This window comes from Silanimonas sp., from assembly GCF_044377035.1.
Taxonomy (GTDB): domain Bacteria; phylum Pseudomonadota; class Gammaproteobacteria; order Xanthomonadales; family Xanthomonadaceae; genus Silanimonas.
Map to the genome: position 1 here is coordinate 1 of NZ_JBILJW010000019.1, position 57,671 is coordinate 57,671.

General features: G+C 69.4%; 45 protein-coding genes (1 of these 45 running past the window's edge). 16 read left to right on the plus strand and 29 right to left on the minus strand.

Going from position 1 to position 57,671, the window contains the following annotated elements; genetic code table 11:
- The 10 genes from ACIQ6S_RS11020 to ACIQ6S_RS11065 form a co-directional block, all read right to left on the minus strand.
- Positions 1-873 (minus strand): lipopolysaccharide assembly protein LapB (locus ACIQ6S_RS11020; protein WP_397608410.1); only part of this gene is annotated, 873 nt, incomplete at its 3' end.
- On the minus strand, positions 870-1,115 hold the full coding sequence (locus tag ACIQ6S_RS11025; RefSeq protein ID WP_397608411.1) for a lipopolysaccharide assembly protein LapA domain-containing protein: 246 nt from the start codon (positions 1,113-1,115) through the stop codon (positions 870-872). The genes ACIQ6S_RS11025 and ACIQ6S_RS11020, both read right to left, overlap by 4 nt.
- 42 nt (positions 1,116-1,157) lie before the next feature.
- Positions 1,158-1,454 (minus strand): integration host factor subunit beta, encoded by a 297-nt coding sequence (locus ACIQ6S_RS11030; protein ID WP_397573540.1) that lies wholly within the window; start codon positions 1,452-1,454, stop codon positions 1,158-1,160.
- 68 nt (positions 1,455-1,522) lie between these two features.
- Positions 1,523-3,208, minus strand: a complete 1,686-nt coding sequence (rpsA, locus tag ACIQ6S_RS11035; RefSeq protein WP_397608412.1) for a 30S ribosomal protein S1 — start codon at positions 3,206-3,208, stop codon at positions 1,523-1,525.
- Between the two features lie 163 nt (positions 3,209-3,371).
- Positions 3,372-4,100, minus strand: a complete 729-nt coding sequence (gene cmk, locus ACIQ6S_RS11040; RefSeq protein ID WP_397608456.1) for a (d)CMP kinase — start codon at positions 4,098-4,100, stop codon at positions 3,372-3,374.
- Positions 4,101-4,113: 13 nt separating this feature from the next.
- The gene (gene aroA, locus ACIQ6S_RS11045) at positions 4,114-5,472 is read right to left on the minus strand and encodes a 3-phosphoshikimate 1-carboxyvinyltransferase (RefSeq protein WP_397608413.1); all 1,359 of its coding nucleotides are present in this window, start codon (positions 5,470-5,472) and stop codon (positions 4,114-4,116) included.
- Positions 5,469-6,635, minus strand: a complete 1,167-nt coding sequence (gene hisC / locus ACIQ6S_RS11050) for a histidinol-phosphate transaminase (RefSeq protein ID WP_397608414.1) — start codon at positions 6,633-6,635, stop codon at positions 5,469-5,471. Before hisC ends, aroA begins: the two co-directional genes overlap by 4 nt.
- Positions 6,635-7,753, minus strand: coding sequence for a prephenate dehydratase (gene pheA / locus ACIQ6S_RS11055; protein ID WP_397608415.1), 1,119 nt, complete (start codon positions 7,751-7,753; stop codon positions 6,635-6,637). The genes hisC and pheA overlap by 1 nt, the downstream gene beginning before the upstream one ends.
- A gap of 3 nt (positions 7,754-7,756) precedes the next feature.
- Entirely contained in the window at positions 7,757-8,842 is a 1,086-nt protein-coding gene (gene serC / locus ACIQ6S_RS11060; RefSeq protein ID WP_397608416.1) for a 3-phosphoserine/phosphohydroxythreonine transaminase, read from the minus strand.
- A gap of 120 nt (positions 8,843-8,962) precedes the next feature.
- Positions 8,963-9,817, minus strand: coding sequence for an FHA domain-containing protein (locus ACIQ6S_RS11065; RefSeq protein WP_397608417.1), 855 nt, complete (start codon positions 9,815-9,817; stop codon positions 8,963-8,965).
- A 92-nt stretch (positions 9,818-9,909) separates the two neighbouring features.
- On the opposite strand from ACIQ6S_RS11065, the gene ACIQ6S_RS11070 reads away from it, so the two are divergent.
- Positions 9,910-10,185 (plus strand): polyhydroxyalkanoic acid system family protein, encoded by a 276-nt coding sequence (locus ACIQ6S_RS11070; RefSeq protein WP_297866290.1) that lies wholly within the window; start codon positions 9,910-9,912, stop codon positions 10,183-10,185.
- A 22-nt stretch (positions 10,186-10,207) separates the two neighbouring features.
- Here ACIQ6S_RS11070 and ACIQ6S_RS11075 read toward each other — a convergent pair whose 3' ends face one another.
- Positions 10,208-10,927, minus strand: coding sequence for an FFLEELY motif protein (locus tag ACIQ6S_RS11075; RefSeq protein ID WP_397608418.1), 720 nt, complete (start codon positions 10,925-10,927; stop codon positions 10,208-10,210).
- A 113-nt stretch (positions 10,928-11,040) separates the two neighbouring features.
- Here ACIQ6S_RS11075 and ACIQ6S_RS11080 point away from each other — a divergent pair, with 113 nt between their 5' ends.
- The 3 genes from ACIQ6S_RS11080 to ACIQ6S_RS11090 all read left to right on the plus strand — a co-directional run bounded on the left by ACIQ6S_RS11080 (position 11,041) and on the right by ACIQ6S_RS11090 (position 14,183).
- A complete protein-coding gene (locus ACIQ6S_RS11080) occupies positions 11,041-12,318 on the plus strand; it encodes a patatin-like phospholipase family protein (protein ID WP_397608419.1) in 1,278 nt (425 codons plus the stop codon).
- Between the two features lie 81 nt (positions 12,319-12,399).
- A complete protein-coding gene (locus ACIQ6S_RS11085) occupies positions 12,400-13,035 on the plus strand; it encodes a phasin family protein (protein WP_397608420.1) in 636 nt (211 codons plus the stop codon).
- Positions 13,036-13,190: 155 nt separating this feature from the next.
- A complete protein-coding gene (locus ACIQ6S_RS11090; protein ID WP_397608421.1) occupies positions 13,191-14,183 on the plus strand; it encodes a hypothetical protein in 993 nt (330 codons plus the stop codon).
- A 78-nt stretch (positions 14,184-14,261) separates the two neighbouring features.
- Here the strand turns inward: ACIQ6S_RS11090 and ACIQ6S_RS11095 are convergent, their stop codons facing one another.
- A complete protein-coding gene (locus ACIQ6S_RS11095; RefSeq protein WP_397608422.1) occupies positions 14,262-16,250 on the minus strand; it encodes an SDR family oxidoreductase in 1,989 nt (662 codons plus the stop codon).
- A gap of 162 nt (positions 16,251-16,412) precedes the next feature.
- On the opposite strand from ACIQ6S_RS11095, the gene ACIQ6S_RS11100 reads away from it, so the two are divergent.
- Positions 16,413-16,670 (plus strand): acyl-CoA-binding protein, encoded by a 258-nt coding sequence (locus ACIQ6S_RS11100; protein ID WP_298339449.1) that lies wholly within the window; start codon positions 16,413-16,415, stop codon positions 16,668-16,670.
- A gap of 22 nt (positions 16,671-16,692) precedes the next feature.
- A complete protein-coding gene (locus ACIQ6S_RS11105) occupies positions 16,693-17,319 on the plus strand; it encodes a TetR/AcrR family transcriptional regulator (protein WP_298339446.1) in 627 nt (208 codons plus the stop codon).
- Between the two features lie 4 nt (positions 17,320-17,323).
- Here ACIQ6S_RS11105 and ACIQ6S_RS11110 read toward each other — a convergent pair whose 3' ends face one another.
- Complete coding sequence (locus ACIQ6S_RS11110) at positions 17,324-17,788, minus strand: hypothetical protein (RefSeq protein ID WP_397608423.1); 465 nt, start codon at positions 17,786-17,788, stop codon at positions 17,324-17,326.
- 127 nt (positions 17,789-17,915) lie between these two features.
- Between ACIQ6S_RS11110 and ACIQ6S_RS11115 the strand changes: the two genes are divergently transcribed.
- Positions 17,916-18,776 carry a hypothetical protein gene (locus ACIQ6S_RS11115; RefSeq protein ID WP_397608424.1) on the plus strand — a complete coding sequence of 287 codons (861 nt, stop codon included), beginning with the start codon at positions 17,916-17,918 and terminating at the stop codon, positions 18,774-18,776.
- Between the two features lie 3 nt (positions 18,777-18,779).
- On the opposite strand, the gene ACIQ6S_RS11120 is transcribed toward ACIQ6S_RS11115, so the two are convergent.
- Genes ACIQ6S_RS11120 through ACIQ6S_RS11185 form a run of 14 tightly spaced genes read right to left on the minus strand, consistent with a single transcriptional unit; the run spans position 18,780 to position 36,330 of the window.
- Positions 18,780-20,096, minus strand: a complete 1,317-nt coding sequence (locus tag ACIQ6S_RS11120) for a hypothetical protein (RefSeq protein ID WP_397608425.1) — start codon at positions 20,094-20,096, stop codon at positions 18,780-18,782.
- Between the two features lie 31 nt (positions 20,097-20,127).
- Positions 20,128-21,687: a lipid II flippase MurJ gene (locus ACIQ6S_RS11125; protein ID WP_397572418.1), complete on the minus strand. Its 1,560-nt coding sequence runs from the start codon at positions 21,685-21,687 to the stop codon at positions 20,128-20,130.
- The gene (locus tag ACIQ6S_RS11130) at positions 21,684-22,949 is read right to left on the minus strand and encodes an O-antigen ligase family protein (RefSeq protein ID WP_397608426.1); all 1,266 of its coding nucleotides are present in this window, start codon (positions 22,947-22,949) and stop codon (positions 21,684-21,686) included. Before ACIQ6S_RS11130 ends, ACIQ6S_RS11125 begins: the two co-directional genes overlap by 4 nt.
- 1 nt (position 22,950) lies before the next feature.
- Positions 22,951-24,804: an asparagine synthase (glutamine-hydrolyzing) gene (asnB, locus tag ACIQ6S_RS11135; protein ID WP_397608427.1), complete on the minus strand. Its 1,854-nt coding sequence runs from the start codon at positions 24,802-24,804 to the stop codon at positions 22,951-22,953.
- Complete coding sequence (locus tag ACIQ6S_RS11140) at positions 24,804-25,928, minus strand: glycosyltransferase family 4 protein (RefSeq protein ID WP_397608428.1); 1,125 nt, start codon at positions 25,926-25,928, stop codon at positions 24,804-24,806. Before ACIQ6S_RS11140 ends, asnB begins: the two co-directional genes overlap by 1 nt.
- The gene (locus tag ACIQ6S_RS11145; protein ID WP_397608429.1) at positions 25,925-27,775 is read right to left on the minus strand and encodes an asparagine synthetase B family protein; all 1,851 of its coding nucleotides are present in this window, start codon (positions 27,773-27,775) and stop codon (positions 25,925-25,927) included. Before ACIQ6S_RS11145 ends, ACIQ6S_RS11140 begins: the two co-directional genes overlap by 4 nt.
- The gene (locus ACIQ6S_RS11150) at positions 27,772-28,896 is read right to left on the minus strand and encodes a glycosyltransferase (protein WP_397608430.1); all 1,125 of its coding nucleotides are present in this window, start codon (positions 28,894-28,896) and stop codon (positions 27,772-27,774) included. The genes ACIQ6S_RS11145 and ACIQ6S_RS11150 overlap by 4 nt, the downstream gene beginning before the upstream one ends.
- The gene (locus ACIQ6S_RS11155; RefSeq protein ID WP_397608431.1) at positions 28,886-30,148 is read right to left on the minus strand and encodes a glycosyltransferase; all 1,263 of its coding nucleotides are present in this window, start codon (positions 30,146-30,148) and stop codon (positions 28,886-28,888) included. Before ACIQ6S_RS11155 ends, ACIQ6S_RS11150 begins: the two co-directional genes overlap by 11 nt.
- Positions 30,145-31,308 carry a glycosyltransferase family 2 protein gene (locus tag ACIQ6S_RS11160; RefSeq protein WP_397608432.1) on the minus strand — a complete coding sequence of 388 codons (1,164 nt, stop codon included), beginning with the start codon at positions 31,306-31,308 and terminating at the stop codon, positions 30,145-30,147. Before ACIQ6S_RS11160 ends, ACIQ6S_RS11155 begins: the two co-directional genes overlap by 4 nt.
- Complete coding sequence (locus ACIQ6S_RS11165) at positions 31,305-32,087, minus strand: polysaccharide deacetylase family protein (RefSeq protein ID WP_397608433.1); 783 nt, start codon at positions 32,085-32,087, stop codon at positions 31,305-31,307. The genes ACIQ6S_RS11160 and ACIQ6S_RS11165 overlap by 4 nt, the downstream gene beginning before the upstream one ends.
- Positions 32,087-33,409 carry a hypothetical protein gene (locus ACIQ6S_RS11170; protein ID WP_397608434.1) on the minus strand — a complete coding sequence of 441 codons (1,323 nt, stop codon included), beginning with the start codon at positions 33,407-33,409 and terminating at the stop codon, positions 32,087-32,089. Before ACIQ6S_RS11170 ends, ACIQ6S_RS11165 begins: the two co-directional genes overlap by 1 nt.
- A gap of 1 nt (position 33,410) precedes the next feature.
- Positions 33,411-34,130, minus strand: coding sequence for a CpsD/CapB family tyrosine-protein kinase (locus ACIQ6S_RS11175; protein ID WP_397608435.1), 720 nt, complete (start codon positions 34,128-34,130; stop codon positions 33,411-33,413).
- A complete protein-coding gene (locus tag ACIQ6S_RS11180; protein WP_397608436.1) occupies positions 34,127-35,671 on the minus strand; it encodes an XrtA system polysaccharide chain length determinant in 1,545 nt (514 codons plus the stop codon). Before ACIQ6S_RS11180 ends, ACIQ6S_RS11175 begins: the two co-directional genes overlap by 4 nt.
- An 8-nt stretch (positions 35,672-35,679) precedes the next feature.
- Entirely contained in the window at positions 35,680-36,330 is a 651-nt protein-coding gene (locus ACIQ6S_RS11185) for an XrtA/PEP-CTERM system exopolysaccharide export protein (protein ID WP_397608437.1), read from the minus strand.
- A gap of 138 nt (positions 36,331-36,468) precedes the next feature.
- On the opposite strand from ACIQ6S_RS11185, the gene ACIQ6S_RS11190 reads away from it, so the two are divergent.
- Positions 36,469-37,098 (plus strand): DnaJ family molecular chaperone, encoded by a 630-nt coding sequence (locus ACIQ6S_RS11190; protein ID WP_397608438.1) that lies wholly within the window; start codon positions 36,469-36,471, stop codon positions 37,096-37,098.
- Between the two features lie 12 nt (positions 37,099-37,110).
- Here the strand turns inward: ACIQ6S_RS11190 and ACIQ6S_RS11195 are convergent, their stop codons facing one another.
- Entirely contained in the window at positions 37,111-38,520 is a 1,410-nt protein-coding gene (locus ACIQ6S_RS11195) for a TIGR03013 family XrtA/PEP-CTERM system glycosyltransferase (protein ID WP_397608439.1), read from the minus strand.
- A gap of 198 nt (positions 38,521-38,718) precedes the next feature.
- Between ACIQ6S_RS11195 and ACIQ6S_RS11200 the strand changes: the two genes are divergently transcribed.
- From ACIQ6S_RS11200 to ACIQ6S_RS11235, 8 genes are all read left to right on the plus strand, one after another.
- Entirely contained in the window at positions 38,719-39,999 is a 1,281-nt protein-coding gene (locus ACIQ6S_RS11200; protein WP_397608440.1) for a nucleotide sugar dehydrogenase, read from the plus strand.
- 140 nt (positions 40,000-40,139) lie between these two features.
- On the plus strand, positions 40,140-41,147 hold the full coding sequence (locus tag ACIQ6S_RS11205; RefSeq protein ID WP_397608441.1) for an NAD-dependent epimerase: 1,008 nt from the start codon (positions 40,140-40,142) through the stop codon (positions 41,145-41,147).
- A 4-nt stretch (positions 41,148-41,151) separates the two neighbouring features.
- On the plus strand, positions 41,152-50,796 hold the full coding sequence (locus ACIQ6S_RS11210; RefSeq protein WP_397608442.1) for an amino acid adenylation domain-containing protein: 9,645 nt from the start codon (positions 41,152-41,154) through the stop codon (positions 50,794-50,796).
- An 11-nt stretch (positions 50,797-50,807) separates the two neighbouring features.
- Positions 50,808-51,551, plus strand: coding sequence for a serine aminopeptidase domain-containing protein (locus tag ACIQ6S_RS11215; protein ID WP_397608443.1), 744 nt, complete (start codon positions 50,808-50,810; stop codon positions 51,549-51,551).
- The gene (locus tag ACIQ6S_RS11220; RefSeq protein WP_397608444.1) at positions 51,548-52,351 is read left to right on the plus strand and encodes a hypothetical protein; all 804 of its coding nucleotides are present in this window, start codon (positions 51,548-51,550) and stop codon (positions 52,349-52,351) included. Before ACIQ6S_RS11215 ends, ACIQ6S_RS11220 begins: the two co-directional genes overlap by 4 nt.
- Positions 52,348-53,220 carry a cupin-like domain-containing protein gene (locus ACIQ6S_RS11225; protein WP_397608445.1) on the plus strand — a complete coding sequence of 291 codons (873 nt, stop codon included), beginning with the start codon at positions 52,348-52,350 and terminating at the stop codon, positions 53,218-53,220. The genes ACIQ6S_RS11220 and ACIQ6S_RS11225 overlap by 4 nt, the downstream gene beginning before the upstream one ends.
- 60 nt (positions 53,221-53,280) lie before the next feature.
- Positions 53,281-54,885 carry a hypothetical protein gene (locus ACIQ6S_RS11230; protein ID WP_397608446.1) on the plus strand — a complete coding sequence of 535 codons (1,605 nt, stop codon included), beginning with the start codon at positions 53,281-53,283 and terminating at the stop codon, positions 54,883-54,885.
- Positions 54,882-55,268 carry a VanZ family protein gene (locus ACIQ6S_RS11235; protein ID WP_397608447.1) on the plus strand — a complete coding sequence of 129 codons (387 nt, stop codon included), beginning with the start codon at positions 54,882-54,884 and terminating at the stop codon, positions 55,266-55,268. Before ACIQ6S_RS11230 ends, ACIQ6S_RS11235 begins: the two co-directional genes overlap by 4 nt.
- A gap of 73 nt (positions 55,269-55,341) precedes the next feature.
- On the opposite strand, the gene ACIQ6S_RS11240 is transcribed toward ACIQ6S_RS11235, so the two are convergent.
- On the minus strand, positions 55,342-57,671 hold the 3' portion of the coding sequence (locus tag ACIQ6S_RS11240; RefSeq protein ID WP_397608448.1) for a choice-of-anchor X domain-containing protein. The gene runs 22 nt beyond the window's last position; 2,330 of the gene's 2,352 nt are visible here — the last part of the coding sequence; its start codon lies off the right edge, out of view; it ends in the stop codon at positions 55,342-55,344.

Genomic DNA, 57,671 nt, shown 5'->3' on the forward strand with positions numbered 1-57,671 from the left:
CGCCAGGGCCAGCGCAGGCGAGACGCCGCGGTAGCGCTCGACCATCTCGAGCAGGAAGCTCCGGGCGCGCGCAGGGTCGTCGCCGCGGTCGTAGGCCGCCAGCAGCGGCGGCAGCACTTCGGGAAGGAACTCGATGTCCTGGCGCGCGGCGCGCTCGTAGGCGCGGATCGCGGCGGCATCGTTGCCTTCGGCCAGTTCGATCTGTCCCTCCAACAGGGCGGCGCGCACGCTGTTGGCATCGGCAGCATGGGCGCGCTCGAGGTGCTGGCGGGCCAGCGCGCCGTCGCCCTTCAACCGCGCCTTCTCGGCGAGCTCGCATTCGAACTGGGCGATCAGCTTGCCCATCGGCTCGTGAGTGGCCTGCTCGTAGCGGCGCGCGTGGTCGATGGCCTGCTGCCAGTCCCGCTCGGCCTGGTAGATCGACATCAGGTGGCGTAGGGCCTGCGGCGCCGCCGAGCCCAGCTTCACCAGGTCGGCGAACAGGGTTTCCGCACGGTCCAGCAAGCCGGCGCGCATGTAGTCCTCGCCCAGCGCGAGGATGGCGCGCGTCTTCTGCTCGTCCGACAGGCCCGGCCGCGAGATCACGCTCTGGTGCAGGCGGATGGCGCGATCCACCTCGCCGCGACGGCGGAACAGCGTGCCGAGCGTGAACTGGGTTTCCAGCGTCTCCTTGTCGCGCTCGGCGATCTGCAGGAAGACCTCGATGGCCTTGTCCTGCTGTTCGTTCAGCAGGTAGTTCAGGCCGCGGAAATACGTGGCCGAGAGCTTCGAGATGCGGGCGCCACCGCGGCGCTCGCTGCCACGCTGCCCGAGGTACCAACCGGCCATGCCGATCACTGGCACCAGCAGCAGGATCCACCAAATGCTGATCATCCGGCCGACGCCTCGTCGTCTTCGGCCGCAGCGACCGGGGTGGACACCGTGCCACGGGACAGCAGGGCGGCGAGGCCACCCAGCAAGGCGCCGAGCAGCAGAACGGAAAGCAGTAGCAGGCCCAATGGCAGGGAGAACTCGATCCACAGCAGATCGAGATTCACGGCGTCCGCGTTCAAGGCGACGACACCGATGCCGAACGCGATGCAGAGGAAGGCCAGCAGGATGCGGATCAGACGCATGCGACCACGCCGTTGCGGAGGGATCGCAGGATTATCGACGGATCAGGGCGCTTCGGGAACCACGGGGTTCACGCGCTCGCGAAGTTCCTTGCCCGGCTTGAAGTGCGGGACGTACTTGCCCGGCAGCTCGACGCTCTCGCCGGTCTTCGGGTTGCGGCCCAGCCGCGGCGGACGGAAATGCAGGGAGAAGCTGCCGAACCCGCGCACTTCGATGCGCTGCCCGGTCGTGAGCGAGTCGCTCATCATCTCGAGCAGGGACTTGACCGCCAGCTCGACGTCTTCGGGCTTGAGATGGGGCTGGCGGAGCGCCAACGCCTCGATCAGTTCGGACTTGGTCATCGATCCCTTCGACGGCCGCATTCAGGGGCAGCGGCCCGGGCGAACCCGGGCCGCCGTTGTCGCTTCGATTACTCGCGGTTGCCCAGCTGCTCGCGCAGCAGCGCGCCCAGCTTGGTGGTGCCGCTGGAGGCTTCCGCCGCCGACTTGTTGTACTCGGCGAGGGTCTCCTGCACTTCGGCCTCGTCCTTGGCGCGGATCGAGAGCTGCAGCACGCGGCTCTTGCGGTCCGTACCAACGATCTTGGCTTCGATGGTGTCGCCGACCTTCAGGTGCTGGCTGGCGTCTTCCACGCGCTCCTTGGCGATGTCCGAGGCGCGGATGTAGCCCTCGACGCCATCACCCAGGTCGACCGTGGCGCCACGGGCATCCACTTCCTTGACGGTGCCGTTCACGATCGCACCCTTCTGGCGCTGGGCCACGAAGGAACCGAACGGGTCCTGCTCCATCTGCTTGATGCCCAGCGAGATGCGCTCGCGCTCCGGGTCCACGGCGAGGACGACGGCCTCGACGGTGTCGCCCTTCTTGAAGTTGCGGACGATGTCTTCGCCGGTGGTGTTCCAGCTGATGTCCGACAGGTGGACGAGGCCGTCGATGCCGCCTTCCAGGCCGATGAAGATGCCGAAGTCGGTGATCGACTTGACCTGGCCCGAGACCTTGTCGTTCTTCTTGTTCATCGCCGCGAACGCTTCCCACGGGTTCGGCGTGCACTGCTTCATGCCGAGCGAGATGCGGCGACGCTCCGCGTCGACGTCCAGGATCATGACCTGGGTCTCGTCGCCCAGCTGGACGACCTTCGACGGGTTGACGTTCTTGTTGGTCCAGTCCATCTCCGACACGTGGACGAGGCCTTCGACGCCCGGCTCGATCTCGACGAACGCGCCGTAATCAGTGACGTTCGAGACCTTGCCGAACACGCGGGCGCCGTTCGGGTAGCGGCGGGCGATGTTGTCCCACGGATCTTCGCCGAGCTGCTTCAGGCCGAGCGAAACGCGGTTGCGCTCGCGGTCGAACTTCAGCACGCGGACCTGCAGCTCGTCGCCGACGTTGACGACTTCCGACGGGTGGCGGACGCGCTTCCACGCCATGTCCGTGATGTGCAGCAGGCCGTCGATGCCGCCGAGGTCCACGAACGCGCCGTAGTCGGTGAGGTTCTTGACGACGCCGGTGACGATCGCGCCTTCCTGCAGGCGCTCGAGCAGCTGCTCGCGCTCTTCCGAGTGCTCCGACTCGACGACGGCGCGGCGCGACACGACCACGTTGTTGCGCTTGCGGTCGAGCTTGATGATCTTGAACTCGAGTTCCTTGCCCTCGAGGTAGACCGGGTCACGGACCGGACGGACGTCGACCAGCGAGCCCGGCAGGAACGCGCGGACGTCGCGGATGTCGACGGTGAAGCCGCCCTTGACCTTGCCGCTGATGCGGCCGGTGACGGTCTCGGCCTTTTCCATCGCCTCTTCGAGCTCGTCCCACACCATGGCGCGCTTGGCTTTCTCGCGCGACAGCACGGTTTCGCCGAAGCCGTTCTCGAGCGAGTCCAGCGCCACCTTGACGGTGTCGCCGACGCTGACTTCGAGCTCGCCGGCTTCGTTACGGAACTGTTCGATCGGGACGATGCCCTCGGACTTCAGGCCGGCGTTCACGACGACGACGTCGTTGCGGATCTCGACGACGACGCCCGAAACGATGGCGCCCGGCTTCAGCTTGTTGAGCGCGGTCTGGCTCTGTTCGAACAGTTCGGCAAATGATTCGGTCATTGGAGTTTCTCTGGTTGGACATCAGGCTTTCGTCCGCATTCCTGCGCGACGCGCCCACCTGCAGTGCATCTTTCGATGCGTGGGAAAACCGGCGCGCGGAATGCGTGCCGGAGCGGTTCTTCGGTACGTGGTCCCGGCGGACGATGCGCGCCGTCGTGGGCCCTCAGGGCCGTCGCATCGATTCGGGAACGAGCGCCAGGACGTGCTGGACCACCTCGCCGATCGACCGACCGGTGGAATCCAGGAAAAGCGCATCGGGTGCGGGTTTCAGGGGCGCCACCGCACGGCTGGCATCGCGTTCGTCGCGAGCCGAGATTTCGTGCAGAAGACTGTCGAAATTAACAGAAACTCCCTTTTCCTTCAACTGCTTATGGCGCCGATGGGCGCGCTCTTCGGCGCTGGCGGTCAGGAAGACCTTGAAGGGAGCATCGGGGAAGATGACCGTACCCATGTCGCGGCCGTCGGCCACCAAGCCGGGATCAGCGCGGAAACTGCGCTGAAGGTCGGTCAACGCGCTGCGAACAGGCGGGTGAGCAGCAATCGCCGAAGCCGCGGCACCGGCGGTTTCCATGCGCAGCTGGTGGGTCGCGTCCTTGCCGTTGACCCAGACCTTCGGCTCGCCCTCACCGTCGCCGTCGAAGCGGATGACGGTCCGCGATGCGCAAGCGGCCACGGCTTCGGCGTCCGAGAGGTCGATCTGCTCCCAAGCGGCGGCCAGGCCGACCGCGCGATACAGGGCGCCGGAATCGAGGTAATGCCAGCCCAAGGCGTGGGCAACCATCCGGCTGACGGTGCCCTTGCCCGAACCCGATGGCCCGTCGATGGTGAGGACGGGCGCGGGCGCGCCGGCGGCGGTGGCCGGATCGCGGCCGCGGGAGGTCGAAGGACTCATGCGGGGCGGCAGTCTACGCGAGTCGCAGCCCGAACCCGACCCCACGCGCCAGCGCATCGAAGCCCGGGAAGGAGGTTGCGACGTTGGCGATGTCGTCGATCCGGACCTCGCCCTCAGCGCACTGCGCGGCAATGGCCAGGCTCATCGCGATGCGGTGGTCGCCGCGGCTGTCGGCCTGTCCGCCCCGGAGCCGCCCGGCTCGAGCCTCGCTGGGCGTGGCGGTGGCATTGGCGGTGAAGCCGCTGCCGGTAATCACGGCACCGTCGGGCGTTTCGTCGATGACCGCCCCGAGGGCACGAAGGCCTGCGGCCATCACTGCGATGCGGTCGGACTCCTTCACCCGAAGCTCGGCCGCGCCGCTGACGACGGTCGTGCCTTCGGCGAGCGCAGCGGCCGTGAACAGGGCCGGGAACTCGTCGATCATGTCGGGAACCAGCGCTTCCGGGATCGCCGCGCCACGCAGGCGGGCGGCCCGGACCTCGATGTCGGCGACCGGCTCGCCCCCCTGCTCGCCCGCTGCACGAACCACCAGATCGGCCCCCATCAGGCGCAGCGCCTCGAGGAGCCCCGTGCGTCGCGGGTTCACGCCCACCCGTTCGAGCACAAGGTGCGAACCGGGGATGACGCTGGCGGCAACGAGGAAGAAGGCAGCCGAACTGAAGTCGGCCGGGACGTCGACCGAGGCGGCCATGAGCGGTCGACCAGGGCGCAACGTGGCGATCCCCGGCGCGAAGTCGATGTCCGCACCGAAGGCCGAGAGCATCCGCTCGGTGTAGTCGCGGGTCGGGTGCGGCTCGCGGACGGTCGTCGGACCGCTCGCGTACAGGCCGGCCAGGAGGATCGCCGACTTCACCTGCGCGCTGGCCACAGGGCATTCATAATCAATGCCTTGCAAAACATTGTTCGCGTGGATTCGAAGCGGAGGCAGGCCGCCTTCGCTGTCGATCCGCGCCCCCATTCGCGCCAGCGGGTCGATGACCCGGCGCATCGGGCGCTTGCTCAGGGACGCATCACCCACCAGCACGCTGTCGAAGGCCTGGCCCGCCAGCAGGCCGGCCAACAGGCGCATGCCCGTGCCGGCGTTGCCGCAGTCCAGGGGCCCCTCCGCGGCTCGGAGGCCGTGCAGCCCGACGCCATGGACGATGCGCACCCCCTCGCCGGATGCCTCGATGCGGACGCCGAGGCGTTGCAGGATGGCCGCCGTGGCGATGGTGTCCTCGCCTTCGAGGAAGCCCGTGATGCGGGTGGTGCCTTCCGCCAGCGCGCCGAGCATGACCGAGCGGTGGGAGACGGATTTGTCACCGGGGACGCGGAGCCGCCCGGTCAGCGGACGGCCCGCGGCAGCGATCCAGGACACGCTGCCGCCGCTCATGCGGAAGCTCCCGCGCCGGGTGCCGTCAGGCCGGCCTCGGCAACGACGGTATCCAGGGCCATCAGCAGCCGCGCGTTCTGCTCAACCTTCCCCACGGTGATGCGCAGGCACTGCGGCAGTCCGTAGCCGCGCATCGGCCTCACGACGATGTCGCGGGCCAGCAGGCCGCGATCGACCGCGGCGGCGGTCTCCGGCGTGCCGAAATCGACCAGCAGGAAGTTGGTCTGCGAGGGGTGCACGAACCAGCCTCGGTCCCTCAGTTCGATGGCCAGCGCCTCGCGGTTGCCGGCCGTCTCGTGCAGCACCGTGGCGATGTGCGCCTCGTCCTTCAACGCCGCAGCGGCGGCCACGAGACCGGGGCTGTTGACGTTGAAGCTCTCCCGCACGCGCTCCATGACCGCCACGATCCCCGGGTCGGTCACCAGCGCGCCAACGCGCAGCGCCGCCAGGCCGTGCAGCTTCGAAAAGGTGCGCGTCACCAATAGATTCTGATACTTACGAAGCAGACTTAAAGCGGATTCGCAGCCGGGCTGGGCGAGGAACTCGCCGTAGGCCTCGTCCAAGACCACCAGCGTGTCCGGCCCCGCCGCCTGCAGCAGGCGTTCGATCTGGGCCGTGGTCAGCCAGGTGCCGGTCGGGTTGTTCGGGTTGGCCAGCATCACGAGGCCGTGGGCCGGCGTCAGGGCGGCGATCATCGCCTCGATGTCGTGGCCGCGCGGCTGGGTCGGGTGGTCCTTCGGCAGGGCCTCGACCACATCCAGGCGGGCATTCGCCGCCTGCGCGGCCAGCGGGTAGACGGCGAAGCAGTAGCGCGACACCAGCACCGGGCGCTCGGGCCCGGCGAAAACCTGGGCGACCTGCATCAGCAGCTCGTGGGTGCCGTTGCCGAGCAGCAACTGCTCGCGCGCCACTCCGAAGGCCTCCGCCAGAGCGTGCTTGAGCACCCCCCCGCGCGGGTCCGGATAGAGCTCGAGCGTATCGAGCTCCGAGCGCAGGGCGGCCATGGCCAGCAGGCTGGGGCCCCAGGCACTCTCGTTGCCGCCGAGCTCGAGGAGCCCCTGATCACCCGCGTTGTTCCGCAGGGCGACGATGTCGTGGCCGGGGTCGTAGCTGGCGAGACCTCGGATGCCCGGGCTAGCCAGGGCGCCGAAATCGCGCCCCATCAGAGCACCGCCACCGGGTACGAGCCGAGGATCTTCACCGTGGAAGCGAACGCGCCCAGCTGCTGGAGGGCGGCCTGCATCTCCGGCTGGTCCACGTGGCCGGAAACGTCGATGAAGAAGGCGTACTCCCAGCGACGCGTGTGCGCCGGGCGCGATTCGATGCGGTTCAGCGACAGGCCGACGTCGGCGAAGGGCTTGAGGATGCCGAACAGCGCGCCCGGCTGGTCGTTGACGAAGACCAGCAAGGAGGTGCGGTCGTGGCCACAGGTCGGCAGAAGCTCGCGGCCCAGGACCAGGAAGCGCGTGGTGTTGTCGGCGCGGTCGTTGGCCGGGCCAGCGATCGTCTTCAAGCCGTAGACGTGGCCGGCCGATTCGCCCGCCAGAGCGGCGGCATCGTCGGCATTGCGGGCGCGGCGGGCCGCGTCGGCATTGCTCGGCGTCGGGACGAGTTCGGCCTTAGGGAGGTTCGCGCGCAGCCAGGCCTTGCACTGGGCCAGCGATTGCGGGTGCGCGTAAACGCGCTCGATGTCCTCGATGCGGCCGGTGCGCCCCAGCAGGTACTGGTGGATGCCCAGCTCGACTTCGCCGCAGATCTTCAGCGACGAGGTCAGGAACATGTCCAGCGTCGACTGGATGGTGCCCTGGCCGGAGTTCTCGACCGGCACCACGCCGAAATCGGCATTGCCGGCGTCGACCTCCTGGAACACCTCCTCGATGCTGGCCAGCGGCAGGCCCTTGGCCGAATGGCCGAAGTGCTTGTGCACCGCCTGCTGCGAGAAGGTGCCTTCCGGCCCCAGGTACCCCACCTTCAGCGGCTCCTGCTGGGCGAGGCAGGCCGACATGATCTCGCGGAACAGGCGCACCAGCACCTCATCCGCGAGCGGCCCTTCGTTGCGGTCGACGACGCGGCGCAGCACCTGCGCCTCGCGCTCCGGGCGGTAGTAGTCGACGGCGGCCTTGAGCGGGCCCTTGGCCCGGCCGACCTGCTGCGCCCAACGGGCGCGCTCGGCGATGAGCTGCTGGATCGTCTCGTCGATCCCGTCGATGCGGGCGCGGACCTGGCCGAGGTCGAGCGGCGTGCCGCCCTCCCCGGCCGATGCTTGCGATTCGTCAGCCATGGCTCACCCGTGCCGCTTGGCGAAGTCGCCCATGAAGTCGACGAGGGCAGCCACGGCCTCGTGCGGCAGCGCGTTGTAGATCGAGGCGCGCATGCCACCGAGGTCGCGATGGCCCTTCAGCGCCAGCAGGCCGGCAGCCTCCGATTCCTTCAGGAAGGCGGCGTCGAGCGCGGCGTCCTTCAGCATGAAGGGCACGTTCATCAGCGAACGGGCGTCCAGCGCCACCGGGTTGCGGTAGAAGCCGCCACTGCCGTCGATGGCGGAGTACAGGGCCTCGGCCTTGCGGCGGTTGTTGGCTTCGAAAGCGGCCAGGCCGCCCTGCTCCAGCATCCACTCGAACACGAGGCCGGCCAAGTACCAGCTGAAGGTCGGCGGGGTGTTGAGCATCGAGCCCTGCGCCGCGTGCTCCTTGTAGCTGAGGATCTTGGCGCGCGACTGGCCGGCGCGCTCCAGCAGGTCCTTGCGGATCACCATCACGACCAGACCCGAGGGCCCGATGTTCTTCTGCGCGCCAGCGTAGATGACGCCGTACTTCGAAACGTCGATCGGACGCGACAGGATCGACGAGCTGAAATCGGCCACCAGCGGCACGCCGCCGGTGTCGATGGCATCGGGAAACTCGACGCCGTGGATCGTCTCGTTGGCCACGAGATGCACGTAGGCCGCCGAAGGATCGATGGCGTAGCTGCCCGCTGCCGGCAGGGTCGTGTAGTTCGAGCCCGCCGTGTCGGCGATGACTTGGACCGCGGCATGCGGCTTGGCCTCGCTGGCAGCCTTCTTGCTCCATGCGCCGGTGACGAGGTAATCGGCGCGCTGGCCGGCGGCGGCCAGGTTCATCGGCAGAAGGGCGAAGTGCGTGGTGGCGCCGCCCTGCAGGAACAGCACGGCGTAGTCGTCAGTGATGCCCATCAGCTTGCGGAGATCGGCCTCGGCCTTCTCGGCCACCGCGATGAACGCCTTGCCGCGGTGCGACACTTCCATCACCGAGGCGCGCTCACCGCCCCACTCGAGCAGTTCGGCCTGCGCCCGGCGCAGCACCGGCTCCGGAAGGACGGCCGGACCGGCACTGAAATTGAATCCCCGCGACATCACCACACCTCCCATGGACGAAAGAACGACGCTAGCACGCGTCGACATTCCGTCGACAGTAGGCAAGGGAATTAGAGTCGAATCTCGAAATGCCCGTTTGGGCATCAACGCGCCGCGGGATCAGCCCTTCGGCGCGTAGACGAAGAAGGCCGTCAGTGCAGCGGCCAGTGCGGCCGCGGCGGCGACCAAGAGGTACAGGCCGCTGAGGTCGCGCTTCGTCGCTGGCGTCGCCGGGGCCGCATGCGGCACGTTGATCGATGGCATGGAGGTCGGCGTCGAGGTGTCGCGGCGCGCCGGCACCGGTGTATCGCCCGCCTCGCCGCCCTTGCCGAGGCCGGGGGCCTCGAGGACGAATCGCTGGTCGCCGAGTTCCAACTGGTCGCCCTGCGCCAGCACGGCAGCCCGGACCGCATGCCCGTTGACCCGCACCAGCGCGGTCGGAGACAGCGTGCGTAGCACCGCCACGCCATCCTCGATGTCGATTTGCGCGTGGCGGTCCTGCAGGCCGGCGCCGTCGAGGCGGACGTCACTTCCGGCACCTCGCCCCAGCACGCGCGGTGACGCCAGCGGCAGCGAACGGCCGAACCACGCACCGCTGAGGCCACGCAATGACGCCTTCGGGACACCGGACGCGAGGCCATCGTCGGGTGCCCGGCGGCGGCTCGGCATCTCGGGGCTTGCGGGTGCCGGCGGCGGCTGGTCCGATTCCACACGCACCTGCACGCCAGCAAGGCACACGAGGTCACCGGCGCGAAGGAAGGCGATGCGCTTCACGGGCCGGGCGTTGACGATCACCGTGGCGTCCTGCGGCACGGTCAGCCAGCTGCCGCGTCGGCCGGTCGCGAAGACGGCATGCAAGGGCGAAAGACCCGCGATGGCGACGGTCGTCCCGCCGCCGGCGGCGCTTCCCACGCCGACCTGTCCGTGTTCGAGATTGACCGCGGCATGCTCGCCGTTCGGAAACGTCAGTCGCATTGGGCCTCCTGCGCGGCGAAAAGGTAACACAGGCTTCACGGGCTGGCCGGCGCGCCACGGCATGGCACAGAATCGCGGGCCAGGAGGGTCCCATGACCGACATCGACATCCGCCGCAGCCATGCGGTTCCGTTGAAGGAAGCGAAGGCCAAGGTGGAGCGCATCGCCGAACGCATCGCCGAGCGCTTCGACGTGGACTACGGCTGGAAAGGCAACACGCTGCTGTTCACCCGCAGCGGCGTGGAGGGGCAGATCGCGGTAAGCGCGAAAGAGGTGCACGTGATGGTGCGGCTCGGCTTCCTGCTGTTCGCACTGAAGGGGTCCATCGAGCGCGAGATCGACCGCGTGATCGAAGAGCAGTTCCGCTGAAGCCTGACTGCTCTGCCGCCGCCTAGGGGCGGAAAGGGTCGGGGTCACCGGCGAACAGGCGGCGGCTGACCTCCCCCTCGCCACGCGCCACGCGATCGAGGAAGCGGTCGGCGCCGTCGAGTTTCGCGAAGGCATCGAAGCCCCGCTCGAGGAAGCCCTGCAGCTCCGAAAGCCCGGCGGCGCGCGCCGGCAGCCGCGAAGCGCGAAGCAGGCGGTGGACGCCGTGGCGCTGCACGGCCGCGTCGAGACTCCGCCCCACCGACACCACCAGCGCGATCTGCCGACGGCGGAGCCGCGGCTGGCCGGCCTCGCGGTAGACCTCGGCGTAACGCGCCGCATCCAGCTTCGACAAACGTCGTCGGTCCATGGCCCGCACCATGCGCAGGTCGAGCGCGTGGCTCAGCACATGCAGCTCGATGGCGTCGCGAGCGGCGCGCAGCATGGTTTCCGGCAGCAGGTGGACCATGATCGGCATGATCCGATCGACGTCGCGGTCGCGGCCACTGAAGTCGCGGTCGGCGTAGAGGTCGCTCAGGAAGAACCGCCCCGCCGCGTGCATCTGCGGGTCCGCCAGCACGTCCGCGAAGCTGCGCTCCAGCCGCTGCGTCTGCCAGGCGCGCAGCACCGCGAGCCGCGGCGAGGCGTTCTCCTTTCGCACGGCCTGGAACGCTTCCGCACGCCAGTGCAGGCGGCGCGCGATGGCGGATTTCAGTCGGGCGCGATGGTGGGCGTCGTCGGTCATGGTGGCGGGCAGCCGTCGGGACACCGATCATGCGGCGGCCGTGACGCAGGCGCCAGAACGGCAGCCCGGGTTCGTGGGTAGAATCGGGAAGTTTCTTCACCGTCTGCGAATCGATGCTCGTCGTCCAGCCTGCCCAACCCCGAACGCCCAGCCAGGGCCGCATCGGCCTCGCCATCGCCGGCGGTGGCCCGACCGGGGGGATGTACGAGCTCGGCGCCCTGCGCGCGCTCGACCGCGCCATCGAGGGCCTCGACCTCACGCGGCTCGACTGCTACGTCGGCGTGAGCTCCGGCGCCTTCATCGCCGCCGGCCTCGTGAACCGCCTGAGCACCGAGGAGATGTGCCGGATCTTCCTCACCGGCGACGCCGACGTGCATTTCCGGCCGGAGATGTTCCTGAAGCCGGCCATCGGCGAGTACCTGCGCCGGGCGGCCAGCGCACCGAGCCTGCTGTTGAACTGGGCCCGTGAGTCGCTGGCCGACCCCGCCAACGCCTCGCTGGGCGAACTTCTCACGCGAATGGGCGGCGTGATCCCGAACGGCCTGTTCGACAACACCGATGTCGAGACCTTCCTGCGCCGCCTGTTCACGACCCAAGGGCGCAGCAACGATTTCCGCGAACTCGACCGCCCGCTCTACGTGGTCGCCGTCGACCTCGACAGCGGCAAGGCGGTGCGCTTCGGGTCTCGCGACTGGGACGACGTTCCGATCTCGCGCGCCGTGCAGGCCAGCGCCGCCCTGCCCGGCCTGTACCCGCCGGTGTGCATCCGCGACCACCACTTCGTGGACGGTGCCCTGCGTCGGACGATGCACGCCTCGGTGGCGCTCGACAAAGGCATCGACCTGTTGCTGGGCGTGAACCCCTTCGTTCCGTTCAACGCCAGCCGCGGGGGCAAGCGTCCCGCCGGCCTCGACCGACTCGCCGAGGGCGGCCTCCCGGTCGTGCTGTCGCAGACCTTCCGGACGCTGCTGCAGTCGCGCGTGCAGGTCGGGCTCGAGAAGTACGCCCGCCAGTACCCGGATACCGACCAGATCGTCATGGAGCCGGACGAGGACGATGGCGAGATGTTCTTCACCAGCGTCTTCAGCTACGACAACCGCGTGAAGGTCTGCGAGTACGCCTTCCGCGCCACGCTGAAGGACCTGCGCGAGCGCCGCGAGCAGTTGGGGCCGATGTTCGCCCGCCACGGCCTGCGGTTGCGCGACGAGATCCTCGATGCGCGCCACCTGTCGATTCTGGATGGCGTCGGGCGCCGTCGCCCGCAAACCGAAACCACGGCCCGGCTGCGTCGCTCGCTCGACGACGTCGAGGCCATGCTGCAGCGCGAGGCGCCCGCGGCGAAGCGGGCTGCCACGCGGCGTCGCGGCAGCGCGCGCAAAGCGCGGCCCTGAGCGCGGCTCTGGTGTGAATGCTCTAGGCACGCTCCCGAGACTGCGCGCACATCACGCTCACCCAAGGTGCAGGAAAGGCTCATGGCCAAGCTGAAAAAGACGACCCGCAAGTCCCCCTCGGCCGCGGCGTCCAACGCCGACCTCCAGGCCAAGGCCGAGCAGCTCTCCCGCGGCCTTGCCGATTCGGCGCAGCAGATCTGGCTGGCCGGCGTCGGTGCGTTCCAGCGCGCCCAGCACGAAGGCTCGAAGCTGTTCGACGCCCTGGTGAAGGAAGGCTCGACGATCGAAACCGCCACCCGCAAGCTGGCCACCGGCCGCGTCGATGCGGTTCGTGACGCCGTCGAGGAGCGCGTGGGCACCGTCCGCGAACGCGCCGTCGACACCTGGGACCGCCTCGAGAAGGTGTTCGAAGAGCGCGTTCAGCGCGCCCTGACCCGCCTCGGCGTGCCGAGCCGCGAGGACCTCGTCGAGCTCACCGAGCGCGTCGACCAGCTCACCCGCGCCTTGAAGCAGCGTGGTGCGGCCCCGGTCGCCAAGCCGGCTGCCAAGGCCCCGGCCAAGGCTGCGAAGAAGGCCGCCGCGAAGCCCGCCAAGAAGGCTGCCAAGAAGGCCGCCAAGCCGGTGAAGAAGGCGACGACGAAGGCCGCCGCCAAGCCGGCCAAGGCCCGAAAGGCCGCGCTCGCGCCGATCGCTGCCCCCGACGCGCCGCAGGGCTGAGCCCGGTTTCGCCCGCCGTCCTGGGGACGTAGGCTCCCTCCCCGCACACGGCCCCCGGATCGCGGGCACCCCAACGACACGACGCCTACGGGCGTCGTGTTTTTTTGTGCCCATCGACGGGCTACCCTCTGCGACCGCTCCAACCGCTGGCACCTATGTCCATCGTTGTTTCGATCCTCATCGCCGTCGCCGTCGCCGTGGCCCTCGTGCTCGGCAGCCGGCTGTGGTTCGACCGCGTGCAAAAGCGGGCCCATGCGCAACGCATCGGCATCGAGGCCCTCGACGTCCGCCGCTGGCGGGAAGCCCTCGACCTGCTCGTCCAGGCCCTCGCCAAGGACGGGTACACGCAGGCCGCAGAGGTCACCGGCCCAAGCGGGATGCCGCTCGCCGAGCGCCATCTTTCCCGCGGCAACAGCCGCGTATTGCTGATCTACAAGCACGGCACCAGCTACCTCATCGGCCCAGCCGCCTTGCTGGACGCCGAACGCCGCCGCCAGGAGGCGGAGATGGACGAGGTCATCGTGGCCACGCTTGGCAGCCTCGATGGCGACGCGCTCGCGCAGGCGGCCCGGATGAAGGTGGCTTGCCTCGACGGTCCGACCGTGTGGTCGAAGGTGCGGGACATCCTCGACAGCGGGACGCAGGAGGCGGTGGCCGCGGAGGCCGAAGCCCTGGTCGAACGTCCGCGGCGCCTGGCCACCATCGCCGCCTCCGTGCTCGGTCTCGGCATCGTGGTGTGGGGCGGCAACCTCGACCCGTCGTCGATCGCCTCGTTCGCGGCACCGGAGCCATCGCCGCCGATGGCGGCACCAGCACCGGCACCGGCACCCGCCGCTTCCGCAGGGGCGACGAGCGCCACGCCCACGCCGGCCAACCCCGCCTCCGCTGCCCCGCAAGCCATGGCCGCCAGCAGCGACGAGGAACGGCGTGGCGCACTGGCCAAGGCCATCACCGCGCTGCCGGAGGTCCAGCGGGCCAGTTGGTCCAGCGGCAGCACCATGATCGTCGCCTTGCGGCCCCGCATCAGCATCGACCGCGGCATGGAAGCGACCTGTGCGCTCACCGCCGATTATCCGTTCCTGCGGGACGTCCGCCTGCAGATGGAGGCCAGTGGCGGGACCGAGGTGCGCTGGCGCCGCTGCAACTGAGGCCCCCACCCCAGCGCTGCCCGTAAAGCAGAAGGCCCGCTTGCGCGGGCCTTCGCCGTTTTCCACCTTTCGGAGCGTTTACCAGTGCACGCCGCGCATCAGCGCCGCGAAGGCGATCTGCTCGTTCGAGGGCTTCTCGCCCTCGCGCATGCCCTTGATGCCCTTGGCCGCCGCCGAGTCGGGGAACAGCTCGTAGGCGGTGTTCATGACGATCTCGTAGGCCTTCGGCGCCACCGAGTTCAGCACCGAGGCGAAAATGCCAAGGCGTGTCGCGACGCGGCTGGAGCGGGTGATCACCGCATCGACGATGAGGTCGGCGGCCTCTTCTGGGGTCAAGGTCGGCACCGAGTCGTACATCTTGGTCGGCGCGATCATCGGCGTCTTCACCAGCGGCATGTTGATGGTGGTGAACGCGATGTTCTTGCCCGACAGCTCGCCCTGGGCGCAGCGGCTGAACGCGTCCAACGCCGCCTTCGAAGCCACGTAGGCCGAGAAGCGCGGCGAATTGGCGAGCACGCCGATCGACGAGATGTTGATGATGTGGCCGCCGCGGCGCTCGATCATCGCCGGCAGCACGCCCATGATCAGGCGCAGGCTGCCGAAGTAGTTCAGCTGCATCGTCCGCTCGAAGTCATGGAAGCGGTCGAAGCTGAGTTCGATCGAACGACGGATGGAGCGGCCGGCGTTGTTGATCAGGATGTCGACCGGGCCGATCTCCGCTTGCACCTTCTGGATCAGCTCGTCGCAGCTGGCGAGGTCGGTGAGGTCGGCGGTGTAGGCGAAGCACTTCCCGCCCTTGGCCTTGATCTCGTCGCGGGCCTTGAACAGTTCCTCCTCGCCGCGAGCCACGATGACGACCTTGCCGCCGGCATCGGCGATCTTGTGGGCGGCGGCGAGACCGATACCCGACGAACCGCCGGTGATGAGCACCACTTTGTTCTCGACCTTGCCGCGCAGCGAGCGATCGATGAACAGGTCCGGATCGAGGTGGCGCTCCCAGTAGTCCCACAGGCGCCAGGCGTAGGTGTCGAGCTTCGGCACCGTGATGCCGCTGCCCTTCAGCGCACGCTCCACTTCACGGGTGTCGAAGCGCGTCGGGTAGGTGATGTAGCCCAGCGCCTCGCGCGGGATCTTCAGGTCCTTCAGCACGGCCTTGGAGAAGCGCTGCACTGGCGGCAGGTTCTTGATGGCGCTGCGGATGTAGCCCGGCACCACGGCGAACATGCGCGCATCGATGCGCATGCTCATCTCCGGCGCGTGGGCCGCGCGGGCGAAGGTGTTCATCACCTCGCCGATGCGCTCCGGGTCCGGATCCACCAGGTGGAAGCACTTGCCGTCGAGGCCGCGCTTGTGGGCGATGTGGTCCATCGCGTCCACCACGAAATCGACCGGAACGAGGTTGATCTTGCCGCCCTCGATGCCGAGCGTCGGCATCCACTGCGGCAGGGTCTGCCGCATCTTCTTGATCAGCGAGAACAGGTAGTACGGGCCGTCGATCTTGTCGATCTCGCCGGTCTTGCTGTGGCCGATGACGACGCCGGGGCGGTAGATGCGGTACGGCACCGGGCAGGACGTGCGCACCAGGCCTTCGGAATCGTGCTTGGTGCGGAAGTACGGGTCGTTCAGGCCTTCGGCCTCGTCGAACATGTCCTCACGGAACACGCCGGGGTAGAGACCGGCCGCTGCGATCGAGCTGGTGTGGTGGAAGCACACGGCCTTGACCACGCCAGCGAACTCCATCGCGTGCTTGGTGCCTTCCACGTTCGCAATTCGCTGCGACTCGGCGTCGGCCGTGAGGTCGTAGATCGCCGCCAGATGGAAGACATGCTTCACCTTGCCGGTGAGCGACCTCAGCTGCGTGGCCGTGAGGCCGAGCTTCGCCTTGGCGAGATCACCGACAACCGGGAGCACCCGCTTGCGGTCCCAACCCATCTTCGCGGCGGTCTCTTCGAACTTCTTCTGCGAGCCCTTGCGGACGAGGACGTGGATCTGCCCCTTGCGCGCCAGCAGCTTACTGACCAGGAACCGACCGATGAAGCCGGTGCCGCCGGTCACGAAATACGTCATGTCACCCTCTCCCCGGAACGACCATGGACCAAGTCCCGCAGGCGTGCGGGATGCCCGGTTACGTTGCCAGAGGCGCACGCAAACGACAAACGGCGCGGGTGCGTTGACCGGCCCGGGGGGGCGTGCTATCTCAGCGTTCGCTGTCAGCCCCGGATCGCCGCAATGCCCGACCTCAAGACCCAGTTCGAACAGGCCAAGGACGCCGTGATGGCCCTGGCCGAGCGTCCCGACAACGACACGCTGCTGCGACTTTATGCGCTCTACAAGCAGGGCTCGGAGGGCGACGTCAACGGCGCGCGGCCCGGCTTCTTCGATTTCGTCGGCAACGCCAAGTACGAGGCCTGGGAGAAGCTCAAGGGCACCAAGCCGGACGAGGCGATGAAGAAGTACGTCGATCTCGTGAAGAAGCTGACGGCCTGACGGCCGGCCTGCGACCACCCCGATGGCTCCCCAGACCCGGCAACGGATCCTCGACTGCGCCTTGGCGATGTTCAACGCCCAGGGCGAGCCGAACGTGACCACGAACCATATCGCCGACGAGCTGGAGATCAGCCCGGGCAACCTCTACTACCACTTCCGCAACAAGGACGACATCATCGAGCAGCTCTTCGGGCGCTTCGAGGAGCGCATCGGTGAGGCGATGACGGTGCCGGAGGGCCGGCTGCCGGGGCTCGAGGACATCTGGTTGCAGATGCACCTCGTCTTCGAGTGCATCTGGGACAACCGCTTCCTGTACCGCGACCTGGTCGACATCCTGAGCCGCAACCGTCGGCTGCGGATGCGTTTCGCGCGCATCCTGAAGCGCGCGACGGACAACGCCAGCTCGGTGATCCGCGGCCTCTCGCAGGCCGGGGTCCTTCGCGCGTCGGCGGCGGAGATGGACGCACTGGCGACCAACATCCTGCTGGTCGCCACCTTCTGGCTGAACTACGGCGCTGCGCGCGGCGACCAGGACGAGGCGAAATCCATCCGCCAGGGCATCGTGCAGATGATGATGCTGATCTCGCCCTTCCTGCGCGATGCCGAGCGTGTCCACCTGAACACGCTCAGCCAGGCTTACCAGGACTGACGCCTCAGGCCCGGCGACGGGCCTTCACCGCCTTCTTCGCCACCGGACGCTTCACGGCGGCCTTGGCAGCGCGCTTGGCCGGGGCCTTGGCGACGATCTTCGGCAGGCCGACGCGGGTCAGCAGCGGGTTCAGGCGCTTGGCGGCTTCGGCCACGCCCTGGACGCGGGCCGCGCCGATCTGGGCGCCCAGCTTGTCGGCCTCGCGCTTCAGCGGGGCGATGCGCGAACGCGCGGACTTGGCGAGCTTCTTCACTTCGCTGCGGGCGGTGTCGACCGCGGCATCGGCGCCGGCGCGAAGGCGCTGCGGCACTTCCGCGGCGTCGGCCGCGAGGCGCTCGGCCTGGCGGCCGGCCAGCACGGCGGCGCCGAGGCTGGCGAGGAAGACCGTACGCGGGTTGACCGGCGCGGCGGCGGCGGCGCGCGGGCGCGCGGTGCTGCGGGTGCGGGTGCGGGAGGACGAACGTGCCATGGGACCACCGTTGGATTCGCGCCGGAATGGCGTCGGCGCGAGTCTTGGTTCGCGGCGCAGAGCTTTCACACTAGACGCGAGCGAAATATCGCCGCAGTCTGCGCGCTGGATCGAGGAGACCCGAACGATGGCGACGAAGAAGAAGTCCGGATGGGCCACCCTGCCCGCCAAGGCCCCTAAATTCGACTTCTCGGGCGATGCGCTCAAGAAGGCTTGGAAAGACCTGCATGCCGGCGACGCCGAGCCCTATCCGGACGCGAAGCGCGCCGCGGCACTGCTGAAGGCAGCGGGCAAGGCAGCGCCGAAAGGCCTCGACGCCGAGGGCATCGCCAACCAGATGCAGGACGGCTGGCGGGCGTTCCATGAAGGCCGTTTCGAAGCCGCCCACGAGGCCGGCCGCGCGCTTGGCGTGTTGGGCGCCTCGCTGGCGACGAAGGCGATGGGCATCCACGCCGCCTACCTCGTCGATGATGACGCCGAACGCCTGCAGCGCTTCGAGTTCGTCACCGCCATCGCCGAGCAGGCCGTCGATGCCCTGCCCGCGGAGTCCAACAGCCACTACCGCCGTGCATTCGGCTTGGGCCGCTACAGCCAGGGCATCAGCATCGTGAAGGCACTGAAGCAGGGGCTGGCCGGCAAGGTGCGCGAAAGCCTCGACAAGACCCTGGCCATCGAACCTGACCACGCCGAGGCGCGCTTGGCCCTCGCCGTGTACCACGCCGAGATCGTGTCGAAGGTGGGCGGGCTGATCGGCGGCATGACCTATGGCGCGAAGGCGTCGGAAGCCGAAAAACACCTCGCTGCCGCGCTCAAGCTGATGCCGAAGTCGCCGGTGGCGCACCTTGAGCAAGGCAATGTCGCCCTGCTGCTGAATGGTGCCAAGGGCGAGGATGCCGCCGCCGCCGCGTACGAGAAGGCTGCGGGACTGAAGCCGCGCGACGCGATGGAGTGGCTCGACGCGCGGCACGCGGCGAGCCAGATCGAGTAAGCCTCAGGGCGCGGGGCAGCTCAGCGTCTTCGCACGCTGGAACAGGTCCGGCGGCAGCTGGACCATATAGGCGTCAACGTCCTGGTCGCTGGTGCTGCCCCAGTTCGAAGTGAACAGGACGCGGGTGAAATCACGGTTGACGCTCGCGTGCGGCTCCGTCCAGTAGCCGTTGGCGCGGCTCTGGTGGTGCGCGAGTTGGATGATGGTCGGGCTGGCTCTGAGCTCAACGGCCATGATGCGTTCGTGCAGCCAACGCTCGGGACCGCTGTAGGCGTAAGTCGACAACAGCATCCAGCCCGGCACATTGAAGTTCTTCGCCGACACGTGATACGCCGTGCCACTGCCGTCGAGGTAGGTCCGGAACAGCGCCGTGCGCACGCCCGTATCGAGGTTGACCATGACGAGGTCGCCGGCATTGCTCTGGTAGTCGACGAAAACGAAGATGTCCTCGCCGGTCGGGCTCAACCCGAGGTCGGAATGCTCAGACGTTGCGTGCAACTGCCGTGAGCTGGTGAAGGTCCGATTCCAAGCCACCGTACCGCCCATGCCATTGAGACTGCTCACGACGCAGTGCCGGCCGCTGGCGGACATACTGATGTGGTCAGGGCGCGCCGTCATCGCACGCGTGCCGACGACCGTTTGCGTCTGCAGGTCGTAGGTGAACACGCCGAGGATGCCGAAATTCGCGTTCTCCGCATGGAAGCACCAGTAGCGAGCGTCCGCAGAGGGGCTACCTTCCGATCTCGTCCAGACGCGCGCCACACCGGCCCAAGGCAGCTTGCCGGTGAAATCGGCCGCCAGCGTCGTGACATTGGTATTGACGTCCAGCACCGACATCCGCATGCCGCCATTGGTCGGCAGGTAGTAGAGCCTGTTGGGGTCGGTGGGATGCCATTGCGGCTCAGCGTCGCCGGCCGGCCCACTCAACGCGCGGATGTGGGCCAGCGTGTTCGCGTCGTAGAGGTGCCACGAGCCGTTGAAGGCGTAGACGATGAAGCGCGAGTTGTCGGCATTGAAGGCCTGCCGGCGCGAATAGTCGTTGCGGGCGAAACCGGACGGCGGCTCCGCGGCATGGTCGGTCGCACGTACCACGCAGGTGCCGAAGAAAGGATCACGCTGCGCGACGCCCTTGGTCGGTCGCGGACTGGCCTTGAACGGCGCCATGACTTCGCCGACGACGGGCGAGTAGTTCGCGGTGTAGAAGTTCAGGCACGGACCGGTCGTCGGCCCCGGCGCTGACTGCGCGCCCGCCGCGAATGCGCCGAGCAGCGCGATGGCGGCGAGAAAGGGCCGAAAGAACGCTCGGGCGGAATCGGACATCAGCATCGTGCTCCGTTACGGGGGGATGGGCTCATGGTGCAGTGCCGCGACGCAGTTTGCCCCAGATGCCATTCGCCAGCCATCGCAGGTCGGGCTGGCGCAACCTCCACGCACAGGCGAGACCAGCGACACCGGCGACGAAGGCGATGGCCATCGCTTCTAGGGCATGGAAAAGGCGCGTCTCGGGAAGCGTCGGCCACACCAGCGGCAGGAGCAGGAGACCCACGGCTGCCATCGCCGCGGCCACCGCAGCCAGCTTCCCGAGCTCCGGCCACAGCCCTTTGGGCCAGCGCCAGCGCAGCACCCAGAGCGCCGCGAGAAGCGAGAGCAACGCGGACTGCAGCATGGACAACGAGGCCGCCCACGCGACGCCCACGGCGCCGGCGCTGTCTCCCCAGAGATGGCACAGCCCGAGGTGCGTGGCGACGCCGAGCAGGCCGATGCCGACCTGCAGCCACGGGCGCACGGCGGCGTGCAGCACGCGGTAGTTGAAGAACGCGGCGGAGCGGAAAATCAGGCCGAGCGCCAGCACCTCGGTGATGTCGGCTGTGAACTCGGTCTGCGCCGGGGTAAACGCGCCGCGCTCGAGCAGCAAGGCCACGAGCGGCTCGGAGAACAGCATCAGCAGGACGGCCGCCGGCAGGGTGAGGAACAGCAGGAAGCGCAAACCATCGGCGAAGGCCTGGGCGGCCTCGTCGACTTCGCCACGGGCGAAATGGCGACCGAAGGTCGGATAGAAGGTGGTGATGACGGCCTGCGCGAACACCTCGACCGGCAGGAACGCGAACATCGCTGCGTAGGCCATCGCCGAGATCGCGCCCTCCTCCCCGTGGGACAGGAAGTACTGGTTGATCAATCCCGTGAATACGGAGCCCACCGATCCGACGAACAGCGGCAGCAGGTGGGCCGCCGGTGCGCGGAAATCCGGATGCCGGAGATCGAGCTTGGGGCGGATGCTGCGGCGGAGATCATCACGGTTGCCCCAGAGGAGCACGCCGGCCTGAAGGACGAATCCGGCGAGCACGCCCATGGTGAGGGCCATCACCCCGAGATGGGTCGCGAGGAGCAGGGCCGAAGCGATGATCGTCACATTGGTCAGCACGCCCTCGAGTGCGGGCAGGACGAAACGCTCGCGGGCGTTGCTCAATGCCGAAAGCACGGACGACAGCGTCAGCAGCGGCACGCAGGGCAACAGCAGACGGCTGAGCGACACCGCCTCGCCGCGGGCCTCCGCCGGGAGTCCCGGCGCCAACGCACTTACCAGCGCCTCGGCGAAGACGAACATCGTCGCCGAGGCGATGATGCTGATGCCGACCACGACGGTGAAGAAGGTGTTCGCCCCAGCCCAGGCCTCCGGGCCCTCGCGACCCTCCAGGTTCGCCATGAAGCGCGGCACGAAGGCCACCGTCACCACGGTCGTGAGCAGCGACGGCAGCAGCAAAGGCAGCGAATACGCCACCCAGAAGGCATCGAGCGATGCGCTGGCGCCGAACAGCGCGGCGACCATCATCGTCTTGCCGATCGCCAGCAACTTGCTGGCGCCATTCAATGCCGATAGACCCAGCGCCTTGTGGTGGCCGGAGCGACTCACGCGCGCACCATGGGGGGAGCGCGACGCGGCGGGGGGGCGGTCTGCACGGGGGCGCTTGCGGCACGCAACTGCGACTGCCGCTCCACCAGTGCGGCCAACGCCCAGAAGATGCCCATGACCGTGCCCTCGCTGAAGGGGCTGCCGTAGATGTTGCCGAGCGCCATCGCCAGAACGGCGATACGGAATCCGTGCGCGAGGGTCAGCGCCTCGTGGTCGCGCGCCTCACGCACCAGCCGGCAGCCGAGCCGCCAAAGCGCGAACACAAGCAGGAGCAAGGCGAGCAAACCCTGCAGACCCGCCTCCGCCAACGTCAGCACGTAGTAGTTGTGTGCGTCCTTGCCGGGGTAGTTCGAATAGTCGCCGATCAATCCCTTGAACCGGTTCGCGCCAACGCCGATCGGACTCTCCGACCACATGACGACCGCGCCGCCCCAGATATCCCAGCGGCTGGCCGTGCTGTCATCGACGTCCTCCTGGCCGAACTCGTCGACCTGCTGCGTTTCCTGCACGCGTTCGAACGCACCGGAGGGCAGCATGGGCAAGGCGATGGCGAAGACGATGGCGCAGAAGGCCGCGACGAGGACGCTGCGGCGGACCGCCATCAGCGCCAGGGCGAGCAGCGCGATGAAGTAGCTCTGCCGCGAGTAGGTGAACAGGATGGCCGCGGCCAGCACCAGCAGGCCGCCCAGCGCGACCATGCGCCAGAACGGCTGGCCCTTCAGGAAGAACACCGGCGCCGCGAACAGCGGGATGAACATGGCATAGAACACGCCCGCCCGGTTCGCCGAGCGGTAGTCCGGGCCGAACGGCCCGGCGGCACGCTGGGTTTCCGCATAGCCGCCGATGCCGTAGTCGAGCCCTTCGCGCACGGCCTCGAGCCCGGCCACGGCCGCGATGATGAACACCAGCAGGATCAGCCGGCGCGCGGTCTGCAGGTCGCGCACCGCGTAGTAGAAGAGGAAGTAGTACAGCGGATAGAACAGCAGCGTCTTCAGGTAGGTGAGGTCCTCCATCGGCGACTGCGGGCGGGCGACCATGGCCACGAGGGTGGCGATGGCGGCCGCCGCGAAATAGATCCGCAGCGGGCCTCCGAGGGAGGGCTTCGCCAGCGGGGTTCCCCGGCCTTGGAGCACTAGGGCGGCCAGCGCGGCACCGAACACCAGGTTGATGACGTTGACGCCCGGGATGCCGAGGTCGATGTCGAAGTGGAACTGGTTGACCGTGTAGACCAGCAGGACGGCCAGCATCAGGCGCAGGATCATGTCAGTCGGAATCCACGAACCGCCGCGCCCAAAGCTCCAGCACCAGCACCTGCCACAGCGGCTCGGCGTGGTCGGCGCGGCCCGCGCGATGCTCGGCGAGCAGGCCATCGACGACGGCGGGCTGCACCCAACCGCGCTCGCGGAACGCGCGGCTGGCGAACACATCGCCCGCCATCGCGCCGAGCCGGGTGCGGAACCATTCCGGTAGGGGAATCGCGAAGCCCTGCTTCGGCTTGTCCAGCACGTCGGACGGCAGCCAGCGCCGCGCGACTTCGCGCAACACGTGCTTGCCTCGGCCACCGCGCACGCGCAGGTGGGCCGGAAGCCGCACCGCGAACTCGACGACCCGATGGTCGAGGAGCGGCGCCCGGCCCTCGATCGAGGCCGCCATCGTCATGCGATCGAGCTTCACGAGGATGTCGTCCAGCAGGTAGCTGCGGATGTCGGCGTCGACGATGCGGTCGATCATCGGCCGGGTGTCGCCAGCCGGGAACAGCGGATGCAGCGAGGCGTAGCCCTCCGCACCGGCGGGGCCCAGCAGCGCCAGCATCTGGTCCGGCCGCGAGAGCGCCACGCCGCTCAGGTAACTGTCGGGGAAGCGCTCGCCGAGGCGCTGACCGACCCGACGCAGGCGCTGGCCGAACAGGCCGGGCACCACGGCGCCGGCAGCGCGGAGCCCGAGCGCCGCGGCACCGCGCAGCGGACCGAGGCGTTCAAGAGCGAGGAACTTCAGGTAGCGCTCGTAGCCGGCGAAGGCTTCGTCGCCGCCGTCGCCCGAGAGCACCATCTTCACGTGCGGGCGCGCGAGTTCGGAGACGAGGAAGGTCGGCAGCGCCGAGGAATCCGCGAACGGCTCGTCGAGGTGCCAGACCAGCGTCTCGATCAGCTCGGTGGCTTCGGGTTCAACCACCAGTTCATGGTGATCGGTGCCGAGGAGGTCGGCCACGCGCTTCGCACCACTCAACTCGCTGTAGCGGGCTTCCTTGAAGCCGATCGAGAAGGTCTTGACCGGCTGCGTCATCCGCTGCGCCATCAAGGCGACGACGACGCTCGAATCCAATCCGCCACTGAGGAAGGCGCCGAACGGCACGTCGGCGACAAGTCGATCGTCGACCGCTGCCTGCAAGCGCTCGTGCAACTGCTCCACGGCCTCGGCTTCGCTGCCATTGAAGGTCGGCGAAAAATCGAGGGCCCAGTAGCGTTCCTCGCGCAGGCGGCCATCGCGCCAGACGGCGTAGTGGCCAGCGGGCAGTTTGCGGACATCGCGGAAGATGGAGTGCGGGCTCGGCACATAGCCGAAGGCGAAATAGCCCGGCAGCACGCCGGCATCCACCTCGCGGCGGAAGCCCGGAAGTGCCAGCAGCGACTTCAGTTCGCTGGCGAAGCCGATACCGTCGGGGCCATCCCACAGGAACAGCGGCTTCTTGCCCAGCCGGTCGCGGGCTAGCAACAGCTGGCTGCGGGCGCGGTCCCACAGCGCGAAGGCGAACATGCCCTCCAAACGCGCGACGGCGGCTTCGCCCCAGGCCTCGTAGGCGACGAGGATGACTTCCGAATCCGAATCGGTGCGGAACCGGTGGCCCAGCGCCTGCAGTTCGGCGCGCAAGCGGCGGAAGTTGTAGATCTCGCCGTTGAACACAAGCACGCGCTGGCCGTCGGCGCTGGTCATCGGCTGGTGGCCGCCACCGAGATCGATGATGGCGAGGCGACGCATGCCGAGCAGCACGGCGTCCTCGCGATGCACGCCGCCGTCGTCCGGTCCGCGATGCACGATCGCGGCGTTCATGGCTTCACCGATGCGCGCATCGGGTGCTGTGCGCCCCGGTGCCGCGGCGAATCCGACAATGCCGCACATCAGGCCGTCTCCCCGGTGTAGAGGGGCATCAGTTGGGCGATGACGGCCGGCACGGAGGCCTTGGCGAGTACATCCGCCCGCGCGGCGGCGCCCATGGAACGGCGCGCCTCGGGCGTGAGGTCCATCGCTTCGCCAAGCGCAGCGGCCAGTCCGTCCACGTCGTCGACGTCACACAGCCAGCCGTTGCGCTGCGGGATTACAAGATCCTCGCTGCCGCTGATGCGGGTGGCGATCACCGGCAGGCCGGCGGCCATGTACTCGAGCAGGGTGTTCGAGAGGCCCTCGAAACGCGAGGGCAGGATGCCGACGTCGGCGCTCGCGAGTTCGCGCTCCACCGCGTCGCTCGGTCCGGGGAGATCGACGCTGTCGACCACGCCGAGCGAGCTGGCCAGCGCACGCAGCGCGCCATCCTCCCCACCGCCGCCCACCAGTCGCAAGCGCCATCCGGCGCGGCGCGCCTGGGCCCAGGCGCGGAGGAGGCTGTCGAGGCCCTTCTCGGGCACCAGTCGGCCGACGAACACGATGGTCGGCGGGGTGTTGCCCGCATCGGGCCGGGTGATGCCTTCGAAGCGCGCGGTCTTGACGCCGTTGGGCAGCCAATGGATGCGCGCCGGATCGAAGCCCACCGCCTGCAGGTCGCGAGAGATGCGCGTGCTGATGGCCTGCACGGCCGTGGCCTGCCGCAGCATCCGCCGCGCCAAGGACGCGCCGGGGCCGCCATGCGGGCGGAGGCAGCCTTTCTCCTGTTCCCACCAGCCGGAGAACTTCACCACCACCGGCTTGCCAAGCAGGCGCCCCATCACGCTGGCCACGGCGCCCATGTTGTGGGCGATGTGTACGTGGATGGCGTCGTAGCGGTGGCGCCACGCGAAGAGCAGCCACGCCAAGCGGACCATCAACAGCAGGGAACCGATCCAGCGGAGGGGCGGATAGCCTACGCGCCAGACGTCGAGACCACCGTGGCGCGAGGCGCCGGACTTTTGCGAACCGTCGACGCGGGGGACGACGATCGTGACGGAATGGCCGAGGGCGACGAGCGCCTGCGACAGCGTTTCCACCTGGCGCTCGGCACCGCCCATGGCCGGGAACTGCCCTTCCAGCAGCATCAGGATCGACAGGCTCACGGCCGGTCGCCTTCGAGGTTATTGCGCACCCACAGCTCCAGCACGGCGAGGGACCACAGGTGGGCGGAGTAGTCCCAGCCTCCGGCCTGATGGCGGTTGAACAGGTCGGCGACGTATGCCGGCTCGAACCAGCCGCGCTGGCGGGTACGCTCGGAAAGCAGCAGGTCGCGGAGCCATTCGCGGAATTGCGGACGATCGCGCATCCACACGCTGATGGGCAACCCAAAGCCCTGTTTCGGCTTCTTGAGGATGGCATCGGGGAGGATGCCCACCGTGGCCTGCTTGAACAGACGGCGCTTCTCGGTGCCGCTGACCTTCCAGTGCGCCTTGAGCCGGCCGGTGTAGGCCACGAGATCGGCATCGAGGTAGGGGAAGCGCACGGTGACGCCGGCGTGCCGGGCCGCGCCGTCCACCTTGACGAGGTCGTTCTGCGCGATCGCCAGCTCGAGGTCGAGAGCCATCAAGCGATGCAGTTCGCTGCGGGCGTCGCAGCCCGCGTACATCCCGCGCAGCAGCTGCAGCGAAAGATCGGCCGTCACCGAAGAGCGGAAGGACGCCGTCAGCAGTTCGTCGAAGCACTCCGAAGCGAACGCGTCGTCCGTGTAGAACCGGTCCGGGTTTGGCAAGCTGCTGCGACGGGCGAAGTTGTCGATGCGGTTGAGGAAGCGGTTCGACCCGCCTCCGACGGTGCGCCCGATCACGCGGCCCAGCGCCTTCACCGCGCCCGGCAGCTCGAACCAGCGCTGCATGATCATGTCCTTCGCGTAACGCTCGTTGCCGCCGAAGATCTCGTCGCCGCCGTCGCCGGCCACGAGGATCGATCGCCCGTCTGCCGCTGCCATCGCTGCGCAGGCCAGCGTCGGAACCGCCGACGCGTTGCCGAAGGGCTGGTCGAACAACTCCGGAAGGTGCGGCAGGACCGCCAGCGTCTCGGCTTCGTCGATGCTGCCGAAATGCCCTTGCGCCCCACAGGCCGAGGCGGCGATGCGGGCGAACTCCAGTTCGTCGAAACCAGCCTCGGCGAAACCGATGGAGAAGCTGTGCACGGCCTCGCCGGGGACCTGCCGCGCGAGCACCGTGGTGATGCTCGAGCTGTCGGTGCCGCCGCTGAGGAAGGTGCCCCAGCGCGTTCCCGTGGCGGGCCGGCAACGCTGCACGGCCGCGACCAGCCGCTCGCGCAGGCCGGCGGCGAGCGTCGTCGCGTCACCGTCGAGATCCTCGGCATACGTCGGACGCCACCAGCGCTCCACGCGCCCCTGCCCTGCCCGCCAGCGCAGCAAACTGGCCGGCGGAAGCCGCTGCACGTCGGCGACGATGGTGAGCGGCGCCGGGATGCAGGCGAAATTGAGGAAATGGAACACCGCCGCCGGGTCGGCGCGGCGCGCCACCCACGGCGCGCGCAACAGCGGCTTCAGGTGCGAGGCCAGCAGCAGCTGGTCGCCCTTCGCCGTGTGGAACAGCGGCACGGTGCCGAAGTGATCGACCACGGCGCACCACTCACCGGACGCACGATCGTGGCGGACGAAGGCGAAGCGCCCGCGCCAGTCCATCCACGGCCGGAGATCAACGCCCTGCAGGGCGTCGTCGGCCCGGCCAACCAGCAAGTCGAAGACACCGACGACCGTGATGTCCCCGTCCTGCAATACCCGCACGCGGCCTTCGCCAAAACCGTGGACGGCCCCGGCGCCTTCGAGCGAAGCCATGCCGCAAGCCACGGCCTCCACGCCGGCGCCCTGCCCCACCAGCCAACGGGCGACCGTCGGACCCGGCGCGACGCGAACGTCGAGAACGCCGTTCAGCGCCTGGGTCGGCGCATCGGCCGTCGCCGCCAGCGACGACGCGCTCATGCCGCCACCTTCCCGCCGACGATGCAACGGTCGTAGATGCTCGCGGTGTGCTCCACCATGGCGCCCAAGGTGAAACGTGCCTCCGCCTGAGCGCGCGCCGCGGCGGCGAGGCGCCGCCGCTCCTCGGCGTCGCCCGCCAACGCCGCGATCGTCGCCGCGAGCGCCGCGACGTCATCGCTTGGCAGCAGCCTTCCCGTGACGCGATCGTCGATCAGTTCCGGGCTACCGCCCACGGCGGTGGCGATCACCGGCAGGCCACTGGCCATGGCTTCGAGCAGCACGTTGGAAAGGCCCTCTTCGCGGGACGGCAGCACCAGCAGGTCGGCGGCGTGCATCAGGCGACGGATGTCGCTACGTTCGCCGAGCAGGCGCACGACCTCGCCGAGCCCGTGCCGCGCGATCTCCGCCTCGACGCGGCCGCGCTCCGGGCCCTCGCCCGCCAGCCACACCCGAGGGCGTCGCGACGGTGCCATCCGGGCGACGGCGTCGATCAGCAGCGGAAGGTTTTTCTCCGGCACCAGACGACCGACGAAGAGCAGCAGCGTGTCGTCATGGGGCAGGCCGAGGTCGCGCCTGGCCGTGGCGCGGTCCGTCGCGTCGGGCAGCGGCGGGAGGTCGAGACCATTCGGAACGATGTCGATGCCCTGCAGGGGCACCGCGCAGCGGCGGGCCACCAACTCGGCGCCCGCCCGCGTGTTGGAGATCACCGCCGACGAGCCTTGCACGATCCAGCGCTTGGCGCGCCAGTGCCAGTCCGGGCCCGTCAGGCCAAGGCCGCGCACCGAACTGACGAGCCGCAGGCCCGGCACGAAGGGCAGCACCAGGCGCACCCAGAGCTCCGCCGTGATCGAGAACGCATGCACGACATCGAAGCGACCCGCGCGAAGGAAGCGCTGCAGGCGCAGGACGAAGGCCGGATCGATGGCGCCGCGCTTGTCGATGCGATGCACCGGCACGCCATCGCTCTCGAGGGCGTCGACGAGGTGGGAGCGCTCGCGGAAATACAGCAGCTCGGCATGGCGGCCACGGGCGTGCAAACCGCGCAGCAGGTGCACGATCTGACGCTGGCTACCGCCCACTTCCATTTCGTCGGTGACGACCAGCACCCGCTCAGCGCGCATGGACGAGCCCCTCCGGGGCGACGCAGCGGACGCCGATCTGCGCCAACAGCCGGTCGGCTTCGTGGCGGGCGTCGAACTCGGCGGCAACGAGCGCACGCGCGGCAAGGCCGAGGCGATGGCGCAGCGCCTCGTCACCGAGCAGGCGCTGCAGGGCGTCCGCCAGCGCGCGGGCGTCCCCCGGAGGCACGACGAGGCCGTTGCGCTCGTGGTGCACCAGCTCCGGGATGCCCGAGACTTGGGTGCTCACGACCGCCCCGGCGGTCGCCATGGCTTCCATCAGCGCCACCGGGATGCCGTCCTGGTTGCCTTCCGGCGTGGTGACGCTCGGCATCACAAACACGGTGGCGTCGTTGAGCGCCGCGCGCACGGCCTCCTGCGGCTTGGCGCCGACGAGCGCCACGCGGTCGGCGACGTCTTCTGCGGCGATCTGCGCCTCCAGCTCGCGACGCTGCGGGCCTTCGCCGATGACAGTGCAGCGGAAACGGACGCCGCGGCGCTTCAGCAGCCCCAGCGCCGGGATCAGCGTGTCGAAGCCCTTGATCGGGTCCAGCCGGCCGACCGTGACGAGATGGTCGTCGGCGCGGGCGTCGAGGTTCTCCGGGAGTTCGGCGAAATCGACACCGCAATGCACGACCTGTAGGCGCTCGCCGAGCTGTTCGGCGCCCCAGCGGGCAAGGAAGCGCACGTTGTAGCGGGAAATCGTCACGGCCAACGCGGCATCGGCAAGCTTCGGTGCGACCAGCTGGTCCTCGACGAAGATGTCGTGCGCGTGCGCAGTGAAGGAGAACGGCACGCCGGTCAGCTTCGAGAGGGCCCACGCCACGGTCGACGGGTACGTGGCCCAGTGCGCATGCAGCCACTGCGGGTCGAACCGGCGGATGGCCGGCAGCGCCGCGAGGCCACGCCAAACCGCGATGGCGCTCTTGCCGAGGGCGGCGGGCTGTTTCCACAGGCCCAGCAGCAATTGCGCGGCCACCACGAGCACGCCGATCGGGTGGCGAAGCACCTCGAGTAAAACGGTCGGCAGCTCGGCCAGCGGGTGGCGCGGGCCGATGACCCGGTCCATCAGGGCTCCGGCGCGCTTCTGCACCAGAGTCTCCGACGGTGGCTTCAGGGACAGGATGCGGACGTCGACGCCGCGCTCCACGAAGCGCTCGATCTCGCGGACGATGAAGGTCTCGGACCAGCAGGGAAACAGCGACACGAGATAGAGGACGCGGTCGGGCGTCGGCGTGGAGCGACTCACGGTCATGGGGGGCTCGGGGGGATGACGGACGGCGCCGCGGCCCAGAGATGGGCGTCGCGGCTGCGAAGAAAATCGATGAAGCCCAGCACGGCGTAGGCGTTCATTTCGAGGAAGGCGGAGGCGAGCTTCACCGGAAGAAGCGCCCGCAACGCCGGCCACCGGAAACCAGCCAGAGCGAGGGCGTAAGCGGCGCACTGCGCGGCGAACAGCGCCATCGCCAGGGTGCCCTGCCCCAGCAGCGCCGCGTTCGCGACGAAGGCACCGAGCAGGAACAGCGGAGCGACAAGGCGCAGCAGCTTGTGGTGGATGAAGCGCCACGCCAGCGGATGCCGGCCCGGGATCGTGATGGCGGGCCAACGCGCCAGAAGTTGCCAGTTGCCGGAAAGCGTACGGCGCTTGCGCCCGGATTCAACCGCGGCACTGGCGGAGGCCCGATCGAAGGCGACGGCCGTGGGCTCGAGGCCGATCCGCCCACCGTTTGCGGCGATGCGCATCGGCACCCAGACATCGTCGAGCACCAATCCCGGCGGCGGCACCGGCATATCCTGCCGGCGAACGGCATACAGCGCACCGCTCACGCCGACCACCGAGCCGGTGGCGGCTTCGGCTCGGCGGATCGCGGTTTCGTACTTCCAATAGGCATCGACCGCCTGCGCATAGCCGCCGGCATCCTCGAGACGGAGCTGCCCGCTGACCGCAGCGAGTTCGCCACTGGCCAAGGCATCGCAGAGCGCCTGCACGCTGCCCGGCGCCAACCGCTGGCGCACGTCGGTGAACAGCAGGACGTCGCCGCGGGCGCGGGCGATCGCATCGGCGAGGCAGGCGGTCTTGCCGCGACGCACCGCGGCATCGATGGCCACCAAGCGATCACCGGCCCGCTCGCGCAGGCGGGCACCGGTGCCATCGGTGGAGCCATCGGACACCACGACGAGGTCCAGCCGATCTGCCGGATAGTCATGGGCCAGCAGGCCGTCGATCTTGGCGTCGACGTGGGCCACGCCGTTATGCACGGCCATGCAGACGGTGACGTGCGGTTGCCATGAGCGCGGGGTCACCGGCCGCGGCCGCAGGCGTGCAAGAGCCAGCAACCAGGCCGGGTAGCCGACATAGGTCCAGCCCAGCACCGCGAGGCAGAGCCCCAGCGTCGTCCAAGCGGCGAGAATCACGCCGTCGCTCCCAGCGCCCGGCCGCGCCAACGCTCGTAACGCTCGTCGCCCAGCACCGCTTTCGCGGTGGCGAGAACCCGATGCCGCATCCGCAGACGACGCAACGCGGCCGGGCCACCCGTGGCCCAGGCCGAGACGGTGTCCACCGCATGCCCCGCGGTCACGGCAACGCGCGGCAGCGGGCGGGAGAGATCGCGCTCGGCGACCAGTCCCGGCGTCGAATCCAGCACCGCGCGGTACCCGAGGGAACGCGCCAGCGGCACCAGGCCCCGCGGCACGCGCCCGCCGGGCGGAGCCAGCAAGGTCACGGGTTGGCCGAGGCCCTGCTCGAGCTGATCCTTGGAGACGCGCAGCTCCTCGCGCAGCGCCGCCACGTCGAGGTGCGTGAAGTAGGCGTGCGTGTGTCCGTGCGACTGCAGGCTCATGCCGGCGGCCGCCATCTGACGCAGTTCGGCCCACCCCATGAATCCCGGTCGCCCGACCCTCGCCGGCGTGATGAAGAAATCGGCCTTCAGGCCGCGCTCGGCCAGCAGCGGCAGGGCCTCGAGCGCATTGCTGGCGTCGCCGTCGTCGAAGGTCAGCCAGACTGGTCGCGGCGAGGTGGTGTCATCGAGCAGGTCGCGCGCCGCTCCCAGCGTGCAGCCTGCGGCACGCAGGGCATCCAGCATCGCGGCGAAGCGCGCGGCATCGACCGTGTAATGCGCGTCCGCCGCATAGCCGACGGCCCGCGAATGCGGGCCATCGACACCATGGAACATCAGGGCGAGCGCCGGAGGCATCAACGCACCAGGTTGAAGGTGACCAGCGCGCGGTTGTCGTCGAACACCTGCTGCGCCTCGGTACTGCTGCGTTCGCCATGGCTCAGCTCGAAGCTCAGCCCGGTGCGGCGGGAGGTCCGCCAGTTCGCGACGAGGGCGATGCGCGAATCGCGGTCGCGGCGCTCGATCGCGCCGAAGCGCCGCCATTCCACGCCGGCTTGTGCGCCGAGCGAGAATGTCGCCCGCACCTGGCGGTTGGCCGAGACCACGAAGCCACGAATAGTCTGGTCGAGACCCGTGGCGCGCAGGTACTCCTGGCGACGCCAGCGGCCATCGATTCGGAAATAGGTGGCCTCCGAGCGGTGCGACAGGCCGAGGCGGCCGCCGGTCTGTTCGAACAGGTCCGACGAGAGCGTGGTGTCGCGGATGGCCGTCCGGCCGATCGGCAGCGCGTAGTCGTCCGCGCGGGGCGCGCCATCGAGCAGGTCCTCGACGCTGTCGCCGAATCCGCGCTGCAGGTCGATTTCAAGCCGCGTGATATCGGTCAGCGCATGGGCGACGCGTAGGCGGGCCATCGGCAGCGATTCTTCTCGGGAGAACCCGGCAAACGTGTCGTCGAAACGGACCTGGCTGTAGCCGATGTCGGCATTCCAATCGCCACGGGCACCCAGGCGCGAATAGCGCAGGAAGGCGTTGTCACGACGGTAGTCCGGCGCGGCGCCCGCGCGGTCGAACTCGGCATCGATGCTCTCGAACTCCGCGGACAGCGCCGACACCGGACTGCGCTGGTAGAGCAGCCGCGCGGCGGCGGCGGCACGCTGGCCGTCGAACTCCGGGGTGCGCTCCGCGCCGGTGTCCATGAAGCGCAGTTCGCCGAGAAGCCGCACGTTTGTCGAGGGCCGCAAGGCCAGCGTTGGGCCCGTCACCAGCACCTGGGTGCGCTGGCGGTTGTCCGGGGCATCGACGCCAAAGGGGTTCACCGGCTGGTCGGTGACCACCGCCTGAAGCGCCCACGAAAGCCGCTCCGGCGCCAGCACCCAGCGGCCGTCCAAGCCAATCTGCTGGAGGAACTCGTCGTCGAAACGTTCCTGCTGGTAACGGCGGTAGGTCGCGCTGCCTGCGGCTTCGAACTCGCCGCGCGCCCCCTGCATCAAGTAGGCGAAAGCCAGCGTCGGTGCAATCGCGGTGTCCGACACGGCGACCGGACGCCGGGCCATGTTGTCGCTGTGCTCGACACTGAGACCGAGGCGCCAGTTGAGCCCGTCCGGAGCCGCCTGAGCTTGGGCACCCGCCGCGGCGACGAGACCCACCACGCCCAGCGTGTTGCGAAGGAGCGCGCTCATGTCAGGGCACCTTGTTGAAGACGACGCCGGCGAGGCGGCTGGGATCGAAGACGGCGCTGGCATCGCTAACGGCAGACGCGGTGTCGCGGCCGTAACCGGCGACCAGCACGGCAAGATCGGCGAAATCGGAGGCGATTCGCGCGTCGGGCGCGCTGCTGACGGCCGCGGCGTCGAGCACCACGGTCACGCGCTCGCCCGAGCCGCGCAGGTCGTCGATCGCCTGGCGCATCCGCGCCGAGGCCAGCAATTCGCCCGAGGCTTCGCGACGATCGCCGGCCGGCACCAGCAGCAAGCGCGGCAGGGCCGTCGGGTAGACCACATCGCGCAGGTCCTCCACGCGCCCTTCCAGCAGGTCGACGAGACCGCCACGTTCGGGCACGACGCCGAGCCGCTCGTGGAGGACCGGCGCACGCAGGTTGCCGTCGATCAGGATCGCGACGCGGCTTTCGTCGAGGGCGATGGCCGCCGCGAGGTTGGTGGCGACGAAGCTGCCGCCACTGCCGCGCCGGACCGGGGCCACGAGGATCACAAGGCCGTCGGCCCGGGAGCGCGAGAGCAGCTGGGTGCGCAGGTCACGGAAGGCATCGGCGTGCCGCGGATCGCCCATGTCATGGCCGACCAGCCGACGCGCCTGGCGCTGCGCGAGGTTGAACGGGGCCGGCACGGCCTTGTCGGCCATCAGCGCCGGCAGCGTGCCACGTTCGGTAGTGAGCGCGTTCACAGGGCGAAGCTCCCTTTCTGGATGGCCACCGCGAGGTAGATGGCGAGGCAGACGACCACCGCGCCACCGCCCATCGCCCAGCGCAGGGTTTCGCGGCGGCGATCGGCCACCGTGCGGAATTCGGGAATGCTCACCAGCACCGGCAGCGGCTGCTGGTTGGCGAGCGCGGCGGCGCTGCGTGGACGCGGGTCGTAGAACAGGTACAGGCCCAGCAGGCCCAGAGGCGCCAGCACGCCCAGCAGGAGGCCGGCCAGTGCGAAATGCATGAGGCGGAGGCCGCTCGGCTGCAGCGGCAACGCCGCCGGCTCCTGCACGCGGAACGTGAGGCCACGCTTCTCGGCATCGAGGTTCATCGAAACGCGGGCGTTCTCGCGCCGGCGAAGCAGGTCCTGGTAGATGTCGCGATTGACCTCGTAATCGCGGGTCAGTTCGGCGAGATCGGCTTCGGAATCCGCCACCCGACGCCCGCGCTCCAGCTCCTGCCTCAACAGGGCCTCGTTCTCGGTGATGCGCGCGGCGAGGCCCGCCGCATCGCTGCGCGCGCGGGCGAGGTCTGAGCGAAGCTCCTGGTACAGCGGGTTGCGCATGGCCGCGGCCTCGTCGCGCTCGCCATTGCGCTCGCTGGCGCGGGCCTCGACGATCGCGTCCTGCAGGTCGTCGATCTGGTGGCGGAGACGGACCACATCGGGGTACTCGTCGGTGTATTCGAGGCGAAGGCGGTCGAGCTGCCCCTGCAATTCGGCGAGACGGATCTGCATCTCGCCGGAGCGGGTGCGGGCGCCGCTCACTTCCGCTTCGCCGCTGAGCTGGCCCTGCACCGAGGCTTCACGCATGCGCAGCTCGGACAGGGCCGTGCGCGCCTGCTCGATGCTGGTACGCAGCCCGGCGATGCGCGTGCGCACATCCGTGTCGCTGCCCGGGCCGGCATCCTGGTTGCCGGCGCGGAACTCCTTCAGCCGGTCTTCGGCATCGGTGAGCTTCGCGTGGTACTCGCGGACCTGGGAGTCGATGAACTCGTAGGCTTCGCGGCTTTCGCGCTCCTTCGCGGCCAGGCTCTCCTCCATGAAGAGTTCGGCGAAGCGCTGCGCGACCTTGAAGGCGCGCTCGGGCTCCTTGTCGGTGTAGCTGATCTCGATCAGGTTCGCTCCGGGGCTGGACACCCGCGTGCGCTGCTTGATCTGCTCGGCCGCCCGCTCCCGGGCGATCGGGTCCTCGAGCTCCTCGGTCCAGCCGCCAGCGGCGAGGATCTCGCCCATCACCTTGCGGCTGAAGATCACCTCGCGAGCGATCCGGGCACGGTCGGCCACGCCCGTGGGCACCGCGCGGCCCTCCATGAGGGGCGTGATGATGTTGGCCTCGCCGGCCAGGATCGTCGTACCGGAGACGTACTTCTTCGGCACCAGCAGCCCCACCATCAGGGCGAGCAACGCCACGGTAGCGAAGCCGAGGCTCAGGCCGAACACGCGGCGGCGCAGCTCCGCCAGCAGCACCGGCAGGAGCTGCAGCCATTCCGGCTGACGGGTGGGTCCTTCCAGGAGCATCGGTTGGTTCACAGCGCGCGCTCCGGCACGGTGATGACGTCGCCAGGGCGGACGTCGAGGTTGGATTCCAGCTTGCCGCCGTCGAGGATGTCGCCAAGGCGGATCTCACGCGTTTCCACGGCACCTTCGGCGTCGCGACGGTGCAGGCGCGAGCGGTTGGCGGCCGCGAAGTCGGTGACTCCGCCAGCCTGCAGCACCGCATCGAGCACGGTCATGCCCTGCCGATAGGGCACCGACACCGGCTGGCGGACCGCACCGGTCACGCGGACGCGCGAAATGAACTCATGGCTGCGGAGGTCGACGAGGATCACTGCGACCTTGGGATCGCGCACGTAGGTGGCCAGTTGCTTCTCGATGTCCGCGGCCACTTCCTGCGGAGCCCGTCCACCGGCCATCACGTCGCCGACCAAGGGGACGGAGATCCGTCCATCGGGGCGCACCGGCACGGTCACGCTCAGCTCGGGGTTGCGCCACACCGAGACCTGCAGGCGGTCATCGACACCGATCCGATACAGCTCGGAAAACTCGCCGGAGGCGACTTCGGCCGGCGGAGGTGGCGAGGCCGCGGCGGCGTCCTGGTCTTCGGTCTGCGCCCATGCCATCGACGCCATCAGTAGGACGGCGAGCGCGAATAGGGTTCTGGCGGCTTGGATCAACATGGGATGCCCTGCTCCTTGGGCGTCCGGGGGGGCAACAGGACTGCTTCCGGGCGCACTGTCGTGTGTGGGGGTGGAGTGATGATACGCTGCTTCTGGATGATTCTGAGAATCAGGTCACACTTTTTAACCTGACGCGCCGTGTCCGATCCCTTCAGTCCGCTCGATGACCTGACCCGCCTGGGTCTGCCTCCCGGCGCCCCGCTTGACGCCCTCAAGCCGGCTTGGCGCCGGGCGGTGTCGGCCCTTCACCCGGACCGCAACGGCCCCGAGGCGGACCGGGAGCTGGCCGAGGTGAACGCGGCCTTCCAGCGCCTCCAGGCCTTCGAGCGGCGATACGGCCGCCTGCCCGGGCACCGAGATGCCCCACTGCGCCCCAACCCATCCCCACGGCGCGGCTCGCCGCGCTGGATGGTCGGCAGCCTGGCGATCGCCGCCGCCGCCCTCATCCTCTGGCCGCAGGCCCAGCCCGTCGACGACCCGACCCGTCTCGGCGACGAGGGCGCCATGGACGCCTGGGTGCCGCCCCCCGCCGTCGCTTCGTCCCCCGCCGGCATCGGCCTCCCGACGGATCGCCTGCGGGTCGGCCTCGATCCGGAGGCCGTGGAGCGCCTCGCCGGCCCACCCCTGTTCCGCTCCGCCGAACGCTGGGAATACGGCCCGTCCGAGGTCCGCTTCACCGACGGAAAAGTGTCCGGCTGGTACAGCTCGGCGCTCCGTCCGCTGCCGGTCGGAGACACCCCGAGCTTCCCGGCACACGACCACCACTGAGCGGCTTCGCGCTCAGCGCGCCCCCTTGCCGAACAGAACGACCTCGACCGTCTGCAGCAGCACCAGCAGATCGAACATCAGGCTCTGGTTCTTGACGTAGTACAGGTCGTACTTGAGCTTCTCCTCGGCGTCCTTGACCGAAGCCCCGTAGGCGTAGCGCAGCTGCGCCCACCCCGTGATGCCGGGCTTCACCGCGTGGCGCAGGCCGTAGTAGGGAATCTCGCGCTCGAGCTGCTCGACGAAGGTCGGGCGCTCCGGGCGCGGCCCGACGAAACTCATCTCGCCGCGGAGCACGTTCAGGACCTGCGGCAATTCGTCGATGCGCAGCTTGCGGATGACCCGGCCGACGCGCGTCACGCGGTCGTCGTTCGAGGTCGCCCAACGGGCCACGCCGTCGCGCTCGGCATCGGTGCGCATGCTGCGGAACTTGATGACGCGGAAGGTCTCGCCGCCCTCGCCAACCCGCTCCTGCAGGTAGAAGATCGGGCCGCTCAAGCCGCTCTCGAGCTTGATCAGCACGGCGGTCAGCAGCATCAGCGGCATCGCGAGGAGCAGCAGCAGCGACGAGGAGGCGATGTCGAACACGCGCTTGCTGGCGGAACGCACGACGCTGCGGTCGAAGCCGGAATCGAACACGATCCAGGACGGGCTCAGCGCGTTGATGTGGGCCCGGCCGGTCTGGTTCTCGAGGAAGGTGTGCAGGTCGTTGACGTGGACGCCGCGCAGGCGGCAGGCCATCAGCTCGTCCAGCGGCAGGCTACCGCGGCGGCAGTCCGGGGCCACCACGATCTCGTCGACGCCCAGCAGGTCGACCATGGCAGGCAGCCCCTCGCTGGGGCTCAGACGCAACTCCGCCGGCACCCGCTCGGCATCGCCCTGCACCGCGACGTAGCCCACGATGCCGAACGTCCGGCGATCGCTGTCGCGCCGCAGGCGGGAGTGGATCAGGTCCGCCTTTTCGCCCACGCCGAGGACCAGCACCTGGCGGCGGAGGAGCTCACCCTGCCCCACGCGCAGGGCGAAGGCCCGCGCCACCATCACGCCAGCGAAACCGAACCCGAGGGCCAACACCATGACACCGCGCCCGATATCGTCGACCGGCGTGAGGTACTGCAGCGCCATCAGGGTCAGGCCGCCGGCGAAGAAGGCCACCAGCGCGCGGACGACGTGGCCGCTCCATCCGTCGCGGCTGTGGGTGGCGTACAGGCCCATCGAGGTCATCGCCAGCATGAGCACGCCGGCGAACACGAGGCCACGCAGCACCATGCTGCCGCCAAAGGCCTGGTCGATCAGGTTGAAGTCGCCGAAGAAGCGGACCAGGACGGCCGCCTCGAAGGCCAGGAAGAGGGCGACGAACTCGGCGGAGGCGAGGAAAAGAATCCAGCGGCGAGCGGGATGAAGGGCGTCCGAGATGGAGCGCATGTGAATTCCTGCAAATGCATTGGGGGGCTTCCGGAACCGCCGGGGGCCGTCAAAAGCCCGCCGCTGCTGGCGGCGTGCCCTTCGCGGGGTCCGGAATCGTCGCTTTGGGATCACGAAGGCGTGTAGCCAAGGTGAAGCCCATGACGGGTACTATGAGAACCCGGTCACATTGCAGACACAAGTCCATTCCCCCCAGCTATGACAAACCCTGACAGTCTTCACATTGGAATCATCGGCTTGGGCTACGTCGGCCTGCCGCTCGCGGTGGAATTCGGCAAGCAGTTGCCCACCACCGGTTTCGACATCAACGACGCGCGCGTCGCCGAACTCAAGGGCGGCCATGACCACACCCTCGAAGTGGACGCCGATGAGCTCGCTTCGGCGAAGTTCCTGAAGTATTCGACGGCGTTGGCGGATCTTGAGTCCGTCAACGTCTACATCGTCACCGTGCCCACGCCGATCGACCAGGCCCGCCGGCCGGATTTCGGCCCCCTGCTCTCGGCCAGTCGCACGGTGGGCAAGACCCTGCGCAAGGGCGACATCGTGGTGTTCGAATCGACCGTGTATCCGGGCGCGACCGAGGAGGTCTGCGTGCCGGTGATCGAGCGCGAATCGGGCCTGACGTACAACGTCGACTTCTTCTGCGGCTACAGCCCGGAGCGCATCAACCCGGGCGACAAGCAGCACCGCCTGCCGGACATCGTGAAGGTGACCTCGGGCTCCACCCCGGAGATCGCCGACCGGGTCGACGCCCTCTACCGCCGCGTCATCCGCGCCGGCACCCACAAGGCCTCGAGCATCCGGGTGGCCGAAGCCGCGAAGGTGATCGAGAACACCCAGCGCGACCTCAACATCGCGCTGATGAACGAGCTGGCGAAGATCTTCTCGCGCCTGGGTATCGACACCTTGGAGGTGCTCGAAGCCGCCGGGACGAAGTGGAACTTCCTCCCCTTCCGCCCCGGCCTCGTGGGCGGCCACTGCATCGGCGTGGACCCGTACTACCTCACCCACAAGGCGCAGGAGATCGGCTACCACCCGGAGGTGATCCTTGCCGGCCGCCGCACCAACGACGGCATGGGCCCGCACGTGGCCCATCGCGTGGTGAAACTGATGAGCCAGAAGGGCCTGCACGTGGTCGGCGCCAAGGTGCTGGTGCTCGGCCTGACGTTCAAGGAGAACTGCCCGGACCTGCGCAACACGCGGGTCACCGACGTGATCGCTGAACTGGCCGGCTTCAACATGGCCGTCGACGTCTACGACCCCTGGGTGAGCGTGGACGAGGCCAAGCACGAGTACGACTTGGACCTGCTCCGTGAAGCGCCGAAGGCGGGTGACTACGACGCCGTCGTACTGGCCGTCTCGCACCGGCAGTTCCAGGCCATGGGCCCGGCGGCGATCCGCGGCCTGTGCAAGCCCGACGGCGTGTTGTTCGACGTGAAGAGCGCCCTGCCCTACGGCACGGCGGACGGCCGGCTCTGAGGCAGCCCGGGCGCTCCTCGGCGCAGTGCTTGTCAAAAAGTGTGATGGAGTAGTCAAAAATCCAGCCGGGCGCGGTATCGTGTCAAGACTGGATGAATCCCCCCTTCCGGGCCGCAAGACGCGGCCTCTTGGAGTTCCCGATGCGTGTCCTCATCACCGGCGCTGCCGGCTTCATCGGCTCGACGCTGGCCCATCGCCTGCTGGACCGCGGCGACGAGGTCCTCGGCTACGACAACCTCAACGACTACTACGACGTCCGCCTGAAGCAGGCCCGGCTCGACCGGCTGACGCCGCGTGCCGGCTTCTCGTTCGTGAAGGCCTCGCTGGAGGACCGCGAGGCGCTCGACGCCGCGTTCGACGCGTTCAAGCCGCAGCGGGTCGTCAACCTCGCCGCCCAGGCCGGGGTCCGCTACTCGTTGGAAAACCCCCGCGCCTACATCGACGCCAACATCGTGGGCTTCCTGAACGTGCTGGAAGCCTGCCGGCACAAGGGCGTCGAGCACCTCGTCTACGCCTCGTCGAGTTCGGTCTACGGCAGCAACCGCAAGCTGCCGTTCGCGGTGGAGGACAGCGTCGACCACCCGGTCAGCCTGTACGCCGCCAGCAAGAAGGCCAATGAGCTGATGGCGCACACCTACAGCCATCTGTTCCGGCTGCCGACGACCGGCCTGCGCTTCTTCACGGTCTATGGCCCGTGGGGCCGCCCGGACATGGCGCTGTTCCTGTTCACGAAGAAGATCCTCGCCGGCGAGCCGATCGACGTCTTCAACTTCGGCAAGCACACGCGGGATTTCACCTACATCGACGACATCGTCGAGGGCGTCATCCGCACGCTGGATCGTGTCCCGGGCCCGGACGAGACCTTCGACCCGCTGGCCCCGAGCCCGGCGACGAGTGCCGCGCCCTATCGCGTCTACAACATCGGCAACCACACGCCGGTGCAGCTCTCGCGCTACATCGAGCTGATCGAAGAAGCGACCGGCAAGACCGCGACGAAGAACCTGCTGCCGCTGCAGCCCGGCGACGTGCCCGACACGGAAGCCGAAGTCTCGGCGCTGATGCGGGACACCGGCTACGCCCCGGAGACGCCGGTCGAAGTCGGGGTGAAGCGCTTCGTTGAGTGGTATCGCGGGCACTACGGGGTCTGATCCCATGCACGCCCGGAGCCCAAGCGCGCTTCAGGACCTGATCGCACGGACGTGGGCGGGCCTGCTGGGCGAAACCACCCCCGAGGCGCGTACCAACCTGTTCGATGCCGGCGCACATTCGCTGCTCGTGCCGAAGTTCATCGCCGCCATGCGCGAAGCCGGCGTCGACACGCTGGGCGTGGCCGACGTCTACGACCGCCCGACGATCGCCGGGCTGACCGAGCGCGCGCTTCGCGGCAGCGGCGATGGCGCGACCGCATCGAGGGCTGCGAGCCCCGGAGCGCAGGTCGCCGGAACGCAGGGGCGCGACCGCGCGGCCGGTGGTTTCGCCATCGTCGGCATGGCCCTTCGCGGGCCGGGCGCCCCGGATCTCGAGGCTTTCTGGAACCAATTGCTCGCCGGGCAGGAAGGCATCCGCCGATTCCGTCCGGACGAGCTCGATCCCGACGTGCCGGCATCCTTGCGCTCGCATCCCAACTTCGTCGCCGCGCGCGGAGTCGTCGAGGATCTCGACCGCTTCGATGCCGGCTTCTTCGGCGTCTCCGCCCGCGAGGCCACCCTCGTCGACCCGCAGCAGCGCATGCTGCTGGAACTGTCGTGGCAGGCCTTCGAGCACGCCGGCATTGCGCCGGAACGTGCGTCCCGGGTGGGCGTCTACGCCGGCACCGCGAACAACCAGTACACGCCGCTGCTGCGCCAGCACGCGCCGCAGCTGGTCGCGCAGAGCGGCGAGTTCACGACGATGCTCGGCGCCGAAAAGGACTTCGTCGCGACGCGCATTGCGCATCGTCTCGACCTCAAAGGCCCGGCGATGACGGTGCTGACGGCCTGCTCCACCGGGCTTGTGGTCGTCGCCCAGGCCTGCGAGGCGCTGGCGGCCGGCCATTGCGATGTCGGCCTCGCTGCGGCCTCGACCGTGCTGTTGCCGCAGGCCGGCGGCTACCTGCACGTGGAGGGCGGCATGGAGTCGGCCGATGGGCGCTGCCGCCCCTTCGACGCCGAGGCCACTGGCACCGTGTTCTCGAACGGCGGCGCGGCGGTGCTGATCAAGCGCCTGGGCGACGCACTCGCTGACGGCGACACCGTGTATGCCGTGATCCAAGGCATCGGCATCAACAACGATGGCGGCGGGAAGGCGAGCTTCACCGCGCCGAGCGTGAGCGGCCAGAGCGACGCAATCCGCATGGCGCTCGATGCCGCCGGCGTGTCGGCGCGCGACATCGGCTACGTGGAAGCGCACGGCACCGCCACGACGCTGGGCGACCCGATCGAAGTGAGCGGCCTGGTCAATGCCTATCGCCGCGACACCGCGGACACCGGCTACTGCTGGCTCGGCTCGGTGAAGGGCAACGTGGGCCACACTTGGGCGGCCGCCGGCCTGTTCGGCCTGATCAAGGCGGCGCTGGTGCTGCATCACGGGGTCATTCCACGGTCTCTGCACTTCCGCAAATCGAACCCTCAGATCGACTTCGCGCGCACGCCGTTCCGGGTCTGCACGGACAACGTGGCCTGGCCGCGTGGCGCGGCGCCGCGGCATGCGGCGGTGAGCTCGTTCGGCGTCGGCGGCACCAATGCCCACGTGGTGCTGGGCGAAGCCCCGGCGACGACCGCACGGAAGACGGCGGGGAGCAACGACGACGCTGGCTGGCAGGTGCTGCCGCTCTCGGCGCGCAGCGAGGCGGCGGTTGCCGCCCGCGCGCTGGCGCTGGCGAAGCGCCTCGACGCTGATGACGCCCCCGACCTCGCCGCCGTGGCCTACACGCTGATCCGCGGCCGCAGCCTGTTGCCCTGCCGCGCCGCCGTGGCTGCCCGCAGCCTCGCCGACGCCGTCGCCAAGCTTCGCCGCATCGCCCGCGGTGAAACCGCGCTGGACGCGCCGCGGCTGGTCTTCCTGTTTCCCGGGCAAGGCGCGCAATCACCGGGCATGGCGCGCGAACTGCACGCCGCGCTGCCGGAGTTCGCCCGCGCCTTCGACGCCGCCTGCGCGGCCGTGGCGCCCCACCTCGATCTCGACCTGCGTGCCCTGCTGCTCGCGGAACCGGGCCCAGCCCACGCGGCGACGCTGGACGAAACCCGCTACGCCCAACCCGCGCTGTTCTGCGTTTCCGTCGCGCTCGCCCGCTGGTTGCAGCATTTCGGCCTCGAGCCGCAGGCCCTGATCGGCCACAGCATCGGCGAACTGGCGGCCGCGCACATCGCCGGCGTGTTCGACCTCGACGCCGCCGCAGCACTCGTCTGCGCCCGCGCCGCCGCGATGTGGCAGCAGCCCCGTGGCGCGATGCTCGCGGTGCGTGCCAGCGCTGAGGTCGTGCGTGGCGCCCTGCCTCACGGGGTCGAGATCGCCGGCTTGAATGCCCCCGAACTCACGGTTGTGTCCGGCCCCACGGCAGCCGTCGACGCTCTGGCGGCGCAGCTGCAGTCCAGAGGCATCGAAACGACCGCGCTGCGTGTCTCGCACGGCTTCCACAGCGCCTCGATGGCGGGCGCGCTGGCGGCGATCGACGCCGCGGCCGCCGCGGTGGTCCACCACGCCCCGGGCATCCCGTTCTACTCCTGCGTCACCGGTGCGCCGCACGAGGCCGAGTCGCTCGGACCGACCTACTGGTCACGCCAGGTCCGCGAACCGGTGCGATTCAGTGACGCCGTCCGGGCCGAACTGGCCCGACCCGACACCCTCTTCGTCGAGGTGGGGCCTGGCCAGGCGCTGACCGCCCTGCTACGCCAACACCGCGACGCAGCGAACAGCGCGCCGCGCGTCGTCGCCATGCAACCTCCAGCCAGCAAGCCTGCGGATGCCGGCACCGCCGTGCACGGCCTCGGCCAACTGTGGTCGTTGGGCGCACCAGTGGCTTGGCCACAACCCCATGGCCGCGCGCGCGTCACGCTTCCCGGCTATCCCTTCGCCGACACGCGGTTCTGGTTTCCGCGTTCGTCCGCATCGCCCGCCGCACCGTCCATGGTGCCTTCCACGTTGGAGCCCGCCGTGGCTGATCGACTTCCCGCCCTTCGGGCCGAACTCACCCGCCTCTTGGCCGAAGTTTGCGGCCAGAACGCTGCCGACATCCCGGCCGACGCGCCACTGATCGACCTCGGGCTCGACTCGCTGTCGGCGACGCAGGCCAGCCTGGAGATCGATCGCGTCTTCGGCCAGAGGCTGCGCTTCCGACGCTTGATGGAAGACCTCGACACGGTGGAGAAGCTGGCGCGCCACCTCGATGCGACCCTGCCTGCCGGTCGCTTCGCACCGGCCGCCACCGTCGCAGCGGCATTGCCGGCCACGACGGGCATCACTCCAGTGCCGGCGGCGATGGGCAACGATGCGGTGAATGCGCTCATCCAGCAGCAGCTCGTGCTCATGCAGCAGCAGCTGGCGGTGATGTCCGGTCTGGGCGCCGCAACGGCGGCACCGCCTCCCTTCGCCGCGACTCCGACGCCGCCAAGGCCCCGGGCCGCGACGGCCTCGGTTTCACCTTCGCCGACAGAAGCCGCACCAGACCTGATCGCCAAACCGTTCGGAGCCTCGGCACGCATCACCCTGGCGCCGCAACTGGACATGACGCCAGCGCAGCGCACGTGGTTGTCCGACTTCACGGCACGCTACCTCGCCCGCTACGGCAAGTCGCGGGCGTTCTCGCAGGCGAACCGCGCGCAGATGGCCGACCCGCGCGTCGTCACCGGCTTCAACCCGCTGTGGAAGGACCTCGTTTTCCCGATCGTCGCGGATCGCTCCGAAGGTGCGCGTATCTGGGACATCGAGGGCAATGCCTTCATCGACCTGCTCTCGTGCTTCGGCGCGAACCTGCTCGGCTACAAGCCCAAGGCCGTCACCCAGGCCATGCACGAACAGCTGGACCGTGGCATCGAAGTCGGTCCACAGCACCCGCTCGCGGCCGACGTCTCCGCCATCCTTCGCGAGTTCTCGGGCCATGAGCGCATCGGCCTGTGCAACACGGGCTCGGAAGCGGTCATGGGGGCGATGCGCGTCGCGCGCACAGTGACCGGCCGCAAGACGATCGCGATCTTCTCCAACAGCTACCACGGCATCTTCGACGAGGTGCTGGTCCGCGGCACGAAGCAGCTGCGTTCGCTCGCCGCCGCGCCGGGGATCCTTGCCGAAGCGGTCGAAAACATCCTCGTGCTCGACTACGGCAGCGAGGAGTCGCTGCGCATCCTGCGCGAGCGTGCGCACGAACTGGCCGCGATCATGATCGAGCCGGTGCAAAACAAGTACCCGACGCTGCGTCCGCGCGAGTTCGTCCATGAACTCCGGCGGATCTGCGACGCGGGCGGCTGCGCGCTGATCCTCGATGAAGTGGTCACCGGTTTCCGTCTCGCGCCCGGCGGCGCCCAGGAATTCTATGGCGTGCGTGCCGACCTATGCGCCTACGGCAAGATCATCGGCGGCGGCCTGCCGATGGCGGCCATCGCGGGTTCCGCACACTGGATGGACGCGTTGGACGGCGGCGGATGGCAGTACGGCGACGACAGTCACCCCGAGGCCGGCGTCACCTACTTCGCCGGCACCTACGTGCGCCATCCGCTCGCGCTTGCCGCGGCCAAGGCGACGCTGCAGTACCTCAAGGACCGCGGCCCCGCGCTCTACGACGAACTCAACGGCCGCACGCAGGGCTTGGTCGAGCGCCTGAACGCTGGTTTCGCCGCCCGCGGCGCGCCGGTGAAAGCGGTGCACTGTGCTTCGCTGTGGCGCCTGCAGTGGGACGAGGACCAGCGCTACGTCAGCCTGTTCTACTACCTCGCCCGCCTGCACGGCCTGCACCTCTACGAGCAGTTCGGCCATTTCGTTACCGAACCGATGGGCGCGGCGGAGATCGACCGGATCGTCGAGGTCTTCCTCGGTGCCGTCGACGAACTGATGGCCCTGGGCTTCCTGAGCCCACGGAGCGGTGGCGCGGCAGCCGAAGCCGGCGTCGCGACGCTGCCGGCTTCCATCGCACCGACGACCGACATCGCACCGCTCTCGCCCGGCCAGGCCGAGCGTTGGCTGGCGGCGAGCTTCGATCGTCAGGCGCTGAAGGCGCTCAACGAAACGCTTTGCCTGCGGCTCGACGGTGTGCTCGACGTTGACGCCTTCAAGGCCGCCATCGAGGCGCTCGTTGCGCGCCATCCGGTGTTCCGCCTGCGCTTCGAGGCCGATGCGCCGAAGCAGCGCGAGGTGCCCGGCAGCGAACCGACGCTCGCCGTGCGCGACCTGTCGACGCAGCCGGATCCGGAAGCCGCCCTCGCCGCCTTCGCACGCGAGGCCGGGCAGCACGCCTTCGCCCTCGGCGACGGTCCGATGATCGCCATGACCCTGCTGCGCCTCGGTCCGGCGCGCCATGCGCTGAACCTCGTGTACAGCCATCTCGCCGTCGACGGCTGGGCCATCAGCGTGTTCCTCGAGGAGCTGGCGTTGCTCTACGCGGCCAAGCGCACGGGCGTCGCTGCCAACCTGCCTCCGGCGGGCCGGCCAGGCGAATTCGCCGTCGCCGAGCAGGCGCGGATGGCCTCCGCCGAAGGTGGCGAATCGGCCGAGTTCTGGAAGGCCCAGCTGGCTTCGGCGCCGGCGCCGCTGGAACTCGGCGACCGCCAGCCCTCGGGCGCGCGCCAATTCGCCGCCGACACCGCCTACCTGCGCATCGACGGCCCCCGCTTCGCGGCCCTGCGTTCGCTGGCGAAGGCGCGTCGCGTCACGCTGTTCCAGCTGCTTCTCGGGGTGGTTGCCACCCTGCTTGGCCGCCGCGCCGGCAGCGATGACTTCGTGTTGAGCATCCCCTACGCGAGTCAGGGACTGGGCCGCCATCAGGCCCTGATGTCGGACGGCGTGCTCGACCTGCCGCTGCGCCTCCGCCTGTCGCGACTCGACGACACGCTGGCCAACCTGGCGCCGGTGCGCGGCGCACTCATGGATGCGCTCGAACACCCACTGATGACGCAAGGCCTGGCCGCGCGCCTGTTGGGCCTGCCCAGCCGCGGCGAACGCCCGCCGCTCACCGGTGTGTACTTCAACCTCAACCCCAAGGTCGTCCTCGACGGCTTCCAGCCGTTGGTCGCCCGCATGCAGGAGGGCCGCAAGCCCGGCCTGCTGGGCGAGCTGATGTTCAACTTCTACGAAGAGGACGAGGCACTCGCCCTCGACCTGCACCACAGCACGGAGTTCTTCAGCCCGATGCGCATCGCAGAAATCCTCGGCGGCCTTGAAGCCGAGATCGACGCGCTGGCCGGAGCCAGTGCCCCGGAGCGGATCGAACGCGGCTTCGCCGAACAGGCAAGCCGCACGCCTTCGGCCATCGCCATCTCCAGTGCGGAAGGGCGCATCACCTTCGCTGAGCTCGACGCCCGCGCGAATCGCATCGCCCACACCCTCGCCGCCCGCGGCGTGCGCACCGGTGACTGGGTGGGCCTTTGCCTGCCGCGCGGCATCGACCTCGTCGCTTCCCTGCTCGGCGTGCTGAAAGTCGGCGCGGCCTACGTGCCGCTCGACCCGGCCTTCCCGCTGCAACGCTTGCGCGACATGGCGGAGGATGCCGGCCTCGCCCTGCTGCTAAGCGATTCGGAGAACTCAGCGCGCCTCGAAATCAACGGCCTTCGGACGCTGCTTCTCGATGCCGATGCCGCCGCGATCGACGCCGCCTCGGCCACGGCGCCCGCCGTCACGCTGCCCGCGGATGCCCCGGCCTACGTCATCTACACCTCGGGCTCGACCGGCAAGCCCAAGGGCGTGGTGGTGCTGCAGCGCGGCGTGGTGAACTTCCTGCGCAGCATGGCGCACACCCCAGGCCTCAAGGCCGGCGAGTGCCTGCTGGCGGTGACCACGCTCAGCTTCGACATCGCCGTGCTCGAGTTGCTGTTGCCGTTGACCGTCGGCGCGGAGGTCGTGCTCGCGCAGCGCACCGACGCGATCGACGGCCAAGCCCTGAAACAGCTCATCGCCCAACACGGCGTGCAGGTGATGCAGGCGACGCCCAGCACCTGGCACCTGCTGCTGGAAGCGGGCTTCGCCGCGCCGCCGGGCTTCCGCGCCCTATGCGGCGGCGAGGCGCTGAGCCCCGCCCTCGCGAAGCGGATGCTCGACGCCGGCGTGGCCGAACTGTGGAACATGTACGGGCCGACCGAGACCACGGTGTGGTCGACGCTGGCGCGCATCACCGACCCCGACCACATCACGGTGGGCCGCCCCATCGATGCCACCGTCGTGCGCCTGCTCGACGACCAGGGCCGCGAGTGCGGCGTGGGCGAACCGGGCGAAATCTGCATCGGCGGTGCCGGCGTGGCGCAGGGTTACCACGCCCGGCCGGAGCTCACGGCGGACCGCTTCATCGCCGATCCCTTCGACGCGACGCCCGGTACGCGGCTCTATCGCACCGGCGACCTCGGCGCATGGAATGCGGACGGCACGATCCGCCACATGGGCCGGCTCGACCACCAGGTCAAGCTGCGCGGCTACCGCATCGAGCTCGGGGAAATCGAAGCCGCCATCGAGCAGCTGCCGGGCGTGGCCCGCGCGGCGATGACCGTCGAAAGCTTCGGCCCGATGGACGATCGTCTCGTCGCCTATGTCGCCGCTGCGGCCGGCGCGAGCGTCCCCGCGCTGACACCGATGCGCCGGGCCCTCGGCCAACGCCTGCCCGACTACATGCTGCCGCAGGTGCTGCGCGTGCTCGACGCGTTGCCCCTGCTGCCGAACGGCAAGATCGACCGCAAGGCCCTGCGGCCGGACGCGATCGCCACCGCCGAAGCGCCCACCACCGCGCCAGCAGTGGCAGCCACGCCGGCGACGCCCTCCCTCGACGCGCTCGAGGCCGGCATCGGCGAGACGATGGGACGACTTCTGCAGCGTGCACCGCTGGCGGCCGACGAGCACTTCTTCGAGCAGGGCGGGCACTCGCTGCTCGCCGCGGAGCTCGCCGGGGAATTGCAGCGCCTGACCGGGTCCCGCCCCTCGCTGCGCGCGATCTTCGAAGCACCGACGCCCCGCCAGCTCGCCGCGCAGCTGTCGCTGTCCGCCGTCGGCAGCAACGACGCCGCAACCACGGCGATCCCGCCACTGACCCGCCGCCTTGGCCAAGGCGCCGCCGCCCTGTCCGTGCAGCAGCTGCGCGCCTGGTTCCTCGAGCGCAGCAGCGACGACGGCAGCATCAACCTGCTGCCCTCGGCGCACCGGTTGAAGGGGCCGTTCGATGTCGCCGCCTTCCAGCGCGCCCTCGCTGCCCTTGTCGCACGTCAGTCGGTGCTGCGCACCGTGTTCCGCCCATCGCCCGATGGCGCAGAGCAGGTTGTGCTGGACCGCATCGACATGGATTGCCCGCTCATCGACTGGTCGGACCGGCCGAGGGACGGCGTGGATGCCGCGATCCACCAGGCCGTGGCCGACATGCAGGCCGACGCCATCGATCTCGCGGCCGGCCCACCTTTCCGTGCCGCGCTGTTCCGCGTGGGCCCCGAGGAACATGTGTTCGCCTTCGTCGTGCACCACCTCGTCTGGGACGGTTGGTCGTTCGACCTGCTCTACCGTGACATGGCTGCGCTCTACGCCGCCGAACTGACCGCCGAAGCCGCGCCGCCCGTGCCGCTGGCGCTCGACTACAGTGACTACGCGGAATGGCAGAAGTCGGTGCTTGCCTCGGGTGCGCTGCAGCCGCAGGTCAACTTCTGGAAGCGCACCCTGTTGCCGGCACCGGCCGCGCTCGCCCTGCCCACCGACCTGCCCCGCCCGGCGCAGATGAGCGGCCGCGGTGGTTCGTTGCGCCTCGTCCTGCCGGCCGATGTGGTCGAGCGCCTGCATGCCAAGGCGCGCGAGCGCGGCACCACGCTGTTCGTGCTGCTGCTCGCCGCCTACACCGCCTTGCTGCAACGGCTCGGCGGCCAGAACGACATCGTGGTCGGCACGCCGGTGCGCGGGCGCGAGCAAGCCGAGCTGCTGCCGGTGATGGGCTTCTTCGTGAACGCCCTGCCCCTGCGCTTCCGCGGCGATGCCACGTCGTTCGAGGACTGGATCGGCCAGGTGCGGGCCATCGCCACCGAGGCGCTCGGCCATCCCGATGTGCCCATCGAGGCCTTGGTCCGCGAACTCCATCTGCCGCGCGACTCGAGCCGCCCCGCGCTGTTCCAGGCGATGTTCTCCTTCCAGGACGTGCGTGAGCGCCCCAGCCACTGGGGTCCGCTCGAACATTCGCGCTTCGGCGTGCCTGTGACCGGTGCCAGCCACGAGCTGAGCCTGTGGTGCGTCGAGACCCGGGTGGGCCTCGAGACCATCTTCACCTACGACGCCGATCTGTTCTTCCGCGAGCGCATCACCGCCTGGGCCGAGGACTACCTCACGACGCTGCGCACCTTCGCTGGCACGACGAATGCCAACGTGGCACTCCTGCAGGGCATCTGGAACGAACTGCTCGGCACGAGCGACGTCGGCGTGGACGACAACTTCTTCGAGCGTGGCGGCCACTCGCTGCTCGCGTTGAGCATGGTGAGCCGCGTGGAGCTGGCCTGCGGCAAACGCCTGCCGCTGCTTCGCGTCGGCGACAGCAGCCTCGGCGCCCTCGCCGCGATGCTCGACGAGGAGGCCGCTGTCGCGCCCGCTCCCGCCCCGGCCTCGGCGCAAGGCAAGCTCGGCGGCTGGCTGCGCAAGCTCGTCGGCCAACCCGGCGCATGACGGCGGTGGGCATGCGGCGGGTGCAACGCTCCGTGGGCCGCGGCTGGGTCCAGGGCATGCTGTGCGAGGCACCCGCCCCTCGCGCCGCCGTGCTGGTGCTGCCACCGTTCTTCCATGAATGGCAGCGCAGCTACCGGTTGTTTGCGCTGGTGGCCGATGCCTTGGCGGTGCGCGGCATCAGCGCGCTCCGCTTCGACTACCGCGGCACCGGGGAGTCTTCGGGCGACGATGCCGACTTCCTGCCGAGCCGCGCGCTGGACGATGCGGAAGCGATGCTCGCTGCGTTGCGCGAACGCGGCCCCGCGCCCGTCGCCCTGATCGGCGTGCGGGCCGGCGCCCTCCTGGCCGAACGGTTGTCGGTGCGACACGGCTTGCCGTGGTGTGCATGGCAGGGCGTGGATCGCGGCGACCAGCATCTGGTCGAACTGCGCGAGCGCGATACGCACGAATCCAACAACCGCAACCGTTTCCCCTTCCTCGGGCGTCATCGCGCGCCCGATCCCGCCACGCTGATGGGTCATCGCCTGCATCCAGAGTTCGCGCTCGAACTCGGCATCTTCCAACGCGCCACGGAACCCGCATGGCGCATCGACCGTGCCGAGCGATGCGGTCCCGCCGACGTCGCGCTGCCCGAGAGCCTACCGGGCTGGGTGGGGCAGATCGACCTCCAGGGCGCCCTGCCGCTCGCCGCCATCGCGGCGTTGGCTGAAGCGATCGCGGCGCGAATGTCGGCCCATCCGGAGCGGGCGGCATGATCGAGCGTCCGTTCCGCCCAGCCGGCACCGAGGCCGACATCGGCGTGCTCGCCGAACCCGCCCGCAGCGGTGGCACCGCGGTGGTCCTGCTGAACGCCGGCGCCATGCGCCGCGCGGGGCCGTTCCGCCTGCATGTTCATGCCGCGCGTCGTTTCGCAGCGCTCGGCTTTCCGACGCTGCGCATCGACCAACCCGGGATCGCCGATCACATCGCCAGCGCGCGGCGCCCGCATGTCGAGGTGCTGATCGAGATCCTCGACACTTTGCAACGCGAGACCGGCTGCGAGCGCTTCGTCGTCGGCGGTGTCTGCAGCGCGGCCGATTTCGCCTGGGTGCTGGCGCAGAAGGAACCCCGTGTCGCCGGCCTGCTGCTGCTCGACCCCATGGCGCGATCGGACGCACCGGGTTTCCGTCTCGGCCAGTTCCAGTTGCTGCTGCAGCGCGGCCCGAGCGGCTGGATCGACATCGTGAAGCGCCGACTCGCGCGCCGCGCCGCGCCACCACGCGCCACCGACGACCAGCTGCGCGATTGGCCCGCGCCCGGCGCGGAAGCCGCCCAGCTCGAGGGCCTTGTCGGCCGCGGCGCCGAGCTGTTCGTGTTGTACACCGGCGGCGCCGCCAACTATTTCACCCATCCGAAGCAGTTCTTCGAGGGCTACGGCCCGGCCGCGCGCAGCCCCCGGGTCCACTTCGAGTACTGGCGCCAGTGCGACCACCTGTTCTTCCAGCCCGACGACCGCGAACGGCTCGTCGAGCGCATCGCTGGATGGCTTGGCGACCGATTCGGAGCCCCCGCATGAACATCGAACGCGTGGGGGGCCTCAGCACCCGCGACTTCATCGAAAACTACGTCGCGCCGCGCAAGCCGGTGGTGCTCACCGATGCCATCCACGACTGGCCCGCGCTGGGCCGCTGGACGCCGGCGTGGTTCCACGAGACCTGGGGCGAGCGCGTGGTGCGGTGTCGCGGCACGAAGAACAACGCGCCGGTGAAGCTGGCCGACTACATCGATGGCCTCGCCACCTCGACGGAAGCCGCGCCGGTCCCCTACCTGCGCAACGTCAACATCCAGACCGACTGGCCGGAACTCGCCGCGGACATCACCCCGCGCTGCCGCTTCACCGCCGACGACTGGCTCAGCAGCCGCCTGATGCCGAAGGGCTGGCCGCGCGTGGCACGCCATCTCAACCAGCTGTTCATCAGCGGCGCCGGCACCACCATTCCGCTGCACTACGACGAATGGATGATGCACGCCTTCATCTCGAACGTTCACGGCGAGAAGGAGTTCACGCTGTTCCCGCCGGACCAGACGCCGTTCCTCTACCCCAAGGACGACTACTACCTCGTCTCGCGCATCCCCAACCCCTACCACGTCGATCGCGAGGCCTTCCCGCTATTCGAGAAAGCGGCGACAGCCAGCATCACCATCGGCACCGGCGAGTCGATCTTCCTGCCCTGCGGCTGGTGGCACACCACGCGTACGGTTTCGCCCTGCATCTCGGTAAGCTCGAACTTCGTCGGTGCCTCGAATTGGGATTCGTTCGTCGACGAGCTGTGCACGATGCGCGACCGGCTGGGTGCGAGCCGTTGGAAGACCCCGATGATCCGCGCCTACCTGAAGACCACCGGCGCCCTGCTGCGGCTTCAACCCGGCGCAGGACACCACTGAGGATATGGACGCATGGCGTTGACGGCAGGACCCGCCGCCCCCTCTTCCCCGCTCCACGCGATGCAGCCCGGGCTCCCGCGGCTGCGCGTGAGCGTCGTGCTGGCCTGCACCCGCTTGCCGGCGTGGCTCGACGAGACTCTCGCAGGGCTCCTGAAGGCTGACTTCCTCGACGTGCAGGTGCTGCGCGACGCCGATGCGCCCGCACGTCGCCACGGCAGCGTCGCCTGGCGCGCTTACCACGCGCTGGACCGCCGACTGCTCGGCGAGCTCCGACCCATCATGGCTCCGCGTGCGCTGGCGCCCCGACTGGCCGAGGCACCCGCCCCCGGCACGGCCGATGCCCTGTGCGCCGCAGTGGCTGGCTTCACGCCGGACGTCGTCCTGTCGATCGGCCATTCCCCAGCGCGCATCGACCTGTGGCCGCTGGCGCGCCGCGCCGCATGGTCGATCCCCGCGGAGGCCTGCAAGCCCTCGTGGGGGCTGATGCACCTGCTGCCGGCGTTCCTTCGTGGCAACACCGAGGCGCCCTCCGGCTTTCCGGTGCACGACGACCGCACCGGGCACGGGCTGCTGCTGGACCCGGCAGTCGTCTCGATCGCGCAGCTCAGCTTCGCCCGCAACACCGCCTACCAGTTGCAGAAGGCGCCGGCGAAACTGCTGCGTGCGCTGCGACGACTGCAGCAGGGCCAGCCTTCCGCGGCCGCACCCGTCGAACTGGCGCGCGCGCCGGGAACCTTTGCCACGCTGGGCCTTTGCGCCCGGCTCCTCGGCCGCAGCCTGTGGCGTCACGTCCCAAGGCTCGGGCGCCGCGAACGCTGGACACTGGCCGCCCGTCGCTCGGGCACGGCCCTCGACCCGGCGGCCCCGCGCGCCGAGGACTTCACGCGATGGACGCCGCCGCGCGGCTGGTTCTGGGCGGACCCGTTCCCGGTGCACCACGACGGCGTCGACCACGTGTTCTTCGAGGCCTACGACTACGAACGCGCCATCGGTGAGATCCATGCCGTCACCGTCGATGCCCATGGCCATCACAGCCCGCACCGCGTGGTGATGGCCGGCCCCCACCACCTGTCGTATCCGTTCCTCTTCCCGCATGCGGGGGAGCCGCACCTGCTCGTTGAGTGCGCGCAATCGCGGCGCATGCAGGCATTCCGCGCCCAACGCTTCCCCGAAGCCTGGTACCCCGTCGCCACCCTGCTCGAGGGCTGGCGCGCCGTCGATGGAACCCTTTGGCAGCAGGACGGCCGATGGTGGCTGTTCGCCTGCGTGGCGGAAACGCCCTTCGACGACGGCGGACGCGAGTTCAACGAGCTCTTCCTGTTCCATGCCGACACACCGGTGGGCCCGTGGACGCCGCATCGCCAGAACCCCGTCGTCTCCGACGTGCGCAGTGCCCGCCCCGCCGGGCCGCTGTTCATGCATGAGGGGCGGCTGGTCCGCCCGAGCCAGGACTGCGCCGCCGAATACGGCCACCGCATCGTCTTCAACGAGGTGCGACGGCTCGATACCGAGGTGTACGAGGAAAGGCCGCTGGCCACCCTCAACCCCGATTGGGCGCCGGCATTGCGCGGCTGCCACACCTACGCGCAAGCCGGGCGGCTCGAGCTGCTCGACGCGAAGTACCTGGCGCCGACGCGGGACGCGCGCCGCGACGCAGCCCCGTGAAGCCCAGCCCCGGGCGGCGACGCCTCGATCGTCTCGCCATCGTCGTCTCGGTCGTCGGCTTCGCGGTGCTGCTGATACCGATGCGGCAGGACCCCGGCCTGCAGGTGATGTTCAACCTGGCGCACGTGCCGGGCTTCGCACTGCTGGCCCTGCTCTGGGCGGAAGACCTGCTGGCACGCGAATGGGCGCGTGGGCGGCGCCTCGCCGTTGTCGCCTCGTGCGGCCTGCTGATGGCCGCGGCCACGGAAGGCCTGCAGATGCTCGTCCCCGGTCGCTACGCCGACCTCGGCGACATGCTCCGCAACGTCCTCGGCATCGCGCTTGGGCTGGGCGTGCACCGTCTCTGGCCCGGCCTCCTGGCCTCCCGCATCGGCCGCGACTGAACACCGGGTGGAAAAAGAAAACGGCGGCGTGTTTCCACGCCGCCGCCACCCCCCATCCTTGGATGTCGCTGGATTACTGCGCGGCCGGAATCAGGCTCGGCGGCAGGTACATCATGTAGGCGTCGATGTCGGTGCTCGAGGTCGTACCGAAGTTCGAGGCCCAGATCACGCGGGTGAAGTCGCGGCTCACCGTCGCCTGCGGCTCGGTCCAGTAACCGCTCAGTCGGCTCTGGTGATGACCGATGTTGAGGATGCGGCCACCCGAGCGCAGCTCCACCGCGAACAGCTTGTTGTGCAGCCACTGGTTGGCACCCGACGAACCGTAGGTCGACACCAGCACCCAGCCCGGCTTGGCGAAGGCCTGGCCCGAGACGTGATAGGCCGTCGCCGTGCCCGAGAGGTAGGTCGGGAACAGGTTGGTGCGGGTGTTGGTGTCGATGTTGAACATGAAGAAGTCACCGGCGTTCGCCTGGTAGTCGACGGCGACATACACGTCCTGGCCGGCGGCGTTCAGTGCGAGGTCCGAGTGCTCCGAGGTGGTGTGCAGCTGGCGCGACGTCGTAAATCCGCGATCCCAGGCCACCGTGCCACCGCTGCCCGCGAGGTGCGAAACCACGCACCAGCGGCCCGAGGCCGACATGCCCGTGTGGTCGGGGCGAGCGCTCAGCGAACGCGAACCCACCACCGTCTGCGTCTGCAGGTCGTACACGATGACGCCACGGATCGCGAAGCTGCTGGTCTCGGCCATCAGGCACCAGTAGCGGCCGTCCGCCGAGGGCGAACCCTCGGACTTCGTCCACACGCGGGCGGCATCAGCCCAGGGCAGCTTGCCGGCGAAGCTCGCGGCGCTCGTCGAGGTGTTGGTGTCAACGTTGAGTTGGCGCAGCGTCATGCCGCCGTTGGTGTCGAAGTAGTACAGCGTCTTCGGATTGGTCGGGTGCCACTGGATCTCGGCGTCGCCGGCCGGGCCGCTCAACGTGCGGATGAAGGCCATCGTGTTGGCGTTGTAGAGATGCCAGAAACCATTCGTCGCTTGCACCAGCAGGTAACTGTTGTCGGCGTTGAAGGCCTGGCGACGCGAGTAGTCTTGACGCGCCATGCCCGACGGCGCCTCGTTGGCGTGGTCGGTCACGCGGATGCCGCAGGTGCCGTGCACCGGATCGCGGTACGAGGTGCCCTTCACCGGCTTGCCGACCGCCGGCACCGTCGAGACAACCTGGCCCTGCGGCAGCGCGAATCCGGCGGTGTAGAAGTTCGCACAGGCCTGGGGCGCACCAACCGATGCCACCGGCGGCTCGGTCTGCGCAGGCGCGGCGTTCACCGTAAGCGTGTAGCCGGCGGTGCTGCTGCGGCCCTGGGCATCGGCGATGCGTGCCGAGAGCGTGCGGGCGCCCGCGGAAGCCGCGCCCGGCACCGTCGCGCGGAAGCTGTACGTGCCATCGCCGGCCACGGCGTCGCCGTTCTGCCCGGCGTCGTTGAAGGCCTGTGCCGCGCCGAGGCCGAGGCTCGAGAGGTCGCTGGTCACCGTCAGGCCGGTGCTGGCCGGACCGGTGCCCGCCGTGACACGCACCGCCAGCACGCTGGCTTCGCCAGCGAGCAGGCTGCTCGGGCTGGCCGAGGCGGCACCGAACGGCGCGGCGCTCGGCTCGGCGGCGGCGACCGTCAGACTGACGGAGGCGGAGGCCGAACGGCCCTGGCCATCGTTCACCGCGAAGCGCACCGACTTGCTGCCGGTGGCGATGCTGCTCCCGACGGTCTGGCGGAAGCTGTAAACGCCGTCGCCGGCAACGGCGTCACCGTTGATGCCGTTGTCGCGCAGGCGCTGGCTCTTGCTGCCGCCCAGCGCCGAGAGGTTGGCAGTGACGCCGATGCTCGTGCTGGTCGGATTGGTGGCCGCGGTGACGCGCGCGGTGACCAGCGTGGTGCCGCCCGGCGCGACCGACGTCGGCGAGGCGGAACCCACGGCCGACAGCGACACGGTCGCGGCCGGCTGGGTGGTCGTGCCGCCGCCAGTGCTGGCGGCGCCCAGCGTGGCATTGAAGGTGGCCGTGGTGCTGCGTCCCTGCGCATCGCGAACGGTGGCGACAATCGTCTTGGTGCCCAGCGTCGCGGCGCCGGCGATGTTCTCGCGGTAGGTGAACACGCCGTCGCCGGCGACGGCATCGCCGTACTGGCCGGCGTCGTTCAGGTCCTGCGCCGTGCTGCGCAGGAAGCCGCTCAAGTCGGCCTTCACCGTGATCCCGGTGCTGGTCGGGTTGGCGGCCGGGGTCGTGTTGACGGTGATCATCACCCAGTCGCCCGGGTTGAGGTTGGTGGCGGGGGACGCGGCACCGGTGGCCGTGAGGCTTTGCGCCTGGGCGAGGACCGGCAGCGCCAACAGGGCGGCAGCCAAGGGCAGGCGGC

Coding starts and splice junctions, on each gene's coding strand:
- ACIQ6S_RS11025 (WP_397608411.1), bottom strand. CDS start 1,115: ATGCGTCTGATCCGCATCCTGCTGGCCTTCCTCTGCATCGCGTTCGGC.
- ACIQ6S_RS11030 (WP_397573540.1), bottom strand. CDS start 1,454: ATGACCAAGTCCGAACTGATCGAGGCGTTGGCGCTCCGCCAGCCCCAT.
- rpsA (WP_397608412.1), bottom strand. CDS start 3,208: ATGACCGAATCATTTGCCGAACTGTTCGAACAGAGCCAGACCGCGCTC.
- cmk (WP_397608456.1), bottom strand. CDS start 4,100: ATGAGTCCTTCGACCTCCCGCGGCCGCGATCCGGCCACCGCCGCCGGC.
- aroA (WP_397608413.1), bottom strand. CDS start 5,472: ATGAGCGGCGGCAGCGTGTCCTGGATCGCTGCCGCGGGCCGTCCGCTG.
- hisC (WP_397608414.1), bottom strand. CDS start 6,635: ATGGGGCGCGATTTCGGCGCCCTGGCTAGCCCGGGCATCCGAGGTCTC.
- pheA (WP_397608415.1), bottom strand. CDS start 7,753: ATGGCTGACGAATCGCAAGCATCGGCCGGGGAGGGCGGCACGCCGCTC.
- serC (WP_397608416.1), bottom strand. CDS start 8,842: ATGTCGCGGGGATTCAATTTCAGTGCCGGTCCGGCCGTCCTTCCGGAG.
- ACIQ6S_RS11065 (WP_397608417.1), bottom strand. CDS start 9,817: ATGCGACTGACGTTTCCGAACGGCGAGCATGCCGCGGTCAATCTCGAA.
- ACIQ6S_RS11070 (WP_297866290.1), top strand. CDS start 9,910: ATGACCGACATCGACATCCGCCGCAGCCATGCGGTTCCGTTGAAGGAA.
- ACIQ6S_RS11075 (WP_397608418.1), bottom strand. CDS start 10,927: ATGACCGACGACGCCCACCATCGCGCCCGACTGAAATCCGCCATCGCG.
- ACIQ6S_RS11080 (WP_397608419.1), top strand. CDS start 11,041: ATGCTCGTCGTCCAGCCTGCCCAACCCCGAACGCCCAGCCAGGGCCGC.
- ACIQ6S_RS11085 (WP_397608420.1), top strand. CDS start 12,400: ATGGCCAAGCTGAAAAAGACGACCCGCAAGTCCCCCTCGGCCGCGGCG.
- ACIQ6S_RS11090 (WP_397608421.1), top strand. CDS start 13,191: ATGTCCATCGTTGTTTCGATCCTCATCGCCGTCGCCGTCGCCGTGGCC.
- ACIQ6S_RS11095 (WP_397608422.1), bottom strand. CDS start 16,250: ATGACGTATTTCGTGACCGGCGGCACCGGCTTCATCGGTCGGTTCCTG.
- ACIQ6S_RS11100 (WP_298339449.1), top strand. CDS start 16,413: ATGCCCGACCTCAAGACCCAGTTCGAACAGGCCAAGGACGCCGTGATG.
- ACIQ6S_RS11105 (WP_298339446.1), top strand. CDS start 16,693: ATGGCTCCCCAGACCCGGCAACGGATCCTCGACTGCGCCTTGGCGATG.
- ACIQ6S_RS11110 (WP_397608423.1), bottom strand. CDS start 17,788: ATGGCACGTTCGTCCTCCCGCACCCGCACCCGCAGCACCGCGCGCCCG.
- ACIQ6S_RS11115 (WP_397608424.1), top strand. CDS start 17,916: ATGGCGACGAAGAAGAAGTCCGGATGGGCCACCCTGCCCGCCAAGGCC.
- ACIQ6S_RS11120 (WP_397608425.1), bottom strand. CDS start 20,096: ATGTCCGATTCCGCCCGAGCGTTCTTTCGGCCCTTTCTCGCCGCCATC.
- ACIQ6S_RS11130 (WP_397608426.1), bottom strand. CDS start 22,949: ATGATCCTGCGCCTGATGCTGGCCGTCCTGCTGGTCTACACGGTCAAC.
- asnB (WP_397608427.1), bottom strand. CDS start 24,804: ATGTGCGGCATTGTCGGATTCGCCGCGGCACCGGGGCGCACAGCACCC.
- ACIQ6S_RS11145 (WP_397608429.1), bottom strand. CDS start 27,775: ATGAGCGCGTCGTCGCTGGCGGCGACGGCCGATGCGCCGACCCAGGCG.
- ACIQ6S_RS11150 (WP_397608430.1), bottom strand. CDS start 28,896: ATGCGCGCTGAGCGGGTGCTGGTCGTCACCGACGAAATGGAAGTGGGC.
- ACIQ6S_RS11155 (WP_397608431.1), bottom strand. CDS start 30,148: ATGACCGTGAGTCGCTCCACGCCGACGCCCGACCGCGTCCTCTATCTC.
- ACIQ6S_RS11165 (WP_397608433.1), bottom strand. CDS start 32,087: ATGCCTCCGGCGCTCGCCCTGATGTTCCATGGTGTCGATGGCCCGCAT.
- ACIQ6S_RS11170 (WP_397608434.1), bottom strand. CDS start 33,409: ATGAGCGCGCTCCTTCGCAACACGCTGGGCGTGGTGGGTCTCGTCGCC.
- ACIQ6S_RS11180 (WP_397608436.1), bottom strand. CDS start 35,671: ATGCTCCTGGAAGGACCCACCCGTCAGCCGGAATGGCTGCAGCTCCTG.
- ACIQ6S_RS11185 (WP_397608437.1), bottom strand. CDS start 36,330: ATGTTGATCCAAGCCGCCAGAACCCTATTCGCGCTCGCCGTCCTACTG.
- ACIQ6S_RS11195 (WP_397608439.1), bottom strand. CDS start 38,520: ATGCGCTCCATCTCGGACGCCCTTCATCCCGCTCGCCGCTGGATTCTT.
- ACIQ6S_RS11200 (WP_397608440.1), top strand. CDS start 38,719: ATGACAAACCCTGACAGTCTTCACATTGGAATCATCGGCTTGGGCTAC.
- ACIQ6S_RS11205 (WP_397608441.1), top strand. CDS start 40,140: ATGCGTGTCCTCATCACCGGCGCTGCCGGCTTCATCGGCTCGACGCTG.
- ACIQ6S_RS11210 (WP_397608442.1), top strand. CDS start 41,152: ATGCACGCCCGGAGCCCAAGCGCGCTTCAGGACCTGATCGCACGGACG.
- ACIQ6S_RS11215 (WP_397608443.1), top strand. CDS start 50,808: ATGCGGCGGGTGCAACGCTCCGTGGGCCGCGGCTGGGTCCAGGGCATG.
- ACIQ6S_RS11220 (WP_397608444.1), top strand. CDS start 51,548: ATGATCGAGCGTCCGTTCCGCCCAGCCGGCACCGAGGCCGACATCGGC.
- ACIQ6S_RS11225 (WP_397608445.1), top strand. CDS start 52,348: ATGAACATCGAACGCGTGGGGGGCCTCAGCACCCGCGACTTCATCGAA.
- ACIQ6S_RS11230 (WP_397608446.1), top strand. CDS start 53,281: ATGCAGCCCGGGCTCCCGCGGCTGCGCGTGAGCGTCGTGCTGGCCTGC.